The 55,802-nt window shown below is 74.0% G+C and carries 53 protein-coding genes (2 of these 53 running past the window's edge); 25 read left to right on the top strand and 28 right to left on the bottom strand.

All coding sequences use genetic code 11. The features are described 5' to 3' along the window. Both K1Y72_RS29985 and K1Y72_RS29990 read left to right on the top strand, forming a co-directional pair. Positions 1-353, top strand: partial view of a GTP-binding protein gene (locus K1Y72_RS29985; protein WP_372453039.1) — the 3' portion only. Its footprint begins 289 nt before the window's first position; 353 of the gene's 642 nt are visible here — the last part of the coding sequence; its start codon lies beyond the left edge, outside the window; its stop codon occupies positions 351-353. Further along, on the top strand, positions 350-1,678 hold the full coding sequence (locus tag K1Y72_RS29990; RefSeq protein WP_220169870.1) for a cytochrome P450: 1,329 nt from the start codon (positions 350-352) through the stop codon (positions 1,676-1,678). The genes K1Y72_RS29985 and K1Y72_RS29990 overlap by 4 nt, the downstream gene beginning before the upstream one ends. Before the next feature lie 6 nt (positions 1,679-1,684). Here the strand turns inward: K1Y72_RS29990 and K1Y72_RS29995 are convergent, their stop codons facing one another. Beyond that, complete coding sequence (locus K1Y72_RS29995) at positions 1,685-2,902, bottom strand: cytochrome P450 (protein ID WP_220169871.1); 1,218 nt, start codon at positions 2,900-2,902, stop codon at positions 1,685-1,687. A gap of 368 nt (positions 2,903-3,270) precedes the next feature. Here K1Y72_RS29995 and K1Y72_RS30000 point away from each other — a divergent pair, with 368 nt between their 5' ends. Further along, positions 3,271-3,414: a hypothetical protein gene (locus tag K1Y72_RS30000; protein ID WP_220169872.1), complete on the top strand. Its 144-nt coding sequence runs from the start codon at positions 3,271-3,273 to the stop codon at positions 3,412-3,414. A 94-nt stretch (positions 3,415-3,508) separates the two neighbouring features. Here the strand turns inward: K1Y72_RS30000 and K1Y72_RS30005 are convergent, their stop codons facing one another. Beyond that, positions 3,509-3,952 carry a MarR family winged helix-turn-helix transcriptional regulator gene (locus tag K1Y72_RS30005; RefSeq protein WP_220169873.1) on the bottom strand — a complete coding sequence of 148 codons (444 nt, stop codon included), beginning with the start codon at positions 3,950-3,952 and terminating at the stop codon, positions 3,509-3,511. Between the two features lie 51 nt (positions 3,953-4,003). On the opposite strand from K1Y72_RS30005, the gene K1Y72_RS30010 reads away from it, so the two are divergent. From K1Y72_RS30010 to K1Y72_RS30025, 4 genes are read left to right on the top strand one after another with little or no spacing between them, the layout of a single operon-like run. After that, entirely contained in the window at positions 4,004-4,600 is a 597-nt protein-coding gene (locus K1Y72_RS30010) for a TIGR03086 family metal-binding protein (RefSeq protein ID WP_220169874.1), read from the top strand. Between the two features lie 13 nt (positions 4,601-4,613). Continuing rightward, positions 4,614-5,732: a hypothetical protein gene (locus K1Y72_RS30015; protein WP_220169875.1), complete on the top strand. Its 1,119-nt coding sequence runs from the start codon at positions 4,614-4,616 to the stop codon at positions 5,730-5,732. Next, complete coding sequence (locus K1Y72_RS30020) at positions 5,729-6,628, top strand: ABC transporter ATP-binding protein (RefSeq protein WP_220169876.1); 900 nt, start codon at positions 5,729-5,731, stop codon at positions 6,626-6,628. The genes K1Y72_RS30015 and K1Y72_RS30020 overlap by 4 nt, the downstream gene beginning before the upstream one ends. Next, positions 6,625-7,458 (top strand): DUF2705 family protein, encoded by an 834-nt coding sequence (locus K1Y72_RS30025; RefSeq protein WP_220169877.1) that lies wholly within the window; start codon positions 6,625-6,627, stop codon positions 7,456-7,458. The genes K1Y72_RS30020 and K1Y72_RS30025 overlap by 4 nt, the downstream gene beginning before the upstream one ends. Here the strand turns inward: K1Y72_RS30025 and K1Y72_RS30030 are convergent. The 6 genes from K1Y72_RS30030 to K1Y72_RS30055 all read right to left on the bottom strand — a co-directional run bounded on the left by K1Y72_RS30030 (position 7,448) and on the right by K1Y72_RS30055 (position 15,459). Beyond that, positions 7,448-8,227, bottom strand: a complete 780-nt coding sequence (locus K1Y72_RS30030) for an esterase/lipase family protein (RefSeq protein ID WP_220169878.1) — start codon at positions 8,225-8,227, stop codon at positions 7,448-7,450. The two genes, K1Y72_RS30025 and K1Y72_RS30030, sit on opposite strands and share 11 nt — an antisense overlap. Before the next feature lie 510 nt (positions 8,228-8,737). Further along, on the bottom strand, positions 8,738-9,772 hold the full coding sequence (locus tag K1Y72_RS30035; protein WP_220169879.1) for a family 2 encapsulin nanocompartment cargo protein polyprenyl transferase: 1,035 nt from the start codon (positions 9,770-9,772) through the stop codon (positions 8,738-8,740). Between the two features lie 11 nt (positions 9,773-9,783). Then, positions 9,784-11,154: a family 2B encapsulin nanocompartment shell protein gene (locus tag K1Y72_RS30040; RefSeq protein WP_308287285.1), complete on the bottom strand. Its 1,371-nt coding sequence runs from the start codon at positions 11,152-11,154 to the stop codon at positions 9,784-9,786. Positions 11,155-11,157: 3 nt separating this feature from the next. Then, positions 11,158-13,236, bottom strand: a complete 2,079-nt coding sequence (locus K1Y72_RS30045; RefSeq protein ID WP_220169880.1) for a terpene synthase family protein — start codon at positions 13,234-13,236, stop codon at positions 11,158-11,160. After that, positions 13,223-14,617, bottom strand: coding sequence for a family 2B encapsulin nanocompartment shell protein (locus K1Y72_RS30050; RefSeq protein ID WP_308287286.1), 1,395 nt, complete (start codon positions 14,615-14,617; stop codon positions 13,223-13,225). Before K1Y72_RS30050 ends, K1Y72_RS30045 begins: the two co-directional genes overlap by 14 nt. Positions 14,618-14,952: 335 nt before the next feature. Then, positions 14,953-15,459 carry a hypothetical protein gene (locus tag K1Y72_RS30055; protein ID WP_220169881.1) on the bottom strand — a complete coding sequence of 169 codons (507 nt, stop codon included), beginning with the start codon at positions 15,457-15,459 and terminating at the stop codon, positions 14,953-14,955. Between the two features lie 128 nt (positions 15,460-15,587). Here K1Y72_RS30055 and lpdA point away from each other — a divergent pair, with 128 nt between their 5' ends. The 3 genes from lpdA (at position 15,588) to K1Y72_RS30070 (ending at position 18,896) form a co-directional block, all read left to right on the top strand. Beyond that, positions 15,588-16,976, top strand: a complete 1,389-nt coding sequence (lpdA, locus tag K1Y72_RS30060) for a dihydrolipoyl dehydrogenase (RefSeq protein WP_220169882.1) — start codon at positions 15,588-15,590, stop codon at positions 16,974-16,976. 229 nt (positions 16,977-17,205) lie between these two features. Further along, on the top strand, positions 17,206-18,051 hold the full coding sequence (gene ddaH, locus K1Y72_RS30065; protein ID WP_220169883.1) for a dimethylargininase: 846 nt from the start codon (positions 17,206-17,208) through the stop codon (positions 18,049-18,051). A 44-nt stretch (positions 18,052-18,095) separates the two neighbouring features. Further along, positions 18,096-18,896 carry a tyrosine-protein phosphatase gene (locus K1Y72_RS30070; protein WP_220169884.1) on the top strand — a complete coding sequence of 267 codons (801 nt, stop codon included), beginning with the start codon at positions 18,096-18,098 and terminating at the stop codon, positions 18,894-18,896. A 40-nt stretch (positions 18,897-18,936) separates the two neighbouring features. On the opposite strand, the gene K1Y72_RS30075 is transcribed toward K1Y72_RS30070, so the two are convergent. The 3 genes from K1Y72_RS30075 to K1Y72_RS30085 all read right to left on the bottom strand — a co-directional run bounded on the left by K1Y72_RS30075 (position 18,937) and on the right by K1Y72_RS30085 (position 21,711). Beyond that, positions 18,937-19,743: a hypothetical protein gene (locus tag K1Y72_RS30075; protein WP_220169885.1), complete on the bottom strand. Its 807-nt coding sequence runs from the start codon at positions 19,741-19,743 to the stop codon at positions 18,937-18,939. A gap of 83 nt (positions 19,744-19,826) precedes the next feature. Further along, positions 19,827-21,122, bottom strand: coding sequence for an MFS transporter (locus tag K1Y72_RS30080; protein WP_308287288.1), 1,296 nt, complete (start codon positions 21,120-21,122; stop codon positions 19,827-19,829). A 19-nt stretch (positions 21,123-21,141) separates the two neighbouring features. Then, positions 21,142-21,711 carry a helix-turn-helix domain-containing protein gene (locus K1Y72_RS30085; protein ID WP_220169886.1) on the bottom strand — a complete coding sequence of 190 codons (570 nt, stop codon included), beginning with the start codon at positions 21,709-21,711 and terminating at the stop codon, positions 21,142-21,144. Between the two features lie 35 nt (positions 21,712-21,746). Here K1Y72_RS30085 and K1Y72_RS30090 point away from each other — a divergent pair, with 35 nt between their 5' ends. Continuing rightward, positions 21,747-22,727, top strand: a complete 981-nt coding sequence (locus tag K1Y72_RS30090) for a hypothetical protein (protein WP_220169887.1) — start codon at positions 21,747-21,749, stop codon at positions 22,725-22,727. On the opposite strand, the gene K1Y72_RS30095 is transcribed toward K1Y72_RS30090, so the two are convergent. Continuing rightward, a complete protein-coding gene (locus K1Y72_RS30095; protein ID WP_220169888.1) occupies positions 22,714-24,165 on the bottom strand; it encodes a WS/DGAT/MGAT family O-acyltransferase in 1,452 nt (483 codons plus the stop codon). The genes K1Y72_RS30090 and K1Y72_RS30095 overlap by 14 nt on opposite strands. 197 nt (positions 24,166-24,362) lie before the next feature. Between K1Y72_RS30095 and K1Y72_RS30100 the strand changes: the two genes are divergently transcribed. Both K1Y72_RS30100 and K1Y72_RS30105 read left to right on the top strand, forming a co-directional pair. Further along, a complete protein-coding gene (locus tag K1Y72_RS30100) occupies positions 24,363-25,040 on the top strand; it encodes a uracil-DNA glycosylase (RefSeq protein WP_220169889.1) in 678 nt (225 codons plus the stop codon). A gap of 167 nt (positions 25,041-25,207) precedes the next feature. Beyond that, positions 25,208-25,807, top strand: coding sequence for a TetR/AcrR family transcriptional regulator (locus tag K1Y72_RS30105; protein ID WP_258574125.1), 600 nt, complete (start codon positions 25,208-25,210; stop codon positions 25,805-25,807). Between the two features lie 2 nt (positions 25,808-25,809). Here K1Y72_RS30105 and K1Y72_RS30110 read toward each other — a convergent pair whose 3' ends face one another. Next, on the bottom strand, positions 25,810-26,031 hold the full coding sequence (locus K1Y72_RS30110) for a hypothetical protein (protein WP_220169890.1): 222 nt from the start codon (positions 26,029-26,031) through the stop codon (positions 25,810-25,812). Positions 26,032-26,195: 164 nt separating this feature from the next. On the opposite strand from K1Y72_RS30110, the gene K1Y72_RS30115 reads away from it, so the two are divergent. From K1Y72_RS30115 to K1Y72_RS30125, 3 genes are all read left to right on the top strand, one after another. After that, entirely contained in the window at positions 26,196-30,518 is a 4,323-nt protein-coding gene (locus tag K1Y72_RS30115) for an NACHT domain-containing protein (protein WP_220169891.1), read from the top strand. Further along, the gene (locus K1Y72_RS30120; protein WP_220169892.1) at positions 30,508-30,876 is read left to right on the top strand and encodes a hypothetical protein; all 369 of its coding nucleotides are present in this window, start codon (positions 30,508-30,510) and stop codon (positions 30,874-30,876) included. Before K1Y72_RS30115 ends, K1Y72_RS30120 begins: the two co-directional genes overlap by 11 nt. 529 nt (positions 30,877-31,405) lie before the next feature. Next, positions 31,406-33,091, top strand: a complete 1,686-nt coding sequence (locus K1Y72_RS30125) for an MFS transporter (protein ID WP_220169893.1) — start codon at positions 31,406-31,408, stop codon at positions 33,089-33,091. Between the two features lie 82 nt (positions 33,092-33,173). Here the strand turns inward: K1Y72_RS30125 and K1Y72_RS30130 are convergent, their stop codons facing one another. Continuing rightward, entirely contained in the window at positions 33,174-34,043 is an 870-nt protein-coding gene (locus K1Y72_RS30130; RefSeq protein ID WP_220169894.1) for a hypothetical protein, read from the bottom strand. Positions 34,044-34,167: 124 nt separating this feature from the next. Between K1Y72_RS30130 and K1Y72_RS30135 the strand changes: the two genes are divergently transcribed. Both K1Y72_RS30135 and K1Y72_RS30140 read left to right on the top strand, forming a co-directional pair. Then, complete coding sequence (locus K1Y72_RS30135) at positions 34,168-34,989, top strand: lysophospholipid acyltransferase family protein (RefSeq protein ID WP_220169895.1); 822 nt, start codon at positions 34,168-34,170, stop codon at positions 34,987-34,989. Positions 34,990-35,031: 42 nt separating this feature from the next. After that, positions 35,032-36,195 (top strand): DUF5925 domain-containing protein, encoded by a 1,164-nt coding sequence (locus K1Y72_RS30140; RefSeq protein ID WP_220169896.1) that lies wholly within the window; start codon positions 35,032-35,034, stop codon positions 36,193-36,195. Between the two features lie 378 nt (positions 36,196-36,573). Here the strand turns inward: K1Y72_RS30140 and K1Y72_RS37415 are convergent, their stop codons facing one another. Beyond that, the gene (locus K1Y72_RS37415) at positions 36,574-37,353 is read right to left on the bottom strand and encodes a DUF2470 domain-containing protein (protein ID WP_220169897.1); all 780 of its coding nucleotides are present in this window, start codon (positions 37,351-37,353) and stop codon (positions 36,574-36,576) included. A 69-nt stretch (positions 37,354-37,422) separates the two neighbouring features. On the opposite strand from K1Y72_RS37415, the gene rpsD reads away from it, so the two are divergent. After that, complete coding sequence (gene rpsD, locus K1Y72_RS30150; protein WP_220169898.1) at positions 37,423-38,028, top strand: 30S ribosomal protein S4; 606 nt, start codon at positions 37,423-37,425, stop codon at positions 38,026-38,028. A gap of 114 nt (positions 38,029-38,142) precedes the next feature. Continuing rightward, on the top strand, positions 38,143-39,030 hold the full coding sequence (locus tag K1Y72_RS30155) for a TauD/TfdA dioxygenase family protein (protein WP_220169899.1): 888 nt from the start codon (positions 38,143-38,145) through the stop codon (positions 39,028-39,030). A gap of 15 nt (positions 39,031-39,045) precedes the next feature. Here the strand turns inward: K1Y72_RS30155 and K1Y72_RS30160 are convergent, their stop codons facing one another. The 10 genes from K1Y72_RS30160 to K1Y72_RS30205 form a co-directional block, all read right to left on the bottom strand. After that, positions 39,046-39,561, bottom strand: coding sequence for a MarR family winged helix-turn-helix transcriptional regulator (locus tag K1Y72_RS30160; protein ID WP_220169900.1), 516 nt, complete (start codon positions 39,559-39,561; stop codon positions 39,046-39,048). A gap of 88 nt (positions 39,562-39,649) precedes the next feature. Beyond that, the gene (locus tag K1Y72_RS30165; protein WP_220169901.1) at positions 39,650-40,612 is read right to left on the bottom strand and encodes a hypothetical protein; all 963 of its coding nucleotides are present in this window, start codon (positions 40,610-40,612) and stop codon (positions 39,650-39,652) included. A gap of 24 nt (positions 40,613-40,636) precedes the next feature. Then, positions 40,637-41,953 (bottom strand): MCE family protein, encoded by a 1,317-nt coding sequence (locus K1Y72_RS30170; RefSeq protein ID WP_220169902.1) that lies wholly within the window; start codon positions 41,951-41,953, stop codon positions 40,637-40,639. Continuing rightward, a complete protein-coding gene (locus K1Y72_RS30175; protein ID WP_220169903.1) occupies positions 41,950-43,020 on the bottom strand; it encodes an MlaD family protein in 1,071 nt (356 codons plus the stop codon). The genes K1Y72_RS30170 and K1Y72_RS30175 overlap by 4 nt, the downstream gene beginning before the upstream one ends. 8 nt (positions 43,021-43,028) lie before the next feature. Next, entirely contained in the window at positions 43,029-44,084 is a 1,056-nt protein-coding gene (locus K1Y72_RS30180; protein WP_220169904.1) for an MCE family protein, read from the bottom strand. After that, the gene (locus K1Y72_RS30185) at positions 44,084-45,130 is read right to left on the bottom strand and encodes an MlaD family protein (RefSeq protein ID WP_220169905.1); all 1,047 of its coding nucleotides are present in this window, start codon (positions 45,128-45,130) and stop codon (positions 44,084-44,086) included. Before K1Y72_RS30185 ends, K1Y72_RS30180 begins: the two co-directional genes overlap by 1 nt. Before the next feature lies 1 nt (position 45,131). Then, complete coding sequence (locus K1Y72_RS30190) at positions 45,132-46,217, bottom strand: MCE family protein (protein ID WP_220169906.1); 1,086 nt, start codon at positions 46,215-46,217, stop codon at positions 45,132-45,134. Next, complete coding sequence (locus K1Y72_RS30195) at positions 46,214-47,302, bottom strand: MlaD family protein (protein ID WP_220169907.1); 1,089 nt, start codon at positions 47,300-47,302, stop codon at positions 46,214-46,216. The genes K1Y72_RS30190 and K1Y72_RS30195 overlap by 4 nt, the downstream gene beginning before the upstream one ends. After that, complete coding sequence (locus tag K1Y72_RS30200; RefSeq protein ID WP_220169908.1) at positions 47,299-48,153, bottom strand: ABC transporter permease; 855 nt, start codon at positions 48,151-48,153, stop codon at positions 47,299-47,301. Before K1Y72_RS30200 ends, K1Y72_RS30195 begins: the two co-directional genes overlap by 4 nt. Beyond that, positions 48,153-48,956 (bottom strand): MlaE family ABC transporter permease, encoded by an 804-nt coding sequence (locus K1Y72_RS30205; RefSeq protein WP_220169909.1) that lies wholly within the window; start codon positions 48,954-48,956, stop codon positions 48,153-48,155. Before K1Y72_RS30205 ends, K1Y72_RS30200 begins: the two co-directional genes overlap by 1 nt. Before the next feature lie 278 nt (positions 48,957-49,234). On the opposite strand from K1Y72_RS30205, the gene K1Y72_RS30210 reads away from it, so the two are divergent. The 3 genes from K1Y72_RS30210 to K1Y72_RS30220 all read left to right on the top strand — a co-directional run bounded on the left by K1Y72_RS30210 (position 49,235) and on the right by K1Y72_RS30220 (position 51,302). Then, on the top strand, positions 49,235-49,747 hold the full coding sequence (locus tag K1Y72_RS30210) for a MarR family winged helix-turn-helix transcriptional regulator (protein WP_308287291.1): 513 nt from the start codon (positions 49,235-49,237) through the stop codon (positions 49,745-49,747). 91 nt (positions 49,748-49,838) lie between these two features. Further along, the gene (locus K1Y72_RS30215; protein ID WP_220169910.1) at positions 49,839-50,663 is read left to right on the top strand and encodes an aggregation-promoting factor C-terminal-like domain-containing protein; all 825 of its coding nucleotides are present in this window, start codon (positions 49,839-49,841) and stop codon (positions 50,661-50,663) included. A gap of 48 nt (positions 50,664-50,711) precedes the next feature. Further along, positions 50,712-51,302, top strand: coding sequence for a TetR/AcrR family transcriptional regulator (locus tag K1Y72_RS30220; RefSeq protein ID WP_220169911.1), 591 nt, complete (start codon positions 50,712-50,714; stop codon positions 51,300-51,302). Between the two features lie 8 nt (positions 51,303-51,310). On the opposite strand, the gene K1Y72_RS30225 is transcribed toward K1Y72_RS30220, so the two are convergent. Genes K1Y72_RS30225 through K1Y72_RS30235 form a run of 3 tightly spaced genes read right to left on the bottom strand, consistent with a single transcriptional unit; the run spans position 51,311 to position 55,086 of the window. Then, positions 51,311-52,951: an ABC-F family ATP-binding cassette domain-containing protein gene (locus K1Y72_RS30225; RefSeq protein WP_220169912.1), complete on the bottom strand. Its 1,641-nt coding sequence runs from the start codon at positions 52,949-52,951 to the stop codon at positions 51,311-51,313. Positions 52,952-52,964: 13 nt separating this feature from the next. Continuing rightward, the gene (locus tag K1Y72_RS30230) at positions 52,965-53,234 is read right to left on the bottom strand and encodes a sulfurtransferase TusA family protein (RefSeq protein ID WP_220169913.1); all 270 of its coding nucleotides are present in this window, start codon (positions 53,232-53,234) and stop codon (positions 52,965-52,967) included. A 19-nt stretch (positions 53,235-53,253) separates the two neighbouring features. Continuing rightward, positions 53,254-55,086: an ABC transporter ATP-binding protein gene (locus K1Y72_RS30235; RefSeq protein WP_308287292.1), complete on the bottom strand. Its 1,833-nt coding sequence runs from the start codon at positions 55,084-55,086 to the stop codon at positions 53,254-53,256. A gap of 91 nt (positions 55,087-55,177) precedes the next feature. Here K1Y72_RS30235 and K1Y72_RS30240 point away from each other — a divergent pair, with 91 nt between their 5' ends. Both K1Y72_RS30240 and K1Y72_RS30245 read left to right on the top strand, forming a co-directional pair. Beyond that, positions 55,178-55,618, top strand: coding sequence for a MarR family winged helix-turn-helix transcriptional regulator (locus K1Y72_RS30240; protein WP_220169914.1), 441 nt, complete (start codon positions 55,178-55,180; stop codon positions 55,616-55,618). A gap of 24 nt (positions 55,619-55,642) precedes the next feature. Next, positions 55,643-55,802: the 5' portion of an EamA family transporter gene (locus tag K1Y72_RS30245; protein ID WP_220169915.1), read on the top strand. It continues 1,298 nt past the right edge of the window; only the first 160 of its 1,458 coding nucleotides appear in the window; its start codon is at positions 55,643-55,645; the stop codon falls past the right edge of the window.

The following is a 55,802-nucleotide window of genomic DNA, read 5'->3' on the forward strand; positions in this document are numbered from 1 at the left end:
ACCGCCAGGTGCTGTACCTGTTCGGCGCGCCCGGCCAGCAGCGGTTCTGGTTCCTGTGGGATCAGCTGTTCGGCGGCAGCCTCGGCGCCGTCGTGCTCGTCGACACCCGCCGCATCGCCGACTCCTGGTACGCCATCGACCGGCTGGAGCACCACGGGATGCCGTTCATCGTGGCGGTGAACCGCTTCGACGGGCCGCGCCCGCCGCTGGCGCGCGTCCGGCAGGCGCTCGACCTCAGCCCGCGCATCCCGCTCATCGAGTGCGACGCCCGCGCGCGCCGCTCGGCCAAGCACGTCCTGATCGACCTCGTCGCCCACCTCACCGACCTCCACTCCGCGGAGCGCACGCCGTGACCGACTCCCTCACCTCCCCCGACCCGTCCGCCGGACCCTCCGGCCCCGGCGCCGCCGCCGCGGGCCGCCCGCCGCATCCGGGCCACCCCCGCCCCACGCGGGTGTACGGCCCGGCGATCGCCGGCGACCCCGACCGGCTGTACACGGCGCTCCGCCGCGAGTACGGGCCGGTCGCGCCGGTGCTGCTGGACGGCGACGTGCCCGCCTGGTTCGTCCTCGGCTACCGCGAGGTCAGCCACGTCACCGGCAACCCGCGGCTGTTCGCGCGCGACTGCCGGCGCTGGAACGCCTGGGACCTCATCCCCGACGACTGGCCGCTGATGCCCTACGTCGGCTGGACGCCGTCGGTGATGTTCGCCGAGGGCCCCGAGCACCGGCGGCGGGCGGGCGCGATCGGCGACGCCCTGGACGCCGTCGACCGCACCGAGCTCGCCGACCTGTGCGCCGAGGTGTCCGACGGGCTGATCGACGCGTTCGCCGGGCGGGGCCGCGCCGACCTCGTGGAGGAGTTCGCGCTGCGCGTCCCGCTGCTGGTGATGGCGCAGCTGTACGGGCTGCCGCCCGCCGACATCCCGGCGCTGGTCGCCGACATCGCCGAGTCGCTCGACAGCGGCGAGAAGGCCGCCGCCGCGCACGGCCGCATCCACGCCCGGATGCAGGGCCTGGTCGCCGACAGGAACCGGCGGCCCGGCCTGGACGTGCCGTCCCGGCTGCTCCGGCACCCGGCGGGGCTGACCGAGGACGAGGTCGTCATCGACCTGCTGGTGGTGATGGCGGCGGCGCAGCAGCCGACGGGCAACTGGATCGGCAACACGCTGCGGCTGATGCTGACCGACGACCGGTTCTCGGTGACGCTGCAGGGCGGCCGGTCCAGCATCAAGCAGGCGCTCGGCGAGGTGCTGTGGGAGAACACCCCGACGCAGAACTTCATCGGCCGCTGGGCGGTGCAGGACTGCAAGCTCGGCGAGCAGCACATCCGCGGCGGCGACCTGGTCGTCCTCGGGCTCGCCGCCGCCAACACCGACCCGGACGTGTGCCCGCGCGACCGCGCGCCCGACCCGCAGCCGGCGGGCCCGGACGGCAACCAGGCGCACATGTCGTTCGGGAACGGCGAGCACGGCTGCCCGTTCCCGGCGCCCGAGCTCGCCGAGGTGATCGCGCGCACGGCGGTGGAGGTGCTGCTGGACCGGCTGCCGGACGTGGAGCTGGCGGTGCCGGTGCCGTCGCTGCGCTGGCGCCCGTCGGTGTGGATGCGCGGGCTGTTCGAGCTGCCGGTGGCCTACACCCCGTCGGGCGGCGGGCCCGCCGGGGACGGCGGCCGGTGACGGCGGTCAGCCGGCGGGCGTGAAGACGATCGGCAGGGCGGCCGGGCCGCGGGTGAACACGCCCTGCTCCTGCGGGACGAACCCGTCGGGCAGCCGCATGTCGGGCATCGCGTCGAGGAGGTGGTTCGCGCCGACCTCGACCTCGGTCTTGGCGAGCAGCGCGCCGACGCAGAAGTGGCGGCCGAGCGCGAACGCCAGGTGGTCGGCGGCGGCGGAGAACGCCGTGGTGGTCTCCAGGTCGGTGCGGAAGACGTCGAAGCGGTCGGGGTCGGCGTAGCGGGTGGCGTCCCGGTTGGCGGCGCCGATCAGCGCGGTGACGGTGCTGCCGGCCGGGATGGTACCGCCGGTGACCTCGACGTCCGCGGCGGGCTGCCGCATGATCATGTGGACCGGGGGGCTGTACCGCAGCGTCTCGGCGAACGCCCGCGGGATCAGCGTCCGGTCGGCGCGGACGGCGGCGAGCTGGTCGGGGTGGGCGAGCAGGTTCGCGAACAGCGCCGCGACGGCCTTGTCGGTGGTCTCGCCGCCGGCGGCGAGCAGCAGGCTGCAGAACGCCTTGACGTCCTCGTCGCTCATGGAGGTGCCGTCGATCTCGGCGCGGCAGAGCGTGGACAGCAGGTCGTCGCCGGGGTGCGCGCGCCGCTCCCGGATGACGGGGATCAGGTAGGCGGCGAGCTCGCGGCGGGTCCGCTCGCCCGCCGCGGCGACCTCGGGGTCCTGGGCGAGGTTGCCGAGGAACGCGATGATCGAGGTGTACCAGCGCTGGAAGCGGGCGTGGTCGGCCGGGTCGAGGCCGAGCATGTCGACGATCACGTTGATCGGGAAGTGCCGGCTGTAGTCGGCGACCAGCTCGACGCGGCCGGCGGCGCGGAAGCCGTCGACGAGCCGCCGCGAGTTGGCCTCGATCACCGGCAGGAAGGTGCTCTGGAGCTCGGCGCCGCGGAAGGCGGGGGCGACGAGGGCGCGCCGCACGGCGTGCTCGCGGCCGCTCAGTTGCAGGATGGTGCGGCCGTGCACGGGTTCGAGCTGCCAGTCGTAGTTGGCGGTGGTGAAGACCGGATCGCGGAAGGCGCGGGCGACGTCCTCGTAGCGGGACACGATGTAGCTCTGCATGCCCTCGTGCCAGAGGAGCGGCGCCTCCTCGCGGAGCGCCCGGTACGCGCCGTAGGGGTCGGCGGCGAACTCCTCCGACAGGATGTCCGGCATCTCGCGAGCGGTGGTCATGGCCCTGGCTCCCTCGTACGTCGAACGGCCGGCGGCAGGCATCGAGCGTAGGTAGCCCCCGCCCGCCGCGTCCAGGTTGCAGCGCTCCAACGCCATTTACGGTCTGTATTCCTTTGTATCCGTAATGTCGCCATCTAGTCCGTAATCCGGCGCCGGTCCGGGGGCGCCGCCCCGCCGGCCGGATGAAACCGGACCCCGCCGGCGTTGATCCACTGCGGAGGGGGCGTCCCGGACGTCCCGCCCGCACGGCGGGCCCGGGTCCGCGGGGGCCGCGGACGGCGAGGTCTAGACCATGTTGCCGAACAGGGTGGGTCATCCGGGAGGATCTCCTCCTACCTCGTAGGTTCCACAGGAGGACAGCGACAACGATGAGCACCCCTCTGGCCAACCCGCGCCGCACGAAGCTCGACGTCTGGCCGACCTGGCGCCCGCAGGACCAGGACGCCCAGCAGGCCGCGACCGGCGGCGACGCCGCGCCGGCCACGGCGGAAGACGACCAGACGACCTCGTGACGCGGGCATCGGCCCGGTGGCGCCCGCGCGGCGCCGCCGGGCCGCCGCGTTCCCGGGGCGGTACGGGCCGTGCGAGAGCGGCGCCGCCCGGTCCTCAGCCGGCGATCTCCTCGCGCGGCAGCGACGCCAGCGCCTGGAGGGTGCGCAGGAACGCGGCGCGGTCGGCGGCGGGGACGCGGGCGAGCAGCCGCTCCTCGCGCTCGCGGATGGCCGCCCGCACCGCCTCCCGCACCCGCCGCCCCTCGGCGGTCAGCGACAGCAGGTGGACGCGGCGGTCGGCGGGGTCGGGGGCGCGCTCGATCAGCCCGCGCTCCTGGAGGCCGTCGAGGACGCCGATGATGCGGGTCTTGTCGGCGCCGATGTCGCGGGCGAGCGCGCTCTGCGTGCGGACGGGCTCGCCGCCGCCGAGGCCGAGCAGCACGCTGTAGCCCCACATCGTCAGCCCGTGCGCGTCGAGGGCCGGCCGCTCGGCCGCCATGAGGGCGCGCCCGAGCGGGACCATCATCGCCGCGAGATCGGGCCGGCCGTCGGTGCTCATGGCCCCAGCCTAGGGCTGGACAGATGATAGGCATCTGCTTACGATCGGCGCATGCCTATCGCTGATCCGCGCCCCCTCGACGCGCGCGCCGTCCGCACCTGCGCCGCGCTGGTCGCCGCCGCGGGCTCCGCCGACCCGGCCCTCCCCACCCCCTGCGCCGGCTGGACCCTCGCCGACCTCGTCGGCCACCTGACCGCGCAGCACCGCGGTTTCGCCGCCGCCGCGCGCGGCGACGGGGCCGACCTCGCGCACTGGGCCGTACGCCCCGGCGACGACCACGCGGCGGCGGCCGAGGACGTGATCGCCGCGTTCGCGGACGACGGCGTCCTGGACCGCGACCTCGACCTGCCCGAGTTCGGCCCCGGCGCACGCTTCCCCGGCGCGCTCGCGGTGTCCTTCCACTTCATCGACTACGTGGTGCACGGCTGGGACGTCGCCCGCACGCTCGGCCTCCCCTACACGCTGGACGACGACCTCGCCGCGCCCGCCCTGGAGGTCGCGCTCGCCGTCCCGGGCGGTGATTTCCGCACCGCGCCGGGCGCCGCGTTCGCCCCCGAGCGGCCCGCGGAACCGGGCGCGGGCGCGCTGGACCGGATCCTGGCCCATCTCGGACGATCTCCAGGCTGGACCGCACCGCAAAACGGGTAAAAGACCTCATGCTGTGACAGAACAGAGCATGGTCCGTGGCGCGTCCCGGCGCCGGTGGCTCCTGGTCGCGACGCTGGCGGCGGCCCTGTGCGGAGCCCCGTTCGCGTTCGCCGCGCTCCCGGCCCGCTCCGCCGCCGTGCCCCCGGCGGCGCTCCGCGCCCGCGTCCTCGCCTCCGCCCGCGTCCCCTACCAGGGCCTCGTGGAGACCCGGGGCGCGATCGCGCTGCCGCCGCTGCCCGGCATGGCGGACACGGCCGCGCTCCTCGGCGCCGCCTCGCGCGTCCGCGTGTGGGACGACGCGCCGCGACGGTCCCGCGTCGCGCTGCTCGCGCCGACCGGCGAGCGCGACTACTACCAGGACGGCCGGGGCCTCGCCATCTGGGACTACGAGCGCGCCCTGCGCACCACCGTCGTCGGCGACCCCGCCGTCCGCCTGCCGCGCCCCGGCGACCTGCTGCCGCCCGTCCTCGCCCGCCGCCTGCTCGGCTACGCGCGCCCCGGCGACGCGCTGACCGCGCTCGCGCCGCGCCGGGTGGCGGGCCGCGGCGTGCCGGGCGTCCGGGTGGTGCCCGCCGACGCCGGCACCACGATCGCCGCGGTCGAGGTGTGGGCCGACCCCGCCGACGGGCTCGCGCTGGAGGTCCGGGTCCTCGCCAAGGGGGCGCGCGGACCCGTCCTCACCACCCGCTTCCTCGACCTCGACCGCGCCCGCCCGGACGCGGGCACGGTCACCGCGCGGCCCGCACCCGGCGTCGCGACCGTCCGCGTCGAGACGCCCGACCTCATCTCCCGCCTCGCCGCCCGCACCACCGACCCGCTGCCCGCGGCGCTGGCGGGGCGGCGGGCCCTGCCCGGCACCGCGTCGGTCGCCAACGTGCGCGCCTACCAGGGCGGTTTCTCCTCCTTCGCCGTCGTGCCGCTGCCCGGCCGCTACGGCCTGCACGTCCTGGACACCGCCCGCGCCGCCGGCGCGGCCCCGCTCGGCGTGACCGGCGGCGAGGCGCTGCTGCTCCGCTCGGCCGGGCTCACCGCCGCGATCGTGCACGTCCCGGCGGGCGACCGCACCTTCCTCGTCGCCGGCCCCGTCACCGACGCGCTGGCCGCCCGGGTGGCCCGCGAGCTCATCTCATGATCACCACCAGCGGGCTGACCAAGCGGTACGGCCGCGTCACCGCCGTCGACGGCGTCGCGCTCCGCGTCGGCGAGGGCGACCGGTACGGGCTGCTCGGCCCGAACGGCTCGGGCAAGACGACGCTCGTGCGGATGCTGCTCGGCCTGGTCTTCGCCACCTCCGGCGAGATCGAGATGATGGGCGAGCCCGTCCCCCGCCGCGTGCACCGCGTCCTGCCCGACGTCGGCGCCCTGGTCGAGGCGCCCGGCCTCTACCCGCACCTGTCGGGCCGCGCCAACCTCGCCCACCTGGACGCCGCCGGCCCCGGCGGGCGGCGCGGGCGGCGCGCCCGCGTCGGCACGGCGCTGGAACGCGCCGGCCTCGGCGGCGTGGACGCCCGGCCCGTCCGGGCGTACTCGCTCGGCATGCGGCAGCGGCTCGGGCTCGCGGCGGCGCTGCTCCGCACGCCCCGGCTGCTCGTCCTCGACGAGCCGACCAACGGCCTGGACCCGCGCGGCATCCGCGAGATCCGCGACCTGCTCGCCGAGCTGAACGCCGCGGGCACCACCCTGCTGATCTGCAGCCACCTGCTCGCCGAGATCGAGGAGCTGTGCACCCACGTCGGCGTCATGGACGCCGGGCGCCTCGTCCTCCAGCGGCCGATGGGCGAGGTGCGCGCCCCGACCGGCCTCGTCGCCGTCCGCACCCCCGACGCCGGCCGGGTGCGGGCCCTGCTGGACGGGCGCGTGGAGCGGCACGACGGCGAGCGGCTGCTCGTCCGCGCCGCCGACGCCGCCGAGCTGAACGCCCGCCTCGTCCGCGCGGGCGTGCGCGTGCTGGAGCTGCGGCCCGAGCGCCGCACCCTGGAGGACGTGGTGCTGTCGGTGACCGGGCACGGCTCGGACCGGCCCGCGTGATCGCGGTCGAGCTGCGCGCGATGCTGCGGCGCCCCCGCACCTGGGCGTCGCTGCTGCTGCTCTGCGGGCTGCCCGCGATCGTCGCGGCGTTCCTGGCGGTGACCGGCATCGCCCCCGCGCCGGGGCAGGGCCCGGCGTTCCTGTCGGCGGTGCTGTCCAACGGGACGCTCTACCCGGCGGCGGCCCTCGCCATGGACCTGCCGCTGTTCCTGCCGGTGGCGGTCGCCGTCGCCGGCGGCGAGGCGATCGCCGGGGAGGCCGCCGCGGGCACCCTGCGCTACCTGCTGGTCCGCCCGGTCGGCCGGACCCGGCTGCTCGCCGCCAAGCTCGCCGCGCTCGCCGCGTACGTGCTGCTCGCCGTCGTCGCGATCACCGCGACCGCCTACCTGGCGGGCGTCCTGGCGTTCGGCAGCGCCCCGGCGGGCGCGCTGTCGGGGACGGGCCTCGCGGCGGTGTCGCTGTCGGGCACGGGCCTGTCGACGGGCGACCTGCTGCTGCGGGTGGCCTGCGCGATGCTCTACATCGGCGCCTGCATGCTCGGCGTCGGCACCGTCGCGCTCGCGCTGTCGACCTTCACCGACGCGCCGCTCGGCGCCGCGCTCGGCGCGCTCGCCGCGCTCGTCACCAGCCAGGTCCTGGTGTCCCTGGACGCCGCCGCGGCCGTCCACCCCTACCTGCCGACCCGGTACTGGCTCGGGTGGATCGACTTCTTCCGCGCGCCGATCCTCTGGCACGACATCCAGCGCGGGCTGGCGCTCCAGGCCGCCTACACGGCCTTCTTCCTGGCGCTCGCCTGGGCCAACTTCGCGACCCGCGACGTCACGAGCTGACCTGCCGGAGCGCCAGGCAGTCGCCGGGGCCGGGCGCGGGCAGGTCCGCCGAGCCGAGGGCGCGGAGCACGACGCCCGCGACGAGCGGGTCGTAGGGCAGGTCGGCGTGCCCGGTGCGGTCGTCGCCGCAGATCCGCTGCAGGTCCACTGCAGCCGCACCCGCGATCCTGGAGCTGGCCGGCGGGACCGTCTCGTCGTGCTCGCTCCACACCGACGTCCACCGCACCGGCCCGGCGACCCGGTCGCCGAGGCGGCGCAGCAGCGGGCTGCCGGGGGTCAGCTCCTGGCACGCCTGCGGGCAGGCGCCCGGCGCGAGCGCCAGCCCGGCGGCGGCGAGGTCGGCGCCGTGGTGCGGGGTGCCGAGCGTGACGACGCGGCGCGCCTTGCGGTCGCCGCCGCCCCGCACCCACAGCCGCGCGACGATGCCGCCCGCCGAGTGGGCGACCACGTCCACCGACGGCGCCCCGCCGCGCAGCGCGGCCTCCGCCGCCCGGTCGAGCGCCCCGGCCTGCTCCTCCAGCGGCCCCGTCCCGTCACCGGGCGGCGTCACCACCGACGCCGTCCGGCCCGCCGCCCGCAGCCGCGCCGCCAGCACCTCCAGCCCGTCCGCCGCCCCGCCGTAGCCGGGCACGAGCAGCACCGGCCCCGCCTCGTCCGGCACCGCCCGCGCCGCGCCGCCCCCGCCCAGCACCCGCATCGCGACCGCCACCACCAGCGCCGCGACCACCGACAGCACACCCCACACGAAGATCCGACGCCTCGGGCTCACCCCCCTACGATTCCCCGCCCCACCCCACCCCGCACCACCCCGGCCCCCCGAGGCCGACGACCCCACCCAACGACCCCACCCGACAGCCTCACCCGGCGGCCCGCCCGGCGGCCCCGCCCGGCGGCCCGGCTCGGCGATCCCGCCCAACGACCCCGCCCAACGACCCCGCCCGACGGCCTGGCCCGGCGGCCTGGCCCGGCCCGGCGACCCCGCCCGGCGACCCCGCCCGACGATCCCGCCCGACGATCCCGCCCGACGATCCCGCCCGACGATCCCGCCCGACGATCCCGCCCGGCGACCCCGCCCGGCGACCCCGCCCGGCGGCCTGGCCCGGCCCGGCGACCCGGCCCGGCGTTCCCGCTCGACTCCGGCGATGACCAGTCGGTCACGCAATGTTGAGATGCGGCGTGTTGGGCACTTTGGAGATCCAAAGTGCCCAACACGCCGCATCTCAACAGGTGGCGACCGGGTGGTCATCGCTGGTGGTGGGACGGGGCGGCGGGGGGGCGGTCAGTGGTCGCGGGCGGTGACCAGGGTGGCGAGGGTGTGGAGGTCGGCGGCGGCCACGGGGTCGGGGGTGGCGGCGTCGAGTTCGGTGAGGGCGGCGTCCAGGAGTTCGGCCGCTCGGGCCTCGCCCCAGTCGCGGCCGCCGGCGAGGCCGATGAGTTCGGCGGCGCGGGCGGGGCCGCTGCCGGTCAGGGGGCCCTCGCCGCGGTACAGCTCGGCGAGGGCGGCGCCCGCGGCGGTGCCGGAGGTGAGGGCGGCGACGACGGGCAGCGACTTCTTGCGGTTGACGAGGTCGGAGTGGACGGGCTTGCCGGTGACGGCCGGGTCGCCCCAGATGCCGAGCAGGTCGTCGACGACCTGGAAGGCCAGGCCGAGCAGCTCGCCGAACGCGCGGAGCCGCGCGACCTGCGCGGCGTCGCCGCCGCCGCAGGACGCGCCGAGCGCGCACGCGCCGCCGAGCAGCGCGCCCGTCTTGCCCGCCGCCATGGCCTCGCACTCGGCGAGCGACACGTCCGTCCGCCGCTCGAACGCCATGTCGATGCTCTGGCCCTCCACCAGGTCGACGACGGCGCGGCTCAGCGCGCGCAGCCCCTCGCGGCTCACCGGGCCGTCGGCGAGCGTCTCGTAGGCGAGCGCGATCAGCGCGTCGCCGGCGAGGATCGCGGCGTTGACGCCGAACACGCTCCACGCGGTGGCCTGGTGGCGGCGGGTGAGGTCGCCGTCCATGACGTCGTCGTGCAGCAGCGAGAAGTTGTGCGCCAGCTCGACGGCGACGGCGGCCGGGAGCGCGTCCGCCGGGTCGCCGCCGACCGCCCGCGCGGCGAGCAGGGTGAGGGCGGGGCGGATGGCCTTGCCGCCCGAGCCCTCGGCGGGCCGGCCCTGCTCGTCCCGCCAGCCGAAGTGGTACTCGGCGACGCGGCGGGTCTCGGGGGGCAGCCCCCGGACCGCCGCGCGCAGCGCGGGATCGAGCAGGGCACGGCTCCAGCCGAGCACCTCGGACGCGGTGCGTCCGGGGACGGCCTCCTGCGCAGCGGACATGCTTCCTCCGTTCAGCGGGCGATCTCGACGTTCTCCAGAACGCCGAGCGCGTCGGGCACCAGGACGGCGGCCGAGTAGTAGGTGGTGACGAGGTAGGTGAGGATCGCCCGCTCGTCGATGCCGGTGAAGCGGACCGACAGGCCCGGCTCCACCTCGTCGGGGATGCCGGTCTGGTGCAGCCCGATCACGCCCTGCTCGTCCTTGCCGGTGCGCAGCACCAGGATCGAGCTGGTGCCGGTCGCCGAGATCGGGATCTTGTCGGAGGGCAGCAGCGGGACGCCCCGCCAGGACTGCACCCGCACGCCGTGGCAGAGCGTGTTCGCCGGGTAGACGCCGCGCCGCGAGCACTCGCGGCCGAACGCCGCGATCGTCCTCGGGTGGGCGAGGAAGAACTTGGAGCCGCGGCGGCGGGTCAGCAGCTCGTCGAGGTCGTCGGGGGTGGGCGGGCCGCCGCGGGTCTGCAGGCGCTGCCGCAGGTCGGCGTTGTGCAGCAGGCCGTAGTCGCGGTCGTTGATGAGGTCGTGCTCCTGGCGCTCGCGCAGCTCCTGGATCGTGAGGCGGACCTGCTCCTCGACCTGGTCGAACGGCCCGTTGTACAGGTCGGCGACGCGCGTGTGGACGCGCAGCCGCGTCTGGGCGAGGCTGAGCTCGTACTCGCGCGGGGACGCCTCGTAGTCGGCGAAGGTGCCCGGCAGCGTCACCTCGCCGTCGTGCCCGGACGCCAGCTCGATCTCGGCCTCGCCGTGCCGGGTGGCGGGGGGACGCGGCGCGTCCCGGTAGGCGGCCAAGTGGTCGGCGAGCGCGGCGGAGCGGCCGGTGAGGTCGCCGATGGCGGCGGCGGGCAGCGTCAGCACGATCGTCGGGGTGAGCGCGCGGGCGGTGAACGGCCAGGTGCCGCCGGTGCCGAGCAGCGCCTCGTCGCCGAGGAAGCGGCCGTCGGCGAGGACGCCGAGGCGCGCCTCGCCGCCGTACTCGCCCGCGCCGACCCGCTCGACCTTGCCGTGCGCGATGAGGACGACCTCGTCGAGGGGGCTCCCCGCCCGGACGATCTCGTCGCCGGGCGCGTACTCGTGCTGGACGAGCCGGCTCGCGACGGCGTCCAGCACGCCGGGGTCGCCGAGATCACGGAGCGGCGGCAGCTCGGCGAGCTCGGCGGGCACGACCCGCACGGCGGCGCCGTCGTTGACGAAGGTGACGATGCCGTCGCCGACCTGGTAGGTGAGGCGGCGGTTCACCCGGAAGGCGCCGCCGCGCGCCTCCTCCCAGGGCAGCATCCGCAGCAGCCAGCGCGGCGTGATGCCCTGCATCAGCGGCGGGGTCTTGGTGGTGGTGGCCAGCTTGCGCGCGGCCGCCGTGCTCAGGGACAACTGCTGCTCGGTCACGGGTCACTGCCTTCCAGAGATGGCGAAGGGGCGGGGCGCGGGGATGCGGGGGCCGGACGGCGCCGGCGGCGGCGCGTCGCGGCCCAGCCAGGCGAGCCGGCCGGCGAGCAGGTCCCGCAGGTCGTCGAGGTGGCGGTCGAGGACGGCGGGCGCGACGCCGTGCTCGGCGGCGAGCGCGGGCAGCTCCGTCGCGGCGATCCGGTCGAACTGCCGGACCCGGGCGTCGATCACCTCGCCGACCAGGTCGGCGGCGCGCTGCGCGTCGCAGCGCAGGAACGCCTGCACGGCCGGGACGGCGTGCGGCGTCTCGCCGGGGTGGTGCAGGTCGTCGACGAGGGCGGCGATGTCGGACCACGCCTCGGCGAGGCGCCGGGCCGGGCCGGATTCGCGGAACCCGGCGGGCAGCTCGCGCGCGGCGGCGAGCTCGGCGACGGCGAGCGCGGCCGCGGCGCCGCTCGTCCGGCGGCGCATCTCCAGGTAGTCGACCGGGTCGGGGACGCGGTGCTGGAGGAGCCCGACCAGCTCCCACAGCCAGCTTCCGGTGAGGTCGCGGACGGCCGCGGCCAGCGTGCGGCGGCCGTCCGGCGACAGCGCGGGCGCCGTCCGCGCCCACAGGTCGGCGAGGCCGCGCTCGGCGGCGCCGACCGGTGCGGGCGCCGCGCCCGCGCCGGCCGGCATGAGCGCGGCGAGCCGCTCGTGGAACGCCTTGGCGCCGATCAGGTCGCGGCGCTCCTTGAACAGGACGGTGAACAGGTCGCGGGCGTAGGCCGCCCACACCTGCCAGCCCGCCGCCAGGTCGAGCTCGGGACCGGACGCGGAGGGGTGGGTCAGCGCGGCGAGGCCGCCGCGGTCGGCGGCACGGAATCCGGTCTCGTCCCACACGGCCTCGCCGAGCATGCCCGTCTTCCGCGCCCACGTGTGGACGTGCCGCCGCACCTGCTCGACGTGCGGGTTGGTGCGCTGCGCGTAGGGCAGCGTCACCTCGGGCCGCCGGAACGGGCCGCCGACCTGCGGCGGGACGGACGCGAACGGGTGCCCCGCGCGTCCGGCGACCCGGGGACCGCGCCGCCGGGCGGGCCCGCCGGTGCGGTCGTTCATGTACCGGCTGGAGCGCAGGTGCCATTCGTGGCCGCCGGCCTGCCAGTCCTGCAGCCCCTTGACGTAGCGGGCGACGTCCGCCCGCTCGCCCGGGGCGAGCCGGTGCTCCTCGAACAGCGGCGGCAGCTCGGTGAGGGCGGTGTTCTCGAACTGCTTAAGCCGCGAGGTGAGCAGGTCGTTGGTGAGGTCGGCGGCGTGCTGCGGGTCGGTGTCGAAGAACCGCTCCAGGACGAGGACGCCGTTGTTGACCTCGCCCTCCTCCTCGGTCTCGCGCTGGTAGGAGAAGATGTCGTTGCGCAGGTGGACGCCGTCGCTGAAGGTGTCCTTGAGCACCCGCAGCGGGCGCGTCGCGGCGACGCGGTCCGGCACCTCGGCGCCGACCGCGACCTCGACCAGGTCCGCCGACCAGGGCGCGCCGCCGACCTTGCGGCGCATCCCGATGTAGTCGACCGGGTTCGGGACGCGGCCGTCGCTGATGTTGTACAGCTCCCAGAGCGACTCCATCAGCAGGTCGCGCGTCGACTCGGTGAACCGCTCGCGCCAGCCGTCCGACATCAGCGGGACGGTGCGCCGCCACAGGTCGGCGAGGCCCCGCTCCACGGCGTTGGACGGCGCGGGCAGGTCGGCCGGGTCGGCGGGCATGAACGCGGGCAGCCGGTCGAGGTGGGCGCGGGCGCCCGCGATGTCGCCGGTCTTCTTGTAGCGGACGAGGAAGCGGTCGTCGAAGTAGAACACCCACACGTACCAGTCGTTGACCAGGTCGAGGATCGCGGGGGGCGCGTCCGGGTGGGTGTGGGCGGTGAGCAGGGCGTAGTCGTGGGCGTCGTAGCGGGCCCGGTCCCAGACGGGCGCGCCCTCGGGGTCGGGCCCGAGGACGCCCATGCGGTGGGACCAGTCCAGCGAGTGGTCGCGGGTCCGCTCCAGGTGCGGGTTCAGCGACGCGGGATGCGGCAGGTAGAAGTCGGGGAGCTCAAACGGCCGCACCGGCACCGCCGTGCGCGATCTCGACGCCCTCGAGGACGGCGAGCGCGTCGGGCACCAGCACCGCCGCGGAGTAGTAGGCACTGACCAGGTAGGACGCGATGGCCTGCTCGCTGATGCCCATGAACCGCACCGACAGGCCCGGCTGGTACTCGTCGGGCAGGCCGGTCTGGTGCAGCCCGACGACGCCCTGCGCGGCCTCGCCGGTGCGCATCAGCAGGATCGAGCTGGCCGCGGTGGAGCTGACCGGAATCTTGTTGCACGGGTAGAGCGGCACGCCCCGCCAGGCCGGCACCTGCTGCCCGCCGACGTCCACCGCCTCGGGGTAGACGCCGCGGGCGCTGCACTCGCGGCCGAAGGCGGCGATGGCCCGCGGGTGCGCGACGAAGCAGGTCGGGTCCTTCCAGACGAGGCTGAGCAGCTCGTCGAGGTCGTCGGGGGTGGGCGGACCCGAGCGGGTGGGGATGCGCTGCGACAGGTCGGCGTTGTGCAGCAGGCCGAAGTCGCGGTTGTTGACGAGCTCGTGCTCCTGGCGCTCGCGCAGCGCCTCGATGGTGAGGCGGAGCTGCTGCTCGACCTGGTCCATCGGCTCGTTGTAGAGGTCGGCGACGCGGGTGTGGACGCGCAGCACGGTCTGCGCGACGCTGAGCTCGTACTCGCGGGGGGCCGGGTCGTAGTCGACGAAGGTGCCGGGCAGGACGACCTCGCCGACGTGGCCGGAGGCCATCTCGATGGCGGCCTCGCCGCCCTCGTCGGTGGCGGGCCCGGCGTTCGCGTCGAACTCCTCCACGTGCGCGCGCAGCGAGTCCGAGCGCTCCACCGCCTCGGCGAACTCGCGCGCGTCCAGGGTGAGGACGGTGACGGGGGTCAGGGCCTTGACGGTGTAGCCCCACGTGCCGCTCTCCCCGTGCAGCGTCTCGCCGCCGAAGAAGCCGCCGTCGGCGAGCTGGCCGAGGTCGGCGTCGGCGCCGTACTCGCCGGTGCCGATCTTGCTGAGCTTGCCGTGCGCGACGAGCACGACGCGGTCGGCGGGGGTCCCCTTCTCGGCAAGGACGTCGCCGGGCCCGTACTCGCGCTGGGTGAAGCGGCCGGCGAGCGACTCCAGGACGGCGTCGTCCTCGTAGCCGCGCAGCACCGCCAGCTCGCCGAGCTCGCGGGGGATGACGCGGACGTCGGCGCCGGTGGTGACGAAGGTGACGCGCCCGTCGCCGACGGTGTAGCTGAGGCGGCGGTTGACGCGGTAGGCGCCGCCCGCGGCCTCCACCCAGGGCAGCAGCTTCAGCAGCCACCGCGAGGAGATGCCCTGCATCTGAGGCGCGGACTTGGTCGTGGTCGACAGGTTCCGTGCCGCTTCGGTCCCGAGACTCAGCCGCTGTTCCGTCACGTTCCGCACCACCGATTCCGGTCAGGCCCCGGGGGGCTCGTCATAGGTGAAGGGGGAAGCCATCGCAAAGAACGCCCCACGGGCGCTCCCGCACATGACCAAGACGCTACCCACCGTGATCGCTTGATCACAACGGAACACTTGGCTTACCTCCCTCCCCTCGACGCCACCCGCGTCACACCCGTACCGGACCGGGAGGGCCGTCACGGCCTGTCCGCGCAGGCAGCGGACCGTGATCGAGGGAGAGAAAAGGATGGCCGCGCCGCACCCGTGCCGTCCGGCCGGGTGCGACGCGGCCTGTGATCCTTACCTCGCGGGGACCGCCCCGCCGGGCCTCAGCGGCCGGCGCCGTCCTTCTCGCCCGCCTGCGCGTCCCGCGCGTCCACCGCCTCGGGCAGGGTGCGCTGCGGATCGCCCGCCTCGCCCGCCGCCTCATCCGCCGCCTCGGGCATCTCGGGGAGCTGCTGGGTGCGCTGCGGGTCGGCCTCGACGCGCAGCGTGCCGTCGCCCTCGGGGATCGACAGCAGCGCCTGCGTGGCCTGCGACTCGCGGGTGATGACGCCGCTGGCCAGCACGTTGTTGCGGTGGCGCAGCGCGCCGTTCTGGCGGAGCAGGTCGTCCACCTCGGCGCGGACGCGGGCGACCCGCCTGGCCATCCGCACGTGGACCCAGAACCCGCCGGCGGCGAGGCCCACGATGAACGCGGCCACCGGGTAGCCGACGGCCGGCGGGGCTCCCAGGACCGCGGCGGCCGCCAGGATCAGGGCGACGACCGCGGCCAGCGCCTTGCGGTGGCCTTCCGCCCAGTCCAGGGCGGCGTTGACGGGCTTGGGAATCCGCACTCGTCTTTCTCCTCCTACGGAACGGCGTCGGAACCAGCACGAAACCATAACAGCCGGTCACGACCGCCCCGGCCCGCCGCGGCGTTCGAGATGCAAGCACCCTCTTGCGCCGAATATCGTTGACCAATATGAGCAATCACTTTGACGTCGTGGTCCTGGGCTCCGGTCCCGGTGGATATGTCGCGGCGATCCGGGCGGCGCAGCTCGGGTTGAGCACCGCCATCATCGAGGAGAAGTTCTGGGGCGGCGTCTGCCTGAACATCGGCTGCATCCCCTCCAAGGCCCTCCTGCGCAACGCCGAGCTCGCGCACATCGTGACGAAGGAGGCCGACAAGTACGGCATCGTCACCGAGGGGCCGGTCTCCTTCGACTACGGGGTGGCGCACGCGCGCAGCCGCCAGGTGTCGGAGAAGCTGGTCAAGGGCGTCCAGTTCCTCATGAAGAAGAACAAGATCGCCACGTTCGAGGGGCGGGGCACCTTCACCGACCCGAACACCCTCCAGGTCGGTGACCAGACCGTCACCTTCGAGAACTGCATCATCGCCACCGGCGCGCACACCCGGCTGCTGCCGGGCACCGAGCTGTCCGAGCGCGTCGTCACCTACGAGGAGCAGATCCTCAGCGCCGAGCTGCCCGGCAGCATCGTGATCGCCGGGTCGGGCGCCATCGGCGTGGAGTTCGCCTACGTCCTCCGCAACTACGGCGTCGAGGTCACCATCGTCGAGTTCCTCGACCGGATGCTGCCGAACGAGGACGCCGACGTCTCCAAGGAGCTCGCCAAGCGCTACCGCAAGCTCGGCGTCGAGGTGCTCACCTCCACCCGCGTCGACGCGATCGACGACTCCGGCGACAAGGTCAAGGTCACCGTCACCGCCAAGGACGGGTCGCAGCGCGTCCTGGAGGCCGACAAGGTCCTGCAGGCCATCGGCTTCGCCCCGAACGTCGAGGGCTACGGCCTGGAGAAGACCGGCGTGAAGCTGACCGAGCGCGGCGCCATCGACGTCGACGGCCGCTCGCGCACGTCGGTCCCGCACATCTACGCGATCGGCGACGTCACCGCCAAGCTGATGCTGGCGCACGCCGCCGAGGCCATGGGCATCGTCGCCGCCGAGACCATCGCGGACGCCGAGACGCAGGAGATCGAGTTCGTCATGATCCCGCGCGCCACCTACTGCCAGCCGCAGGTGGCGAGCTTCGGCTACACCGAGGCGCAGGCGCGCGAGAAGGGCTACGACGTCCAGGTCGCCAAGTTCCCCTACAGCGCCAACGGCAAGGCGCTCGGCATGGGCGAGGGCGACGGGTTCGTCAAGCTGGTCTCCGACGCCAAGTACGGCGAGCTGCTCGGCGGGCACCTGATCGGCCCCGAGGTCACCGAGCTGCTGCCCGAGCTGACCCTCGCGCAGCAGTGGGACCTCACCGTGCACGAGGTGGCCCGCAACATCCACGCCCACCCGACGCTCGGCGAGGCCGTCAAGGAGGCCGTGCACGGCCTCGCCGGCCACATGATCAACCTGTAGCGCGCCCGCGCGGACCGCCCCGGCCCCGCCGGGGCGGCCCGTGCGACGACGCGTGCGACGACGCGTGCGACGACCCGTGCGACGACCCGTGCGACGACGCGCGCAACGAATCGCCGCGCGCGGCCCGCGACGAGCAACGAACGTGCAGGTCAGCGCAATTCCGAGGGATCGACCGGCCGGTCCCCCGCTCCCTAGGCTTTCGATCATCACCAGCCTTCCGGGAGCCCGCATGACCGTGTCGATCGAGCCGTCCGTCCCGCTGCAGCCCGAGCGGACGGCGCTGCGCCGCCGCTACCTGATGTGCCGGCCCGACCACTTCGCCGTCACCTACGCGATCAATCCGTGGATGGACCCGGCGGCGGGCGCCGACACCGCCCGCGCCGTCGCCCAGTGGGAGGCGCTGCGCGCCGCCTACCTCGAACTCGGCCACACCGTCGAGCTGATCGACCCGCTGCCCGGGCTGCCCGACATGGTGTTCGCCGCCAACGGCGCGCTCGTCGTCGGCGGCCGCGTGTACGGGGCGAGCTTCACCCACCCCGAGCGGGCCGCCGAGGGCCCGGCGTACTCGGCGTGGCTGGCCGCGGCGGGCTTCGCGGACGTCCTGGCGCCGTCGCACACCAACGAGGGCGAGGGCGACTTCCTCACCATGGACCGGCTGATCCTCGCCGGAACGGGATTCCGCACCGACCTCGCCGCGCACCAGGAGGCGCAGGAGCACCTGGGCCGCCCCGTGGTGACGCTGCGCCTGGTCGACCCGCGCTTCTACCACCTGGACACCGCGCTGTTCCCGCTGGACGGCGAGAACGTCGCCTACTACCCCGGCGCGTTCTCGTCCGGCAGCCGCGCGGTGCTGGAGCGGCTGTTCCCCGACGCGCTCCTGGCGTCGGAGGCGGACGCGGCCGTGCTCGGCCTGAACGCGGTGTCCGACGGCCGCAACGTGGTGGTGAACGCCGAGGCGTCCGGGCTGATCGCGGCGCTGGAGGAGCGCGGCTACCGGCCCGTCCCGGTGGATCTGTCGGAGCTGCGGAAGGCCGGCGGCGGCCCGAAGTGCTGCACGCTGGAGCTGCGCGCCTGACGGCCGGCGCCCCCGGACGTGGCACGATGCGCGACGATGGGCGCATGCAGTTCGATGACGAGCACGGTCACATCCGCCTCGACGGCGCCGAGAACGTCCGCGACCTCGGCGGCCTGCCGGTGGCCGGCGGCACGGTCGCGCCCGGCCGCCTGCTGCGGGCCGACGCGCTGGACAAGCTGACCGGCGCCGACCTCAGCGCGCTGGCGCCGGTGCGCACCGTGGTGGACTTCCGCACCCCGCACGAGATCACGACCAACGGCGCCGACCGCCTGCCGGAGGGGGCCCGCTACGTGGACCTGCCGGTCGGCGGCGGCAGCCTGGAGCTGTTCTACGAGGTCATCGGCAGCGGCGACCACGCCCGCCAGCAGGAGGTGTTCGGCGGCGGCCGCACCGCGGAGGCGCTCATCCGGATCAACCGGGACTTCGTCGCCGAGCCGGGCGAGCGGGCGCAGTTCGCCGCCGCCCTCCGCCTCGTCGCGGACGCCGGGTCGCTGCCGCTGCTGTTCCACTGCACGGCGGGCAAGGACCGGACGGGCTGGATGGCGGCGATCGTCCTGACGGCCCTGGGCGCCTCCCCCGACACGATCATGGCGGACTACCTGCGCTCCAACGACTACCACCGGGAGAGCTACGCGAAGCTGCTCGGCCACCTCGGGGAGTCGGGCCTGATGAAGGACCCCGAGCTGCTGCGCCCGCTGCTGGAGCAGCGCCCCGAGTACCTGGAGGCCGCGTTCGACGAGGTCACGGCCCGCTTCGGCACCTTCGACGCCTACCTCGCCGACGGCCTGGCGGCCGACGGCGCCGCGCTCGCCCGCCTCCGCGACGCCCTGGTCGTCACCGGCTGAGCGGGCGACGCGCTCGTCGAGCGGTTGCGCGGGCGGCTGCTCAGCGGTGCACCGGCAGGGAGCTGAGGCGTTCGACGGCGGCGAGGACGTCGTCGAGGGGGACGTCCAGCTCGCCCTGGGCCACCCAGAGGGGCGCCTCGTGCAGGCGGAGGCCGCGGGCGGTGGACAGGTGGGCGAGGCCGCGCGTCTCCTGGACGATGCGCCAGTTGTCGTGGGCGACGAACCGCAGCGTCCGCTCCTCGCCCTCGCCGGTGAGGCGCGCCTCGGACAGGTCGCTCCAGTGCAGGCGGAGGCCGCCGGGGCGGTGCACGGTCACGCCGAGGCGGTCCATGCTGACGAGGCGCCGGCTGCCCGCGGCGCGCAGCAGCGAGGACGCGGCGAGCAGCAGGACGACGGCGGACCAGACGGCCGCCACGGCGGTGGACGGCCGCCAGAGGGCGAGGCCGGCGGCGCCGCAGAGCAGGACGGCGGCGGCCGGGACCGTCCGCGCGGGCCAGGGCCGCGGGCCGGCGGCCTCGAAGCGCTCGGGGACGCCGTTCGGGCGGGCGGGTTCGGCGGGCTCGGCCGCGCCGCGGCGCAGCAGGTCGACGGGGTCGAGGCCGGTGGCGCGGGCGAGGCGGCCGAGCCAGAGGGCGGCGGCGGACGCGGCGAGGCCGAGGAGGCTCACCCAGAGCCGGTCCAGGAAGACGCCGCCGAAGGCGACGGCGGTGCCGAGCGGCCCGATCCAGCCGGCCCGCGGGCCGAGCGAGCGGAGGCCGTCCCAGGCGGCGAACAGCACCAGCGCGACGACGCAGGCGTAGGTGGCCACCGGCATCCCGAGCGGGACGGGCGTGACGGCTGCGGTCATGGGCGGCTCCCTACGAACGGCGGGTCATCGTCCGGATCGTCCAGCCCCGAGCATTTCGATCTTATTTGTTGCGGAAGTCCCGTTCAACGGCTCTCGGCCGCGAGGACGCGGCGGGCGAGGCGGCGGGTGCGCAGCACGCCCGCGACGCCGATCGCCCAGATGAGCGCCTGCACGGTCCAGGCCGCGCGGAACGCCGCGGGCGTGAACTCCTTGCCGGGCGACAGGGCGTCCAGCACGACGCCGATGAGCAGGATCGTGACGAGGGAGGCGACGAAGCCGCCCACGTTGACGATGCCGGTCGCGGTGCCCTGGCGGTGGGCGGGGTTGAAGGTGCGGGCGAAGTCGAACCCGACCATCGACCCGGGGCCGCCGAGCGCGACGCAGACGACCAGCAGGGTGAGGAGCCAGCCGGGCGCGGGCGGCGGCCAGGCGAGCGTCACCGTCCAGGCGGCGACGACGATGGCGGTGATGCCGAGCACGACCCGCGAGCGGCGCAGCGGGTAGCGGCCCACGAGCCGCCCGACGATCGGCCCGGCGACGACGGTGGCCAGCACGAACACGGTGAGCAGCGTGGACGCGGCGGCCGGGCTGAGGCCCTGCCCCGACACCAGGTAGGGGTAGCCCCACATGAGGGCGAAGGTGTTGGCGGAGAACTGGGTGACGAAGTGCGTCCACAGGCCGAGGCGGGTGCCCGGGTGCAGCCAGGCGTCGGCGAGGTCGCGGCCGACGTCGCGCAGCGAGGGCGCCTTCGGCCGGGGCGGGGCGTGCGGGGGCTCGCGCAGCACGGCGAGGGCGAGGACGCCGACGAGCGCGCCGAGGGCGGCGGCCGAGCCGAACGCGGCCGTCCAGCCGGGCCCGTGCAGCAGCGCGACGAGCGGGACGGCGCTCAGCACCTGGCCGAGCTGCCCGAGCAGGCCGGTGAGCTGGGTGACGAGCGGGATCTGCCGGCCGGGGAACCAGCGCACCGCGATGGACAGCACGCTGATGAAGGTCATCGCGTCGCCCGCGCCGACCAGGACGCGCGCGGCGACGGCGGCCGGGACGCTCGTCGCGACCGCGAGGAGGCCCTGCCCGGCGGCCATGACGAGCGCGCCCGCGACGACCATGGCGCGCGCGCCGACGCGGTCGAGGAGCAGGCCGACGGGGATCTGCAGGCCCGCGTAGACGAGGAGCTGGAGGACGGTGAAGGTGGCGAGGATGCCGGCGGAGGCGTCGAAGCGGTGCACCGCGTCGAGGCCGGCGACGCCGAAGGAGGTGCGGTGCAGGACGGCGACGACGTAGGCGGCCACGCCGGTCCCCCAGACCAGCCAGGCGGCGGCGGGGGCGGTGGGCCGGACGGGCGCCGGTTCCGCTATCGCGACATTCTGCTCTTTAGCCACGTTTAACCAGCATATGGGATTAACCAGGCGCGGTGGGCCGCGCCCTCAGGTGCACCCGCTCCCCCTGCGGCCCGAAGAGGCTGAGCAGCTCCACCGGCCCGTCCACGGCGCCGAACCAGTGCGGCAGCCGGGTGTCGAACTCGGCGGCCTCGCCCGGCCCCATGGTCAGGTCGTGCTCGGCGAGCACCAGCCGGAGCCGCCCGCTCAGCACGTAGAGCCACTCGTAGCCCTCGTGGGTGCGCTGCTCGGGCCGGTTCCGCTCGGCCGGCAGGATCATCTTGTACGCCTGCACGCCGCCGGGGCGGCGGGTGAGCGGCAGCACCGTCGCCCACTCGGTGACGCGCGGTTCCAGGCGCACCCGCGGGTCGCCGGTCGGCGGCGCGCCGACCAGCTCGTCCAGCGGCACCCGGTGGGCGCGGGCGAGCGGCAGCAGCAGCTCCAGCGTCGGCCGCCGCTTGCCCGACTCCAGCCGGGACAGCGTGCTCACCGAGATCCCGGTCGCCTCCGCCAGCGCGGCCAGCGTGAGGTCGCGCTCGCGCCGCAGCGCGCGCAGCCGGTCCCCGACGCCCGCCAGTACGTCCTCGCTCATCGGTACAGCACATCAGAGCCGGGCATGATGGGGCCATGCGGACCTGGCCGGACGTCCACGCCGACCTGCGCGCCCGCCCGGCCGAGTTCGGCCGGATCGCCGCCGCGCGCTACCCCGGCCTGCCCCGCGCCGCCGGGACGTCCCTGCTGACCCGCCCCGAGTGGACGCCCGCCGGGCCCGTGCCGCTGGAGGCGGTGCGGCTGGAGTGGGAGCCCGATCCGGCGCCGCCCGCCGTCGCCGACCCCCCGGACGGCCTGCCCGACGGCCACCGCACCTACGCCGAGGCGCGGGCCGCCCTCGACCGGCCCGCCGTCTTCGAGGACCGGCCCGCCTACCGCCTGCTCGCCGCCGACCTGCGGGCGGGCGGGGGCGTGCTGCGCTTCGGGCCGGGCCGCTACTTCGACGCCGTCAACGTCGGCCAGTCCGCCGCGCACGAGCTCGCCGCGGGCGGGCGCGCCGTCCGCGACCGCGTCGGCGACCCGCGCGACCTGGCGCGGCGCCCGGCGGTCCTCGCGATCTCGACGCTGGCGGTCACCGCGTCCGGCCGCTGCGCGCTGCACTGGCGCGACCCGGCGAAGGTCGCGCACGCGGGCGGCCTCTGGCAGGTGGTGCCGGTCGGGGTGTTCCAGCCGCCGTCGCCGCTGGACCTCTGGTCGAACCTGGTCCGCGAGGCCGGCGAGGAGCTGCTCGGCAACCCCGAGGGCGAGGACCCCGTCCTGCACGCCGCGATGACGCGAGCGCGCGACGCGGGCCGCGTCCGGGTGTGGTGCCTCGGCCTCGGCGTCGACCCGCTGACGTTCGCGACCGACCTGCTGACGGTCGCGGTCTTCGACGACGCGGCGTTCGCGGAGCTGTTCGGCGACCTCGCCGCGACGGGCGCCGCCGCCAACGACGAGGGGACGGTCCGGCTCGTGCCGCTCGGCGGCGCGGCGCCCGGCCCGATGCAGCCGGCCGGCGCCGCCGTCCTCGCGCTCGCCCGGCGGCACCGGCGGCCGCTCGGGATCACTCCCGGGTGAGCGCCCGCAGCTCGTCCAGCGCGTCGGCCAGGTGGTCGATCAGCTCGGCGGGGTCGGGGACCAGGTCGCGGCAGGCGACGATGCCGACGTCCACCGTGCCGTCGTAGGAGAAGACGGTGATGTTGAGGCCGCCGCTGACGTCGGTGACCACCGAGACCGGGTAGTAGCCGAGCACCCGCGCGCCGCACAGGTAGAGCGGGAACTGCGGCCCCGGCACGTTGGAGACGATGAGGTTCATCGGGCGCACCCCGGCGGGCGGCAGCGCCGACAGCGCGAGCCGCGTCACCGGCCCGGCGAGCGGCGCGGGCACGAGCCCGGCGAGGTCCTGCACCCACGTGCCGTGGGAGGTCGCGAAGCGGCGCTTCGCCCCGTCCATGTCCGCGCGGACGGCCGCGTAGCGCTCGGCCGGATCGTCCACGTGCGTGGCGAGCGGCGCCGACATGATCGAGACCTGGTTGCCGGCGTCCGCGTCCCCGGCCGCGCCGCGCCGCCGCAGCGACACCGGGACGCCCGCGACGAGCGGCGAGGCGGGCAGCTCGCCGCGCTTGTCGAGCCAGGTGCGCAGCGCCGCCGCGCAGAGCGCCATGACGACGTCGTTGACGCTGCCGCCGAGCGCCGCGCGGACCTCCTTGATCTCGGCGAGGGGCAGCTCGCCGAACGCGACCGCGCGGCCTCGCCCGATGGGCCGGTTGAACGGGGTCGGCGGGGCGCTGACGCGCGGGGCGCGCGGCGTCGCGCTCTGCCCGATGGCGCCCTGCACGAACGCCGACACCCGGCTGACTCCCGGCACGGCCGCCATGCCGGGGACCTCGTCGAGGTAGGGCACCTGGCGTGCCATGGACAGGGCGCTCTGCACGGGGTACAGCGCCGTTTTCAGCAGGCCGTCGCGGAGCATCCCGACCCTGCCGGGGGCGCGCTGCGGCAGCAGCTCGTCGGCGGGCAGCTCGCGCGGCTCGGGCGTGAGGTCCAGCAGCGCGGCGAGCGTCTCGGCCGCCATGACGCCGTCGATCGCGGCGTGGTGGACCTTGATGTAGACGGCGGCGCGGCCGCCCGCCAGGCCCTGGATCAGCACCAGCTCCCAGAGGGGTCGGGAGCGGTCCAGCGGCGTCTCGTGCAGCATCGCGACCGCGTCGGCGAGCTGGGCGTCGTCGCCCGGCGCCGGGAGCGCGATCTCGGAGATGTGGCGGGCCGGGTCGAAGTCCGGATCGTCCTCCCAGTACGGGCGGTCGAGGCCGAGCGGGACCTGCACGAGGCGGCGGCGGAGCGGCCGGGCGGCCAGGTGCGCGCGGTCGCCGATCAGCCGGGCCGCCGCCTCCACGGTGAGGCGGCCCCCCGGGCACGAGGACGGGTCGACCACCCCGAGCCCCGCGATGTGCGCGTGGGTCGTGCTCGTCTCGGCGTTGAGGAAGGTCGCGTCCACCGTGCTGAGCTGGCTCATGATCGCCCTGTTCGTCTCGTCCGGGCCGTCCCTGCTCCTCCAGGAACTACGGACTACTCCGGAGTAGGTCAATGTGCCGCAGAGTTAAGTAACGCGGACTTAACGCCGCGTTCCGTCCGATTCGTCGGGGCGCCCGGCCGTGCGGATCTCGACATGTCCGTCACCGTGCGCCACCGGGCTCACTAGGCTGGAGCGCCATGACGGGACGTCCACTGAATGAGATCGTCGAGGCGGGCTGGGCCGCCGCGCTCGCCCCGGTCGAGGGCCGGATCGCCGCCATGGGCGACTTCCTGCGCGCCGAGGTCGCGGCCGGCCGCCGCTACCTGCCGGCCGGGGGGAACATCCTGCGCGCCTTCCAGCAGCCCTTCGCCGAGGTGCGGGTGCTGATCGTCGGGCAGGACCCCTACCCGACGCCCGGCCACGCCGTCGGCCTCAGCTTCTCGGTCGCCCCCGACGTGCGGCCGCTGCCGGGCAGCCTCATCAACATCTTCCAGGAGCTGCGGCAGGACCTGCGCGTGCCGGCTCCCTCCAACGGCGATCTCACCCCGTGGACGCACCAGGGGGTCCTGCTGCTGAACAGGGCGCTGTCGGTACGCCCCGGCAAGCCCAACTCCCACCAGGGCAAGGGCTGGGAGGAGGTCACCGAGCAGGCGATCCGCGCGCTCGCGGCGCGCGGCACCCCGCTCGTGGCGATCCTGTGGGGCCGCAACGCCCGCAACCTGCGGCCGCTGCTCGGCGACGTCCCGGCGATCGAGTCCGCGCACCCGAGCCCGATGTCGGCCAACGGCGGGTTCTTCGGCTCGCGGCCGTTCAGCCGCGCCAACGAGCTGCTCCAGCGCCAGGGCGCCGCCCCCGTCGACTGGAAACTGCCCTGAGCCATTCCGCGACGCTGACCGCTGTGGCGACTTCGCCATAACGACCGGTCGGTCTCGCTGTTCCGAACATCACGGCCGAGTCTCCGGTGAAAAGCCTTCCCGCCCGGTAGGCTGAGGCGCGGACGGCGACCCGGGGGCGGGCCGCGCCCGCTGACCGGAGGTGCACCTTGGCGCAGGCGACGGCGGGGCTGCTGGGCCACCTCCCCCTTCCGGACCGGCTGATCGCCGTGGCGACCCGCATGTTCGCCGAGAAGGGCTACGAGAACACCTCCGTCCAGGAGATCGTGAACGCCGCCGGCGTCACCAAGGGCGCCATGTACCACTACTTCGGCGCCAAGGACGACCTCCTCTACGAGATCTACCACCGGCTGCTCGGCCTGCAGATGCGCCGCCTGGAGGAGATCGCCGAGGGCCCCGGCGACGCCGCGGAGCGGCTCCGCGCCGCCGCCCGCGACGTGCTGCACACCTCGCTGCTCTACCTCGACGACCTCACCGTCTTCTTCCGCTCCACCCACCTGCTGTCGGCCGACCGCCGCGAGGCCGTGCGCGCCGAGCGCCGCCGCTACCACGAGCGGTTCCGCGCGCTGATCGAGGAGGGCCAGCGGGAGGGCGCGTTCGGCACCCGCACCCCCGCCGACGTCGCCGCGCACTTCTTCTTCGGCTCGCTGCACCAGATCGGCGCCTGGTACCGGCCCGGCGGCCCGCTGAAGGCCGAGGAGGTCGGCGAGCACTACGTCGACCTGTTCCTCAACGGCCTGCGCGGCTGACCTCACCTTCCCCGGCGGGCCGCGCGCACCAGCCCCGCCAGCCGCTGCACGAGCTGTAGGGCGTACCGGTCGGGCGCTTCCGCCCTCAGTGAGCCGCGGACAAGGACGAAGGCGACGGCGAGCAGGACGGGCACCAGCACGACGGCGACGACCGCCATGGGCACGGTGGCGACCGTCCGCAGCCCGGCTTCGGTGATCTGGTGGGCCACAGCGCGCGAGTTCATCGAAAACGCTCCCGTAGGGGCAGGGACGCCCGCCTGATGCGGGCGGCCGCCGGGACGGCGACCCCCGTACCGTGGCGGCGCGGCGTTGCGATACCGGTGCGGTAGGCGCTGCGTTCCGCTGCATTTCCGCAACCGTGGGTGCTTTGGCGGGTTATGTTGCTGACATGGCGACGAGCGGTCGGCCGGACAAGAACCTGGAAACCGTGGTGGCTGCGGCGCTGCGTAAGGATACCGATCCCGTCGCGCTCGGCTCCGCGCTTGCGAAGGCGCGGCGGTTCCCGCTGATCGGCGAGGCGCTCGCCGGGCTCGGCGACGATTTCGCCACCGGCCCGGCCGTCGAGCGGATCCGCACCTCACTGCGTGCAGCACTCCCCGTCGACCGGAACGAGCTCGCCGAGCGCGTCGGCCTCAGCCTTTCGCAGAGCCGCGTCGTGTACGGCGTCCTTGCCGGCCTGTCGATCGCCGACGCGGTGACGGAGCTCAACCGGTCCCGTCCGCACGGCGAGCAGTTGAACAAGTCCACCGGCAGCCGATGGATGACCGCGGCCGCCGAGCGGATCAGCGAGTGGATCGCACTCGGCGGGCCTCTGGCCACCGGCCCCGCCGAGGACGACGGACTCGCCTCCTACCTGCGCCTCCTGCGCGCCCACTGCGCCGAGTTGCCGTCCTGGTTCCCTGCGGGGCTGCGCTTCACCGACATCCTCCAAGAGGTCACCGTGACCCCGCCCGGCGCCGAGGGCGCCGTGCCGGCCGGGGACCCGGCGAGCGACCACGACCGCACCCGCGAGGAGGCGGGCGGCCCGCGTCGGCTCGCCTGGGCGACCGCCCTCCAGCAGTACCGGCGCTTGGTGCTGCTCGGCGACGCCGGCTCGGGCAAGAGCTGGGCGGTGCGGGGCCGCGCCCTGCGGCTGATCGACGACCGGCTGGACCGGGGCCTGCGCGGTCCCGTCCCGGTCCTGCTGTACGCGCCCCGGCTGGAAGAGCTGCTGGCGGCGGCGCCCCCTCCGCCTGGCGACCGCGCCGCGCTCGCGTCCCTGCTCGCGACCGCACTGCCCGACGAGGTCACCGCCGCCCCGGACGCGGCGGCCGCAGTCGCCGCGCTGCTGCGCGAGCGTGCCCCGGCCGAGCTGCTGATCGACGGCTACGACGAGATCCGGCAGGAGCGGCCCCGGCTGCTGGAGCGGCTGAGCGAGATCCTCCAGCTGCTGCATCCCGAGCACGGCCGGTTCGTCCTCACCTCGCGGCCGGCGGCGCTGCCGCAGCACCGCTTGGTACGACTCGCGGCGGCCTGCGAGCTGAAGGACTTCGCCGAGCGCGAGCAGCGCCAGTTCATCCGCTGCTGGTTCCACGCCTCCCCCGAGTCGGCCCGGCCGGTGGAGCGCCGGGTCGCCGCCCGCAACCTGGAGATCCTGCGGCGTCCGCTACTGATCGCGCTGTTCTGCGCGGTCGCCGACGATCCCGCCGAGCAGCCGTTCCCGGAGACCGAGCACGAGCTGTGGCAGCGCGCGCTGGACCGGCTCGCCGCCGAGGAGGGTCGATACGCCGAGCAGGCGCCGACCAGCGAGATCGTCCGGCTCCGCAAGCGCCTGTTGGAGGAGGTGGCCGTGCTGTTCCAAGACGGTGCGGGCCTGCTGGACTCCGTCGAGGTCGCGGCAGTGACCGACGCCTTGCGCCACCGGCCCGATTGGGCGGAGCTGGCCAGGACGACCGCGCACGCCACCGTCGTGGACGACCTCGTCGGCACCGGCATCGTGCACAAGGCGAGCGTCGGCCACCAGACGCGCCTGGTGTTCCTGCACGGCACGGTGCGCGACTACCTGCTCGCGCGCGCCCTCGCCCGGAACGGAGGCTGGACCGAGCGGGTCGGGCGCCTCTGGACGCAGCCCGAGTGGGAACAGGTACTCGGCCACGTCGGCTCGCTCGTCGATGATCCCGGTGAAGTCGTCCTCGCGTTGCAGAGCCGGTTCGGGGACGATCCGCTGAACGCGGCGCGCTTCGCCGCCGGCCGGATCCTGCCCACGGTCGCCGGCCGGGTGGAGTGGCGGCAGTACACGGCCGTGCGGGACGAACTGCTCATCCTGCTCGGCTCGGCCGATCCGGTCGACCGCGGCCGCAGCGCGGCGCTGTTGTCGGCGCTGCGCGACGACGAGACCGGAGCCATGGTCCGCGGCCTCGTCCATCCGGCCGTGCCGACCCACGTCGTCATCGCCGCCCTCCGAACGATCGCGAGCGGTGCGCCGGACCGTTCGCTGGACGTCCTCACCGGCTGCGCCCGCTCGGCCGACTTCACGCTCGCCGAGCGCAAGGCGGCCGTCGACGCCCTCGCCGACACCGGCACCGCCGCGGCGCTCGGGGCGCTGGAAGAGCTGGCCGCCGATGCCACCGTTATCCCGTCGGTGCGCACCACCGCGGCCTACTCCGCACTGCGGCTGTTCGACGCCCCTGGGGCCGCGCGGCTGTTGCTCTCCAGCGACGCCGAGCCGTCACAGGAGCCGCGGCGGCTGCTCGCCGAGCGGCTGGCGCAGGCCGAGCACGCCGGCGCCTTCGCTCCCGGTACCGGACGCGGCCTCTGCACGATCGCCGACCCGTATTGCCGCGCGCTGCTCGACTCCGACGGCACGCTCGCCGGTGCGGCCCCGCTCCTGGTGGAGGCGCTGCCCGCCAACCCGGTGGTCGACCGGCTCGCGCAGGCCGTCGAGACGGCGCGTGCCCGCGCGGAGGACGATCCGCTCATGGTCACCTGCGGCCGATTCGTCCTCGCGGCCGGGCAACCGCCCGTCCTGCGGGACCGGCTGGCGCGGCTCGTGGCGGCCGCGCCGGACCGGGCCGCGACCGCCGTGTGGCACGCGCTGACCGAGCAGGTGACTCCGCGCGACAACCTGCAGATCGCCGAGTTCCTCATCCGCGAGGTCGCCGAGTTGCCCGACCGGCTCGCCGGCGCGCTCCGCGGCGCGCTCGCCGCCGGCGACCTCGGCCCGGTCGCCAAGGCCCAGTACGAGCACACCGTCCGCGAGGAGACGACGGCCGCGCGCACGCCTCCGCCGGCCGACGACGGCGTGGTGCCCGCCGAGGATCCGGGCGGGGAGGCGGCGCCGAGCCTGGAGGAGGTGCTGGCAGGGGGTCTGCCGCCGATCGTCAAGTACGCCTTCCTCCGGACGCGACGACGATCCCTCCCCGACCGGGGCGCGGTCAGGACCACCGCGACCAAGCTGACGCATCTGCTCAGCACCGAGGACGTCACCCACTGGATCGACGCCCTGCCCGCCATCGCCGTCCGCGTGGACGACCGGCTGCGCGAGGCCGACGACGCGACCGCCTACAGCAGGCTCCTGCGGCTGCGGTCGCAGTGGCCCGACCGGTACGGGGAGATCGCCGACATGGGCTCGTCGTTCGGCTCCGCGGAACTGGACGCCCGAGCCGAGGCCGCGCTGCTGGCCGACGAGTTCGACGACGCGGCGGCCAAGGCCCTGGCCTCGTTCGGCGCGCGGCTGCTGGAAGGGAAGCCGCCGACCACCGTCGCGGCGACCGTGCTGTACGCCGCGGGCTGCGTCTCGCGCGGCCGGGCGTACACGGCGCACCACCAGGTCAACGACTACCTGAAGGAGATACCCGACCAGGCCCGGACCTTCAGCGGCGTGATCTTGGGTAGCTGGCTGAACGCCGCCGCCATGGCCTTCCCCAAGGTCGCGGACGGGATCGGCCGGCTGCCCGGCTGGATGCTGCGCACCGAGGCCGAGGTGGCGGGCCTCCGCATGGCCGCCGGGCTCGCGGGCCCGGAGGCGTTCGACGAGGTCGTCTCGTGGGCGGGCTGCCGCCGGACCGCGGCCCTGCTCGCCACGGTCGGCGCCCTCGCCGCCACCGCCGGCGTCCGGCGCCGAATCGCCGAGGCCCGCACGGTCGCGCTGAATCGTGCCGACGACCTGGCCGAACGCTGGCCCCGCATCGACCGGAACGCGCCCGAGCAGCGCGCCGCGCCGAAGTGGTCGGAGATGCTGATCCGCATCGCCTCGCGCCAGCTCATGGCGGGGCGTCCCGAGGTCGCGATCGGGGTGTACGAGAGCGCCGTCGAAGAGAGCCCCGGCGACCCGCGGCTGGTGAACAACCTGGGCTTCTGCTTGATGCCGGTGGATCCGGACGCGGCGCTGACCGCTCTGGAGCGGGCCGCAGCACTCTTCAGAAGGCCCTACGGCGTGAACGTCGCCAACCGGATGCTGCTCCACCTGATGCGCGACGACCCCGCGGCCGCGAACCGGATCGGCGACGCCTACCACCGGCTCGGCCGGAACGATGGGGCCGCCTGGCTGTGGGACATGGACGATCCGCAGACGCTGCGCGACGGTGCGGACATCGCGCTCTACATCATCGAGCTCGGCCGCCGGGCGGCGCTCCAGGTGCACGACTACCCGCAGGTGGAGCGCTGGGAGAGGCGCCGCGCCCTGCGACGTCCGGCCGGCCCCCTCCCGGAAGGGGACGAACATGGATCTTGACGGACTGCTGCCGCCCCCCGCGCTCGCCCGCTGCGCCCTCACGATGGAGGTCGGCACGCAGATCGACCTGGCGATCCGGGACGCGGGCCTGGCGAACGTCGATGTTGAGCACTACACCGCTCAGGTGATCCGCGCGCGGGACCGGGCCCTGGAGAACCGGCTGCTGGAGCTCCTGCCCTACGAGGAGATCGAACGGTCCACCAACGAGCGGGGCATCGACGTCGCCGACCTGTACGGGCGGCTCCCCTACATTCACGCGATCTGGGTCCTCGGCTGCGCCCAGGCGGCGCTACAGGCGACGAACGCCATTGTCAGGGCGTCGAACGCGCGTACCGCCGACGCCGCCGCAGGCGGCTGAAGTCCTTCGTCCTCCGGTCCACGGCCGCCGGGGGCGCTCCTCCGCCGGCGCCGGCAGGGTGAGATGACCGTTGCCCGACGGTCGCGCTCGGGCGCCGCGGGCGGACGTCCTGCGCACACTAACGATCATTTGGCCGTACCGACCACCCGGTATGGCGGGACTGTGGCCTGCCACAACGGTGACCGGGGTCCGCCACGACTCCATACCGTCTGGTCGGTATTCGCCTCTGGAATGCATTGCCATCGGCTGTGACCGGCATTACTTTTGCGGCACGACGCAGCAGCGGGCTGCGCCTTGGGGCCACGGCGAGCCGTGGCCGAGGAGCGACCGATGACGTCAGCAGGGGCCACCTGCGGCCGGGCCATCCGCCCCGGCCGGCCGGCCGCGGGCACCGGGCACCACCCCGCCCGCACGCCCCTGCGCGGCCGAGCCGAGCACGTCGCCGGGACGGTCCGGAGCGCCTGCGGGCGCCCGGCCGCCCCGCACCTGGAGTTGTCAGGGGTTCCGAGCGCCCGGAGGAGTCTGTCCCATGTCCGTATCCTCGTCCACCGACGACGGCGTCGCCGCGTCCGGTGACGCCGCCGCGCCGTCCGGGCTCGCCCGGCTCTGGCGCCGCGATCTGGCGCACTATCCCGCCTCGGGACCGCGCTACGTGTACCTGGCCATCGTGGTGGCGACCACGATCGTGCTCTACTACCTGCTCTACATCCAGTACGCCGTGGCGACGTCGATCATGGCGCACTACGACATGACGTTCGCCTACTTCATCGGCATGTCGGTGGTCGGCAACGCGATCGGCGCGTTCGCCTCGCTGCTCGCCGGCCTCGCCGACCGGTGGGGCCGCGCCAACATGGTGGTGTACGGCCTGCTGATCGCCGGGATCATCGTGCTGATCCTGCCGCACTCGCCGGACAAGACCACCTTCCTGGTGCTGTTCGCGGTGCTCAGCTTCATCGAGGGCATCGTGCTGGTCGCGACCCCGGCGCTGATCCGCGACTTCTCGCCGCAGCTCGGCCGGGCCACCGCGATGGGCTACTGGACGATGGGACCGGTGATCGGCAGCCTGGTCGTCACGACGGTGACGAGCGCGACGCTGGACACCTCCAGCTGGCAGGACGAGCTCACCTACTCGGGCGTCGCCGCCCTCGTCGTCTTCGTCGTCGCGCTGGTCGGGCTGCGCGAGCTGTCGCCCGGCCTGCGCGACCAGGTGATGGTGTCGCTGCGCGACCGGGCGCTGGTGGAGGCCCGCGCCCGCGGCCTGGACACCGAGGCGCAGCTCTCCGGCCACTGGCGGCAGATGCTGCGCCTGGACGTCGTCGGGTCGGCCTTCGCGATCAGCGTCTACCTGCTGCTCTACTACGCCGCCGTCGGCAACCTGGTCATCTACTTCTCCTCGACCTTCGGCTACTCCGAGCAGCGCACCAACGGCCTCGCCAACTGGTACTGGGCGGCGAACGCGATCGCCCTCGTCATCACCGGCCTGCTGTCGGACCGGCTGAAGGTCCGCAAGCCCTTCATGGTCGTCGGCGGCATCGGCTCGATCGTCTGCACCGGCATCTTCGCGTCGCTGGCGACCGAGCCGAAGACCGACTACTACACCTTCGCGTGGCTGTTCCTCGCCATCGGCGTCTTCGGCGGCATCACCTACGCGCCGTGGATGGCGGGCTTCACCGAGACCGTGGAGAAGCACAACCCGGCCGCGACCGCGACCGGCCTCGCGGTGTGGGGCTGGATCCTGCGCGTCGTCGTCGCGGTGTCGGCGGCGTTCGTCCCGGTCGTGGTGACGTCGGTGACGCCGCTGGTCGAGCACGGCCACGAGGTGAAGGAGGCCGCCGCCGAGGCCGCCCCCGCCCTGAAGATCACCGCGCAGCACCCGGCGATCTTCGCGGAGCTGGCCAAGTACCCGGCCGGCCAGGCGCCGGCCGAGGTCAAGGCGCGCGCCGCGCAGGAGGTCGGCCTGCCGAACCTGGCGATCGTGCAGAAGGCCGGGCCGCAGCTGAAGATCCTCAAGGAGCACGGCGCGGAGGTCACCAAGGCCAGCAAGGACGGCCCGAAGCAGTGGCAGAAGTGGTGGTGGGTCTGCCTGGGCGGCCAGGTCGTCTTCCTGCCGTTCATCTTCCTGCTGACCGGCCGGTGGAGCCCGAAGCGCGCCCGCGAGGACGCCGCCGAGCACCAGCAGGCCATCGACCGGGAGATCGCCGCCCTGAAGTCCTAGGAGCGGGACTCCCCGGCACCTGATCGAGGCCCGGCCGCCGCACCCGCGGCGCCGGGCCTCCTTCGTCCAGGGGAAAGAGCGCTCAGCCGTCCTCGGGCAGGCGCCGCAGCAGCGAGGCGAACTCGCCGGTGCGCCGGCCGGCCGCGTCGGGGGCGAGCGGCGTGAGGCGCCGCGCGCCGTGGCTCCAGTAGACGCCGCGCGCGCAGGGGTCCTCGGCGGCCTCGTGCATCTCGGCGACGACCTCGGCGAACACCGGCAGCACCTCGCGGACGCCCCGGCCGGTGATCGGGTACAGCAGCAGGGTGCTGTGGCAGGGGACGCCGACCAGCGCGCCGTGCTCGCCGGTGCCCGCCGGCAGGAACTGGTCGACCTCGCTGAGCAGCGCGGACACGTACCGGCTGCCCGGCTTGGTCACCACCCGCACGTCCCGGCCCGGCAGCAGCGGCTGGTCGTGGACCTGCACGTCGGCGAGCTCGCGGTCGTGGGTGTTGGTCATGACGTAGCCGAGCTTGCGGAGGCCGAGCAGCCCGGCGCGGGCCCGGGTGAGCGGGCCGCCGTAGCGCGGGTGCTCGATCATCACCATCGCGTCGAAGTGGTCGCCCGCCGGGACGACGACGAGGCCCTCGCGGTCGCGCGGGGCGAGCTTCGGCACGATGCGGAGGCGCAGCAGCTCGCGCACGTCCCCGAACAGCTCCATCTCGCCGACGGCGAGGACCGCGCGGTCGGCGACCTCGCGGACCCACCCCTCCACCACGCCGGGCCAGGCCACCGGATCGACCCGGGCGCAGCGCTCCAGCACCGTCCAGGTCGAGGCGCGCGCCTCGGACCGGCCGACCGGCAGGACCAGCTCGGAGGTCCCGCCGTCGAACCACGCCTCGGGCGACAGCACCGGGATCAGGCCGCGGACGAGCGCGTGCACGTCGCCCGCCACGTCCAGCGGTTCCCTGGCCATCGCTTCATCCCCTCCCCACGCTCGGCGTCACTGCCCAACCCTCTCAGAGTTCCGCCCCGCTGTGTGATCTATCGCGGAGTATGGGCGACTCGCTGATCATGTTCGGCTCAAGTACGGTGCATCCATGTCCGAAATCGTGTACCCGCCGGTGATCAAGACCGCGCTGGCCCTGTTCAAGGCGCTGAACATCACGTTCCGCGTCGAGGGCACCGAGCGTATCCCGCGCACCGGCGGCGCGGTGCTCGTGAGCAATCACGTGAGCTACCTCGACTTCATCTTCGCGGGCCTCGCCGCTCACCCGGCGGGGCGGCTCGTCCGCTTCATGGCCAAGAAGGAGATCTTCGACAACAGGGTCGCCGGCCCGCTGATGCGCGGGATGCACCACATCCCGGTGGACCGCGAGGCGGGCGCCTCCTCCTACAAGGCGGCGCTGAAGGCCCTGAAGGACGGCGAGATCATCGGCGTGTTCGCCGAGGCGACGATCAGCCGGTCGTTCGAGGTCAAGGACATCAAGAGCGGCGCGGTGCGGATGGCGGTGGCCGGCAAGGTCCCGCTCGTCCCCATCACCATCTGGGGCCCGCAGCGCCTGTGGACCAAGGGCCGCAAGCGGCGCCTGCTCCAGCGCAACGTCCCGGTGACGATCCTCGTCGGCGAGCCGATGTACCCGAAGCGCGGCGACGACTACGACAAGGTGACCGAGGAGCTGCACGCGCGGCTCGCCGAGCTCGCCGAGAAGGCCCAGCGCGAGTACCCCGAGATCCCGAAGCCCGGCGAGGACTGGTGGCAGCCGGCCTACCTCGGCGGCAGCGCCCCCACCCCCGCCGAGGCCGCCGAGCTCGACCGGCGGGAGTCGGAGGAGCGCGCCGCCCGCCGCGCCGCCCGCGAGGCCGCCGCCGAGGGCGCGAACAAGGACGCCGCCGAGGGCAAGGACGCGGCCGCCGGGTAATTCGTTGGACGCGGGCGGGTCCGGGCGCCGACCATCGGTGGCATGACGTCACAGAGGTCGCAGGAGTTCCTGCATCTGGTGGAGGCGCCCGAGCCCGCGACGGCCTCGGGGGCCGACCTCACGCTGCCCGTCGTGCTCAACCTCAACGACGGCAACTCCCCGGCGGACGTCATGGACGTGCTGTCGCTCCGCCCGTTCGCCTCCGGGGAGCAGCCCTGGTCGCGCTCCACCCGCCTGGACCGGGTCCGCGAGGACGCGCCGCTCCGCCCCGCCGACGGCCGGGTGCTGCGCACCGCCCGCGAGAAGGGCAAGGAGTCGGTGCTGCTGGAGGGCGACGGCTGGACGCTGCTCGTCAACCGGTGGAAGGAGGGCGGCGCCTACCTGGCGGTGTCGGCGGTCGACGACGCGCTCGCCGAGCGGGTCCTCGCCGAGAGCGTCCGCGACGCCGCCGAGCCGCCCAAGGAGGACGACGGCAGCGTCGAGATGGGGTTCTGGCACGTCGGCCGGCACGGTCCCAGCCGGCGCGAGCGGACCATCGGCACCGACGTCTGGACCGACATCCGCGGCAACTACACCGCGCCCGTCGCCGCGGCCCTCGACCGCGTGATGGCGCTGTCCCCCGCGGCCGTGGACGGGCGCATCCTGCTGCTGCACGGGCCGCCCGGCACCGGCAAGACCACCGCCCTGCGGGCCCTCGCCCGCGCCTGGCGGGACTGGTGCCAGGCCGACTGCGTGCTCGACCCCGAGGCGCTGTTCGGCGACCCCGCCTACCTGATGACGGTCGCCGTCGGCACCGACGACGACGGGGACGAGGAGCGCCGCTGGCGGCTGCTCATCCTGGAGGACTGCGACGAGCTGATCCGCTCGGAGGCCAAGGCGTCCACCGGGCAGGGCCTGTCCCGGCTGCTCAACCTGAGCGACGGGATGCTCGGGCAGGGCCGCGACGTGCTGGTGGCGATCACCACGAACGAGCACCTGTCGCGCCTGCACCCGGCCGTGGTGCGGCCCGGCCGCTGCCTCGCGCAGATCGAGGTGGGGCCGCTCACCCGCGCCGAGGCCACCGGCTGGCTCGGCTCCGGGCACGAGGGCGCCGCCTCGATCGGCCCGGACGGCGCGACGCTGGCCGAGCTGGCGGCCCTCCGCAAGGGCGAGGGGCGCATCGCGTCCGCGGGCTCCCCCGCCACCGCGACGGGCTTCTACCTCTAGGCGCGCCGCCGGAAGGCCCCGGAAAAGGCTCGGGGCCGCCGGCGGCCCCCGCCGCCTGCGGCCCTTCCCCCGTTCGTCCGGAGGCCCCCCGGCCCTCCGGTCCCCCGGTTTCCCCCGGTTTCCCCCGGTCCCCCGGTCCGGTCGCGGCCCCCGCCGCGTCCGGTGCGGTCCGGTGCCGCGCGTCCCCCGAGGGCGCACGGTTCCGGTGACGGCCTTCGGGGACCGCCGCCCGTCCCGTCCACCCCGCGAGGACGAGCCCGGCGGCCGGTCCCGTCCGGCCATGAGAGAAGCATCCCCCCGGAGCGGGGGCGCGGACATCCGGGGAAACCCCGAGAAACGCCACGGATCCGGCGCGGCCCCATACCTAGGGGCGGGGGCCTAGGGGCGGGGGACGGCGGCGCCGAACAGGCGCCGGTACACGCAGCGGAGCCCGGCGAGGTCGCGGACGGGCTCGGCGAAGGCGACGCGGAGGTCGAGGGGCTCGCCCGCCGCGGCGCCCGCCTCCCCGTCCGGCAGCTCGCAGCGCAGCCAGAGGCCGTGGCGGTCCAGGCCGAGGGGGCGGACGGACGTGGCGCGCGCGGCGCAGGGCAGGCCGGCGAGCAGGCCGCGCAGCTCGCCGCGGTGCGCGGAGTCCAGGTGGGACAGGATGCCGGCCTCGATCGCGACGAACGGGTCGGGCAGCGCGAGCGCGTACTCCTCGGGCTCCAGGGTCGCGCTGCCCCAGGCGTCCTCGACCTCGATCTGCGCGACGTCCATGGCGAGGATCGTCCAGTCGCCGTCGCCGGCCGCGAGGTCGAGCAGCTCGGGGCGCGGGTGCAGGCGCGACAGGGTGAGCGCGGCGCCGCGGATCTCGTCCTCGGGGAGCCGGGAGACCCAGCCGTGCAGCCAGGCCCGGCCGCGGACCCGGTCGGGCAGGGCGACGGGCGCGACGTCGCTGAGGCGGAGGGTGGCGGTCAGGTCGTCGCCGGCGCCGGCGAGGGCGGCGGCGATCGGCGAGGCGGCCGGCATGAGCAGCAGCGGGACGCCGTGCTCGTCGGTGATGTGCGCGGTGACCGGGGCGTAGGGCACGCCCGGGGCGGCGAGGACGCCGTCGGCGACCCCGTAGGCGAGCGTGCGTGCGCGTTCGGCGGCGGTGGGCCGCCTCGTCTGGTCGTCCACCCGGACCCCTCCTTGAACTCGTAGGTTAGGCTAACCTAACTTAGGATCACCTAACCACCAAGGAGCATCGTGAACAACTCCCGCCCCAAGGTCCGGCTCTCCCGGGCCCTCGGCATCCCGCTGACCCCGAAGAGCGTGAAGTACTTCGAGGCGCGCCCCTACCCGCCCGGCGAGCACGGCCGGTCCCGCAAGACCGAGTCCGACTACAAGGTGCGGCTCCGCGAGAAGCAGCGGCTGCGCGCGCAGTACAACATCCGCGAGGTCCAGCTCCGCAACGCCTTCGCCAAGGCGGCCAAGCACGAGGGCAAGACCGGCGAGGCGCTGCTGGTCGACCTGGAGCGCCGCCTCGACGCGCTGGTGCTGCGCGCCGGCTTCGCCCGCACGATCTACCAGGCCCGCCAGTTCGTCGTGCACCGCCACGTGCTGGTGAACGGGCAGCGGGTGGACCGGCCGTCCTACCGGCTGCGCCCCGGCGACGTGATCACGATCGCCGAGCGGTCCCGGCCGATGGCGCCGTTCCAGGTGGCCGCGACCGGCGCGCACGCCGAGAACGTGCCGCCGTACCTGGAGGTGCGCCACGACGCCTTCGCGGCGCAGTTCGTCCGGCTGCCCGAGCGCAAGGAGATCCCGGTGATCTGCGACGAGCAGCTCGTCGTCGAGCACTACTCGCGCTGATCGGGGGCCGGCCCCCGGAACGGTCCCGGCGGCCTCTGGACAGGTGTCCGCCTCCATCGGTTAGTATCAACCTAGCGCTCGCTTGGCTGACGGACCCGATGGAGGCCGCAGGACATGATCGAATTCCACCCCGTGACCCGCAACATCGGCGCCGAGGTCGAGGGCATCGACCTGAGCAAGCCGACCGACCCGGAGCAGATCCAGACGATCCGGGACGGCCTCCTGGAGCACCAGGTGCTCTTCTTCCGCGACCAGCACATCAGCGACGGGGAGCACCAGGCGTTCGCCGAGCAGTTCGGCACCGTGAACCAGCCGGCGATGAACACCTCCGGCTCGGCCATCCACGTCCTGGACCAGACCGACCCCAAGGGCGAGGGCGGCGACCAGTGGCACAGCGACAACACCTTCCAGCCCGTCCCGCCGATGGGCTCGCTGCTGCGCGCCGTCATCCTGCCCGAGGTCGGCGGTGACACCCTCTGGGCCAACATGTACCTGGCCTACGAATCGCTCGCGCCCTGGCTCCAGCGGCTCGCCGACGAGCTCTACGCCGAGCACGACCTGACCATGTCGATCTCCAAGGCGAACGACAAGGGCCACGCCTTCGACCTGCGCGCGATGCAGGAGAAGAACCCGCCGTCGATCCACCCGGTCGTCCGCGTCCACCCCGAGACCGGCCGGAAGGCGCTCTACGTCAACCGCAGCTCGGTCACCCGCCTGGTCGGCCTGTCGAACCGCGAGAACGAGGCGCTGCTGCCGCTGCTGTTCGACGCCGTCCGCGACCCGCAGTTCCAGGTCCGCCTGAAGTGGCGCGTCGGCACCCTCGCCTTCTGGGACAACCGGCCGACCCAGCACTACGCCGTCGCCGACTACACCCAGCGCCGCAAGATGCACCGCGTCACCATCAACGCCCCCGCCGAGATCGACAACGGCGTCCCGAAGGGCGTGAACGGCGTGACCGGCGCCGACGCCCCCGAAGAGGCCGCCGCCGCCCGGTACCTGTAGGCCGCACCCGCCGCGTCAGGGCAGGGCTCCCAGCTCGGTCCTGGCGTGGGCGCGGAGCAGGACGAGGGACTCGGCGAGGACGCCGCGGCGCTCCTCGCCGAGCGGCCCGGCGAAGTGCCGCGCGAGGGTCTCGGCGTGCACGCGGAGCGCCTCGTCCAGCTTGGCGCGCCCCGCGTCCGTCAGCTCGACCCGCTGGCGCCGCCGGTCGTCCTCGCCGGTCCGCCGGCGCACCAGCCCCGCCTCCTCCATCCGGTCGACGAGGCGGGTCATCCCGCCGCTCGTCAGCACCAGCTCGCCCGCGAGGCGCCCCATCGTCGGGCAGCCCGAGCCCTGGTCCGACAGCCTCAGCAGCACCTCGAAGACGGCGTGCTTGATGCCGGCGCGCCGCTCCAGCTCGCGCGCGGCGATCCGTTCCAGCAGCGCCGCGGCGCCGAGCAGCGAGCCGAACTCGTGCACCAGCGGATCCAGCCCGCCCGCGCCCGGCGGGCGTGCCCGGCCGGCGTCCGGTGCGGTCGTGTCGGTCGTGGCCATCTGCGTCCCCCTCGGCGCCTCTGCCCCGACAACGCGCGGGCGGCCCGCACCATTTCCGTGGCGCGGGCCGCCCGCAGGTCGATGCACGCTAGTTCTTCGGGGACGCCTTGGCGCTCGGGGACGCCGACGGCGACGTCGAGACGCCCGGGACGGCGCCGCCGCTCGCGTTCTGCGCCTGCGTCGCGTCGTCCTCGCCCGAGGCGTACTGCTTGGTGACCTTCCACTTGCCGTCGATCTTGGCCAGGGCGAGCCGGATCAGGTTCGCCGGGACCTTGCTGGTGCCCTGCTGGCTCGTGCCGGAGATGTCCACCGTCACCACGGCGCTCGCGAACCGGCCGTCCACGTCGCCGACCGCGACCGCGACGGTCTTGGACGTCAGCGCGGCGTTCGGGTTGCTCTTGAAGGCGTTCGCCAGGTTCGGCACCGTCGTCGACTTGTACTTCTCCAGCAGGTCGCCGCCCATGAGCCGCTGGGCCTTGGTCATCTGCTGCTGGTAGTTCGCGGCGTTGTAGGTCGCCGCGATGTCGCCGTAGGCGGCGGCGACCTTCGCGACGGCGGCCCGGTCGTCCTTGTCGGACTGCAGGCCGGCCGCCGTCCGCCACTGCCAGACGGCGAGGGTGGCGAGCACCGCGAGCGCGACGACCAGCGCGGCGGCGGTCCCGGCCGGGATGCCGAGGACGAGGCGCCGGGCGGGCGGATCGGCGTCCTCGTCGTCCTCGGCGGGCTCGGGGGTCGGCTCGATCCGCGGCTTCGGCTTGGGCTTCGGCGCGGTCTTCACCGCGGCGGCCCTGGGCTTCGGCTTGGGCCTCGGGGCGGGCGCGGGCTCCTCCTCGGCCTCGTCCTCGGCCTCCTCGGCGTCCAGCGCCTCCAGGACGTCGTCGAGGTCCTCGTCGTCGTCCTCGATGACCTCGATGACCCGGACCCGGCGCTTGCGCTTGCGCGCGGCGGGAGCGGGGGCGGGGGTCTCCTCGTCCGCCGCGCCCTGCTCCGCGGCGACCTCCTCGGGGGCGTCCTCGCCGCCGGTGACGTCCTTGGTGATCTTGGCTGTCACGTCAGCACTCCTCGGGGGTCGGAATCAGTCCCGCCCGCGGCGCCGGAGCCGCGGGAGGCGGGTCAGTCGGGACACCACGGGCACCGAGCCCGCCATCACCCTGATCAGCACCAGCAGCGCCAGCACCGGGGGAACGTACACTAGCCAAATCGGCGGCCCGCCAGAAGAGTCCTTCTTCGCGTTCGCGGCCTGCTGCGCCTTGACGTCCCGCACGTCCGCGGACGCGTCGTGGGTCGGGATGGTCTGGCCGGGGCTCTTGCCCGGGTAGGTCTTCTGCGGCGCGGTGACCGGCTGGCGCCCGCCGGGGCACGACAGCTTGGGGTTCACGCCCGGCTGGGCCTTCGGGTACTTGTACTCCAGCGCCGCCTGCTTCTTCAGGGTGACCTGGAAGACGACGTTCAGCACCGGCTTGCCGCCCTCCTCTCCGATCACGCTGTTGAGCACGTGGTTCAGCTGCGGCGCCTTGTCCAGGACGTAGCCGAGGTCGCTGTAGAGGTCCGGGTCGTAGGAGGTCAGGCCGAGCGTGCCGACGGCGTCGACCGCGCACCCGAAGTCGTCGCCCGTCTCGTCCAGCAGCCCGTTGACGGTGCCGAGCAGCGTCGGGCCGCGGTCGCGCAGCTCGGCGAGCTGGCCGCGGACCTGGGCGAGCGCGCCGGTCAGCGCGGCGACGTTGTCGATGCCGGCGCCGAGGTCGCCGCGGTGGTCGTTCAGGACGGTGGAGATGCGGGCGAGGTCCTTGGTGAGGCCGTCCAGCAGGTCGGTGTTCTGGGCGAGCGTGGCGGTGAGGTCGTCGCCGCCGTTGATGATCTGGCGGAGCGAGTCCTCGCGGCCCGACCAGCCCTCGGCCAGCTCGTGGGTGAGGATCTTGGCGTCCTCGGGCTTGATGGCGTTCAGCGTGGACAGCACGGCGTCGAACAGGTCGCCGTACTTGGGCGGCACCTTGGTGCGGCTCACCGGGATGACCTCGCCGTCGCGCATGGCCTCGGGGGTGCCCTGGCCCTGGCCGGGCGGCGGGGTGAGCTCGACGACGGGCTCGCCGACCGCGGACTTGCGGGCGGCGGCGGCGCTCACCCCCTTGGGGATCTTGACGCCGCGGTTCATGTCCAGCCGGACGACGACCTTGTCCTGCTCCAGCTTCACCGAGTCGATCTTGCCGACGCGCAGGCCGAGGTAGTCGACCTCGAAGTTGGGGTGCAGGCCCGGGGACGACTCGAACTGGACGGTGATGTGGTACGGCCGGTCGATGAAGTCGAACCGGATGACGTTGTTGAACGCCCAGATCACCATGATCACCGCGAGTGCGGCGAACACGCACAGGTTGATGGCGATGCGTCTCGTCACGACCGCGGCTCCAGGATCTCGTCGAGGCCCGGCAGCGCGCCGCGCAGGTCCTTCGGCAGCTTGGCGACGTTCGCCGATTTCGCCGACTTCTGCCCCGGGAGCGTCTGGCCGGGGATGACCACCGAACCGTCCGGCCAGGTCAGCCGGAGGATCGGGTAGAGGAGGAGCTGGCCGTCGTAGGTGGCGAGCGGCAGCTTGGTGGTGAAGGCGACGAGGCCGTTGACGAGGCCGGTGAGCCGCTTGCGGTTGCCGCCGAGCTGCGCGAGGACGGGGTCGAGGTCCTTCAGCAGCGTGCGGAACCGGGCGACGCGGCCCTCCAGCACCTTGTCGTTGAGCTGCTTCGCCATCCGGGTCAGCTTCTGGACGACGGCGAGGATCTGCTCCTTGTCGTCGTTCAGCACCCGGGTCGCCTTGGCCAGCTCGCCGGGCGCGTCGCCGAGCGCGTCCTTGTTGCTCGCCAGGGACCGGCCGAGCCGGGCGAACCGGTCGACGGCGAGGCCGAGCTCCTGGCGCTGGTCGGCGAACAGCTTCAGCAGGTCGGCGGACTTGGCGATGGTGGTGTTGAGCTTCTGGCCGTTGCCGTCCAGCGCGGTCGCGCCCGCGTCGACGACGGCCGCCACGTCGTTGCCGGCGAGGGCCTTCAGCAGCGGCCCGGCCTGCCCGACGACCTGCTCGAACGCCGGCTGCACGCTGGTGTTCGCGATGACCGACCGGTTCGCCAGGTAGGGGCCGCGGTCGAGGCGGCCGCCGGCCGGCAGGATGATGTCGACGTAGTTCTCGCCGAGCAGCGAGGTCACCTTGATCTCGGCGCGGGTGCCCTGCGGCAGCCGCACCCCGTCCTTGATCGACAGCGTGACCCGCGACTTGTAGCCGGCCAGCTCGACCTTCTTGACGCTGCCGATGTTGACGTCGGACATCTTGACGCTGTGCCCGGCGACGAGGCCCTGCGCGTCGTCGAACGTCGCGTACAGGGTGAGCCGCCCGCCGGGCGCGCCCGCCGTCTTGTAGGAGCAGCCGGTGAGCGCGAGGACGAGCGCGGTGACCAGCCAGAGCGCCTTGCGTGTCACGGGCCGCCTCAATTCGATTCCGGGAACGGCGTGAACGGGCAGTTGGAGTTGGGCTTCGGCAGCGGGCAGTTGACCGCGTCGGTGTTCTGGAAGCCCTTGATCCAGGTCCGCAGGAACGCGTCGGTGGCGAACCGGATCTGCAGCGACTCGTTCTTGGGGTTGTAGCCGCCGATGAACGCCTTGTTGACGCCGGGCAGCGCGGCGATCAGCCCGGCGATCTGCTTGGCGTTGCCTTTGAGGGTGAGCGCGACCTTGGTGAGGACGGCGAGGTCGTAGGGCAGCTGCCCCTTGTAGCGGTCGAGCAGCTTGCCGCCGTTCTTCGACAGCGCGAGGACGCCGTTGACGAGGTCCTGGAGCTCGCCGCGCTCGGCGCCGAGGACCCGGGTCGCCTCGCCGAAGTTGCTGATCATCTCGCCGAGCACCTGCTCGCGGCCCCGCACGACGCCGGCGAGGCGGCGCAGGTTCCGGGCGACCTCGATGAGCTCCTTGTCCTGGCCGGCGACGTTCTCCACGAGCCGGCCGCCCTCCTCCAGGGTGGCGTTGAAGTCGCGGCCGTTGCCGTTGAAGGACGAGGCGGCGGTGCCGAGCGCGGACTGCACCTTGGTCGGGTCGAGGGCGTTGGCGAGGTTGGTGAACGACGACAGGGCGTCGTCGACCTCGACGGGCACGTGCGTCCGCTCGATCGGGATGACGTTGGAGGTCTGCCGGGCCTCGCCGGGCTTCCACGCCGGGTGCAGGACGAGGTTGCGCTCGCCGACCAGGTTCAGCGGGACGATGGAGGCCTGCACGCCCTGCGGCAGCGGCACGTTCCTCCGGATATGGAAGGTGATCTTGATGCGGTCGCCCTCGGTCTGCACCTTGTCGACCAGGCCGACGTCGGCGCCCATCACCTTGACCTTGGACTCCTTGTAGAAGGAGCGGGCCTTGGCGACGTAGACGACCATGGTGCGCTCGCCGCCGCCGGGCGCCGCCGAGCAGCCGCCGAGCGAGGTCGCCATGGCCAGGCAGAGCGCGACGACCAGGCCGGTGCGGCCCGGCCGGCGGCGCGGGGTGGGGTCGCTCATCAGTTGCCTCCTGCGGCCGTCGCGCCGGTGGCGTCGGTGGTGCGGCGGGTGGAGATCGGGCCGGCCGGCTGGAGCGGGCCGAGGCCGGTCAGCACGCCCTCGATCCAGTTCCCGTTGCCCTTCAGCAGCGAGACCTGGTTGAAGGTCGGCCCGAGCAGCGAGAAGTCGGTGTTCAGCGCGTCCATGTTGGGCGCGAGCCGGGTCGTCAGCAGGTGCAGGTTGCGGAGCAGGCCGTCGAGCTGCTTCTGGTTGCGCTCGATGACGTTGGACAGCGTCCGCACCGTCCGGCTGCTCTGCCCGATGGTCGCGGCGAGCTCGTTGCGGCGGTCCACCAGCGCCTGCAGCAGCGTCCGGCTCGCGTCGATGATCTGGCGGAGCCGGTCGTCCTTGGCGGCGAGCGTGCCGGTCAGCTTCTTGCTGGAGTCGATGAGCCGCTGCACCTCGGGGTAGGACTCGTTCAGCGCCGCCGACACCGACTGCACGTTGCGCAGGATGCGCTTCAGCTTCGCGGCGTCCGGCGCCTGGATCCTCCCGACCTCGGTGAGCAGCTTGTCGATGCTCTTCTCGTCCAGCTTCCCGACGATGTTCTGCGCGCCCTCCAGCGCCTCGGGGACGGTGAAGGGGACGGCGGTCCGGGCCAGCGGGACGCGCCGCCGCGACTCCGGCACGTCCGCCATGTAGGGCTTGGTGACGGGGCCGGACAGCTTCAGGTAGCGGCCGCCGAGCAGCGTCGTCGTCTGGATCTCGGCGCGGGTGGCCGGGCCGAGGTCGATGCCCTTGTTCATGTGCCAGGACACCACGACGGTGCCGGTCCGGAAGTCGGGCTCGACGGCGGTGACGCGGCCGGCCTTCATGCCGGCGACCCGCACGTCCTGGCCCTTCTTCAGGCCGGCGGTGTCGCTGAAGACGCCGCTCATCCGGTAGCCCTGGTCGAACAGGTGGAGCTGCCCGACGGCGAACGCGAACGTGACGCCGATCGCGAGCACGGCGAGGGTGACGACGGCGACGGCGCGCCGGTTGGTGTCGCGCAGGGACTTCAGCGCCATGTCAGCCCACCCCCGCCAGCATCTTCTTCAGCTTGTCCAGGTCGGCCTGGCTCGGCGTGTTGTCCTTGGGCTTCTGGCCGGGCGCGGCCGGCAGCTCCATCTCGAACGGGCACGGCCCCTGCTGGATGTTCAGGCAGAGCGCGTTGGTGCGCATGTAGTGGCCGCCGTTGACGGCGGCGAAGAGCTGCCGCAGCGTCAGCGGCAGGCCCTGCACCATCTTCTCCAGCGCGTCCACGTTGATCCGGAAGGTGTCGGCGAACGTCCCGAGGTTGGCGATGATGCGGGCGAGCTGCGCGTCGTTGCCGCCGAGGATCTGGTTCAGGTTGGTGGTGACGCCGGCGACCTGCACCACCGCGCTGTCCAGGATCTTGCGGTTGTCGGCGAAGACCCGGGTGAGGTCGGCGAGGTTGTCGACGCTCCGCGCGATCTCGCGGTCCCGGGTGGCCAGCGTCGAGCTGACCGTCTCGTAGTCGCCGATCATCTGCTGGATGGTGCGCTTGCGGGAGGCGAAGGTGGACAGCAGCCCGTCCAGCTCGTTCACCATCGTGCCGACGTTCTGCTCGTTGCCGTCCAGCGCCTGGGAGAACGCGAACAGGATCTTGTTGAGCTGGTTCGGGTCCAGGTTGCGGGTGAGCGGGCCGAGGCTGTTGACGACCTCGCCGAGGTCGACCACCGAGCGGGTGTGCGGGACGCGGCCGCCGGGGCCGAGGCGGCCGGGGCTCGTGCCGGGCTCCAGGTAGACGACGCGCTGGCCGACGACGTTGCGCCAGCGGATCGCGGCGGTGGAGTCGTCGGGGACGCGCACGTCCTTGTCTATCTTCATGGCGACCACGGCCTTGCCGAGCACCACCTTGATGGACTCCACCTGCCCGACCGGCGTTCCGGCGATCTTCACCGCATCGCCGCTCAGCAGGCCGGTGACGTCGTCGAAGGTGGCGGTCAGCCGGTACCGGTCGGCGAAGCTGGTGCCGAGGATCTGCTGGCCGATGAAGAACGTCAGCAGGCCGGTCAGCAGGACGAACACGCCGAACTTGGCGGTCACCGCGTACTTGGGGCCGCGGCCGGGGTTGCCGCGTCGCGGGCTCATGGCTTCCCCTTCTGGGACGTCGGCTGCGACGCCTTCCCGGTGGTGGTGAGGTCGAAGGCGGTGGTGGACGGGGCGGGGGTGCAGGCGTCGATGAGGGTCTGGCAGAGGTCCAGCGGCAGCACGTCCCGCGCCTGGGCGATCATGGTGCCCTGCGGGCCGGGGGTGCGGATGATGTCGGCGAGCAGGTTGAAGAAGCCGTTCAGGCCGTCGACGAGCTGCGGCAGCCGGTCCGAGCGGGTGGCGACGACGTGCACCGCCTTGCCGCCGCCGTCGATGATCGACCCGAGGTTGTCGCCGTGCGCCTGGAGCTGGGTGCCGACGGTGTCGGCGAGCCGGCCGCCCTGCGTCAGGAGCTGGCTGACCTTGTCGGGCCGGTCGTAGATCACCGGGGCGAGGCCGTTGAAGTCGCGGACGGTCTGGCCGAGCGTGCCGCCGCGGTCCCCTAGCGTGCCGGACAGGCCTTCGATGTTGGCGATGATGCGGGCGAGCTCGGCGCGGTCGGCGTGGGTGGCGTCGATGACGGTCGCGCCGTTGTCGACGACGCGGCGGAGCGCGGGGCCCTCGCCGGACAGGCCGGCGCCGAACGTGCGGACGATGGCCGACAGCTCGTCGGGGTTGATCGCCTTGGTGAGCCGGTAGGTCGGCCAGGCGGTGCCCGACAGGTCCTCGGGGTCCTTGGTCCGCGCGATGGTGCCGCGGTCGGGCAGGTAGGGGCCGGTGAGCTCGCCGGCGCCGAGGTCGAGCGCGACGTCCTTCGGCCCGAACACCGACACCGGCTCGACGGTGGCGCTCGCGGTGCGCGCCACCTTCACGCCCTTGTCGACGCGGAGCACCACGTCGACGCGGCCGTCCCGCTGGAGCTCGATCTTGTCGACGGTGCCGACGGTGATGCCGCGGATCTTCACGTCGGACTTGCCGGGGTCCAGGCCCTGCCCGGCCCGCGAGAACGAGGCGTTCAGGTAGGTGGACCCGGCGTGCGAGGGCGTCGAGCTGATCGCGACGGCGGCCGCGGCGGCGGCGATGACGCCGGCCCCGAACAGGCCGAACATCGTCCGCGAGCGCGAGGAGAGGGTTTCGTCGCTCATCCGGTCAACCTCACAGTGCCGCCGTGGCCCCAGAAGATGTACGACAGGACCAGGTTCATCAGGATCATCAGGATGGTCGACTCGCGGATCGCGCGGCCGGCGGCGACGCCCACCCCGACCGGGCCGCCGGCGGCGTAGTAGCCGCGGTAGCAGTGGATGAACATCACGATGAACGCGAAGACCGCCACCTTGATGACGCTGTAGAACACGTCGATCGGCGGTAGGTACAGGTGGAAGTAGTAGTCGTAGATGCCCGGCGACAGCCCGTAGTAGCTGATGGTGATGAACCGGGTGGCGAAGAACGCCGCGAACAGCGACACCAGGTACAGCGGGACGAGCGCGATGACGCCGGCGGCGACGCGGGTGCAGACCAGGTAGGCCAGGGAGTTGATGCCCATGACCTCCAGCGCGTCGATCTCCTCGGAGATGCGCATCGCGCCGATCTCGGCGGTGAACCCGGTGCCGACCTGGGCGACCAGCGCGACCCCGGCGATGATCGGGGTGACCTCGCGGACGTTGGAGTAGCTGGCGACCAGGCCGGTGAAGGCCTCCGCGCCGATCCGCTCCAGGCCCGGGTAGCCCTGCAGGCCGACCATGGCGCCGGTGGCGAGGGACATGGTGGCGATCACGAAGATCATGCCGCCGCCGATGACCAGCGCGCCGACGCCCACCGAGATGTCGCTGACCTGCTTGGCGAGCGTCTTGCCGTACTTGCGCTTGACGATGATGTCGACGACCAGGTGGTAGAGCACCCGGCCGAGGAAGACCGGCAGGTTCGCCGAGGCGGACAGGCCCGCGGTGCGGCCCTGCACCGCCCGGCCGAGCCGGCGTACGGGGGAAATGGCGACCATCAAAACCTCGGGGGGACGAGGACCTGGTACAGCATCTGGATGGTGTAGTTCACCGCGAACACGATGATCGAGGTGACCACCACCGCCTTGTTCACCGCGCGGCCGACGCCGACCGGGCCGTAGTCGCAGTTCATGCCCATGTAGCAGGCGACCGCGGCGGCGATGAAGCCGAAGACCCACGCCTTGAACAGGGTGACCAGCAGGTCCGAGAACTGGAGCAGGGTGGTGGAGCCGTCGAAGAAGGCGCCCGGGCTCACGCCCTGCTGGATCACGTTGAAGTAGTAGCCGCCGAGCACGCCGGCCAGGATCACCACCGAGCAGAGCAGGGCGGAGACGGTGCTGCCGGCCCAGAGCCGGGGGGTGACCAGCCGGTGGATCGGGTTGATGCCCATGACCTCCATGGCCGACAGCTCGTCGCGGATGTTGCGCGCCCCCATGTCGGAGGTGATCGCGGATCCGCCGACGCCGGAGACCAGCAGCGCGGCGGCGAGCGGGGCCACCTGCTGGACCATGGCGGAGACGAGCAGCGCGCCGGTGCCGGACGCGGCGCCGAGCTGGCGGGCGATGTCGCCGACCTGCAGCGAGATCGTCGCGCCCAGCGGGACCGCGATCAGCATCACCGGCACGCTCGTCACGCGGGCGAGGAACCAGCACTGCTCGATGAACTCGCCCCACCACTGGCGGACGTCCCAGGTGCGGCGCAGCCCCTCCAGGAGGGTCACGCAGAGCAGCCCGGTCTCGTCCAGCGCTGTCCCGACCCGTCGGCGGGCCAGGTCGGGGGCCTTGTTCAGGCTCAGGACCATCAGCCGGAGACCTCCCCCTCGGGGGCAGGGCGAAGGGCCATTCCAGCCTCCTTCTTTCTCGGACGTCGGCGCTCATCCGAAACACCGCTCCCCGGCGGAGCGCGGGCCGCCCGACCGAAAACGGGCCTGCCGCCGCCCCTCCCGGGACCGGAACCACAGAGGGCGCCCGGTTGTCATCGGGACGCGGGTTCCCCTGCTGTGATCTGAAGCACTCTATTGAAAGAAGGTCTAAGAAGCGAGTACTTACATCCGCATTTGTCCGAAGATACGATCATCCGGTGCACACCACCACAGACAACGGCACGGACCCGCTGGTCACCGGCGTCCACGACCGCTGGACCGACCAGGGAATGGCCGGCGGACCCTGGCCCTTCATGGCCATGTGCTCCATCGGACGCCTGCACTCGGTGCTGAAGAAGGCCCTCGACGTCGAGCTGAAGAAGGCCGATCTCAGCCGGACGGGCTACTTCCTGCTGACGACGCTCGCGCTGACCGGCGAGGGCAGCGCGCGGCTCAGCACGCTCAGCCGCTTCCTGATGATGCACCCGACGTCGGTGAAGCTGACGGCGGACCAGCTCGAACGTGACGGCCTCGTGACCCTGCTCCCCCACCCGCACGACCGGCGCGCGACGCTGGTGCGGATCACCGGTGACGGGCGGACGCGCGCCGCCGCGGTCAACGAGGCGCTGGAGTCGCCGTCCGGGCCGCTCGGCGCCCTCGACGGCATCCACCGCAGCGTGTTCGAGGCCCTGCAGCCGGTGCGCCTCGCGGTGGGTGATCTCGACCTGTAGGAGCCCGGGAAGCGGTGAACCCACCGTGACGGCGGCTGCGTAAACCGTCATGACGGGACACAGCACGCTGACGATAAGGCAATCTACTTCTATGCCACAGAGTCACGGCACCCGCAGGAAACCGCGCCGGGGCCACCCGCCCGCGGCCCGCACGGAGCCCGCCCCCGACGCGTACGGCGACCGCCCGTACGGCGAGGAGCGGTACGCCGGCCTTCCCGCGGAGCCCCGCAAGAGCGGCGTCCGGCGCGTCTTCGGCGTGCTGACGCACAACGTCACGATCGCCGTCGTCGGCATCGCCGTCATCGGCGCCGGGCTGACGTTCCTGGACCCCGGCAAGCTGCCGGGGGCCGGTTCCAAGCCGCCGAAGATGGCCGCTTCGGGCATGTCCGCCAACGACATGCTCGCCAAGCTCACCCACACCGGCGACATGGATCCGATCGCCGCCAACGCGGTCGCGTCGGCCAAGGAGAACGCCTACAAGGCCGAGCAGAAGCGCATCGCGGCGTTGAAGGCCAAGGCCAAGGCCGACGCGAGGGCGCGCGCCAAGCTGAAGGCGCTGGAGGCCAAGCGCAAGGCCGAGGAGGAGCGCAAGAAGCTCGCCGCGTCCAACCCCAGCGCGCAGCAGAACAAGGCGTACGGCCGGAAGATGAGCGCGCTGAAGGGCTGGGGCGGCTGCTGGTCGTCGCTGGAGACGCTGTGGGACCACGAGAGCGGCTGGAACGAGCGGGCGGAGAACCCGGGCAGCGGCGCCTACGGCATCCCGCAGGCGCTGCCGGGCAGCAAGCTCGCGAGCGCGGGCCCCGACTGGCGGACGTCCTCCCCCACCCAGATCGCCTGGGGCCTCGGCTACATCAAGGCCCGCTACCACGATCCGTGCGGCGCCTGGGCGTGGTGGTCGTCCCACCACTGGTACTGATGGGCGGTCTCCGTTGACGGGACGGCCGGCGCGGCGGGCGGCGGCGGGGTGAGCGAGGGCGGGCGCCAGTGGGCGCGGGCCGACGCCACCCGCCACGCCCTGCTGGAGGCGGCGCAGCGCGTCTTCGCCGACCGCGGCTACGCCGACGCGGGCATCGCCGAGATCGTGGAGCGCTCGCACGTCAGCGTCGGCAGCCTCTACCACCACTACGGCGGCAAGGCGGGCCTGTACCTGGCGCTCTGGGAGGAGCTGACGGCCGAGCAGGAGCGCGCGGCGGCGCAGGCCGTCGCGGCGGCGCGGCCGGGCGCCGACGGCGACGCGATCGCGCTGTTCGTCGCGGGCGCCCGCGCCTACCTGGAGGTGTGCTGGGAGCGCCGCGAGGCCGCCCGGCTCTTCCACGCCGGCGAGGGCCCGTCGGGGTTCTCGCTGATGCGGCGGCAGCGGGCGCAGCGCTGGATCGGGCAGAACACCAAGCTCCTGCACGGCGCGGGCGGCGGCCGCTCCACGCAGGTCCTCAGCCTGGTGCTGACGACCGTCATCGGCGAGGCGGGCCGCGAGATCGCGCTCGCCGACGACGCCGGCGCCGCCCGCGAGATCCTCGACGAGGTCTGCCGCATCCTCGTCCGCCTCGCCGGCTGACCCCCCGGTCAGGTGCGTTCGGTGACCTTGCCCGCGTCGACGTCCAGGTGGCGGGTGGTGCGGACGGCCGCCAGCATGCGGCGGTCGTGGGTGACCAGCAGCAGGGTGCCGGGGTAGGAGTCCAGGGCCGACTCCAGCTGCTCGATCGCGGGCAGGTCCAGGTGGTTGGTCGGCTCGTCCAGGACGAGCAGGTTCACGCCGCGGGCCTGGAGCAGGGCGAGGGCGGCGCGGGTGCGCTCGCCGGGCGACAGCGTCGCGGCGGGCCGCCGGACGTGGTCGGCGCGCAGCCCGAACTTGGCGAGCAGGGTGCGGACGTCGGCGGCCGTCAGGTCGGGGACGGCGCGGCCGAACGCCTCCGCCAGGGGCTCGTCGCCGAGGAACAGGCCGCGGGCCTGGTCGACCTCGCCGACGACGACGCCGGGGCCGAGCGCGGCGTGCCCGGCGGCGAGGCCGGCGCGGCCGAGCAGGGCGGCGAGCAGCGTCGACTTGCCCGCCCCGTTGGCGCCGGTGATCGCGACGCGCTCGGCCCAGCCGATCTCCAGGTCGACGGGGCCGAGGGTGAAGCCGCCGCGCTCGACGACGGCGCCGCGCAGGGTGGCCACGACCGCGCCCGAGCGGGGCGCGGCGGCGATCTCCATGCGCAGCTCCCACTCCTTGCGGGGCTCCTCGACGACCTCCAGCCGCTCGATGGCGCGCTCGGTCTGGCGGGCCTTGGCGGCCTGCTTCTCGCTGGCCTCAGAGCGGAACTTGCGGCCGACCTTGTCGTTGTCGCTCGCCTTGCGGCGGGCGTTCTTGACGCCCTTGTCCATCCAGGCGCGCTGGGTGCGGCCGCGCTCCTGGAGCGCCGACAGCTTCCCGGCGTACTCCTCGTAGTCCTCGCGGGCGTGCCGCCGCGCCACCTCGCGCTCGGCGAGGTAGGAGGCGTAGCCGCCGCCGAACAGGTTGATCCGCTGCTGGGCGAGGTCCAGCTCCAGGACGGCGGTGACGGTGCGGGTGAGGAACTCGCGGTCGTGGCTGACGACGACGGTCCCGGCGCGCAGGCCGGCGACGAACCGCTCCAGCCGCTCCAGGCCGTCCAGGTCCAGGTCGTTGGTCGGCTCGTCCAGCAGGAACACGTCGTAGCGGCTGAGCAGCAGCGACGCGAGGCCGGCGCGGGCGGCCTGGCCGCCCGACAGCGACGTCATCGGCTGCGCGAGGCCGACGTCCAGGCCGAGGTCGGCGGCGACCTCGGCGGCGCGCTCCTCCAGGTCGGCGCCGCCGAGCGCGAGCCAGCGCTCCAGCGCGGCGGCGTAGGCGTCGTCGGCGCCGCCCGCCCCGTCGACCAGGCCCTGCGTGGCGGCGTCCAGGTCGGCCTGGGCGGCGGCGACGCCGGTGCGGCGGGCGAGGAAGGCCGCGACGGTCTCGCCGGGGCGCCGCTCGGGCTCCTGCGGCAGGTACCCGACCGTCGCGGCCGGCGGCGTCGCGCGGACGGCGCCGCGCTCGGGCGCGTCCAGGCCCGCCAGGAGCCGCAGCAGGGTGGATTTGCCGGCGCCGTTGGCGCCGACGAGGCCGATGACGTCCCCGGGGGCGACGACGAGGTCGAGCCCGGAGAACAGGGTGCGCTCGCCGTGGCCGGCGGCGAGGTCCTTGACGACGAGAGTGGCGCTCATGACGCCGTCAAAACTAGCGGGCGCGCCAGGGTGAGGCGGCCTCGGTGGCGCGCGCCGCCGCCGAGACCCGCAGCCCGTAGGCGGGCCGCGGGTCGCCCTCGACGGTGACGGGGCCGAGGTAGGCGTGGCCGGTGAGGTGGCACCAGGCCGGGAGGTCGATGGGGGCGGCGGGGTCGGTGGCGATGAGGTGCACGACCGCGCCGTCCGGCAGGCCGGCGATGCGGCCGCGCAGCTCCAGCAGCAGCCGCACGCACGCCTTGTCCCCGCCGTCGATCACCAGCATGGGCCCCACGGTAGCCCGCTCACGCGGCCGGGGCGAGGGCGCCGTCGCGGGAGACGAGCGCGGCGTAGCGGCCGCCGAGGGCCATCAGCTCGGCGTGCGTGCCGCGCTCGGCGACGCGGCCGCGGTCCAGGACGACGATCTGGTCGGCGTCGCGGACGGTGGACAGCCGGTGCGCGATGGTGATCGTGGTGCGGCCCGCGCTGAGCGCGTCCACGGCCTCCTGGACGGCGCGCTCGGTGCGGGTGTCCAGGGCGCTGGTCGCCTCGTCCAGCACCAGCACCGGCGGGTCGCGCAGGATGGTGCGGGCGAGCGCGAGGCGCTGCTTCTCGCCGCCGGAGAACCGGTAGCCGCGCTCGCCGACCATGGTGTCGTAGCCGTCGGGCAGCGCGGTGATGTGGTCGTGGATCTGCGCGGCGCGCGCGGCGGCGTGCAGCTCCTCGTCGGTCGCGTCGGGCTTGGCGAACCGCAGGTTGTCGGCGACGGTGGCGTGGAACAGGTAGGTCTCCTGGGAGACGACGCCGACGGCGCCGGCGAGGTCGGCGAAGGAGGCGTCGCGCACGTCCACGCCGTCGATGGTGACGCGGCCGGCGGTGACGTCGTACAGGCGCGGCACCAGGTAGCTGAGGGTGGTCTTGCCCGAGCCGGTCGCGCCGACGACGGCGAGGCTGCTGCCGGCCGGGACGGTGAGGTCGACGTCGTGCAGGGCGGGCCGGGCGCCCGTGTCCGCGTCCGTGTCGGGGTCGTAGGAGAACCCGACGTGCTCGAAGCGGACGTCGCCGCGCACGTCCTTCAGCGGGACGGGCGTCGCGGGCTCCTCGATGTCGGGGCGCAGGTCCAGGTACTCGAAGATGCGGCGGAACAGCGCCATCGAGCTCTGCACCTCCACGCCGGTCTGCAGGAGCTGGACCATCGGGCGCAGCAGGCCCGACTGGAGGGTGGTGAAGGCGACCAGCGTGCCGACCGACACGAGGGGGTGGCCGCCGGAGACGGTGAGGCCGGCGCCCCAGTAGATGATCGCGGGCATCGCCGACATGATGATGCCGATGGTGGACTGCCGCCAGCGCCCGGCCATGCTGGAGCGGATCTCCAGGTCGACCAGGCTGCGCGACTCGTCGGCGAACTGGCGGGTGAGGGCGGGCGAGCGGCCCATCGTGCGGCCGAGCAGGATGCCGCTGACCGACAGCGACTCCTCCACGATCGCCGACATGGCGGCGAGCTGCCCCTGCCGCCGCGTGGTGATCTTTCGGCGCTCGGCGCCGACGCGGCGGCTGATCCAGACGAAGAACGGCAGCATCACCAGCGAGATGAGGGTGAGCCGCCAGTCCAGGAACACCATCGCGACGACGGTCGCGACGACCGAGGTGAAGTTGGAGACGAGCGAGGTCGCCGTCGAGGTGACGGTGGACTGCATCGAGCCGATGTCGTTGGCGATGCGCGACTGCACCTCGCCGGTGCGGGTGCGGGTGAAGAAGGCCAGCGGCATGCGCTGGAGGTGGGCGTAGACGGCGGTGCGCAGGTCGTGCATGACGCGCTGGCCGACGCCGGTGGAGACGTAGGTCTGCAGGACGCCGAACACGCTGGTCGCGGCGGCCACGGCGATCATGCCGAGGGCGAGCAGCGTCAGCAGGCCGGTGCGGCCCTGCGGCAGCGCGACGTCGAGGACCTCGCGCAGCATGAACGGGGAGGCGAGGCCGACCAGCGACGACAGGCCGACCAGCAGGGCGACCAGCAGCAGCCGGCGGCGGTAGGGGACGAACAGGCGCAGCACGCGCCGGACGTCGGGACGCTTCGGGGTCTTCTCGTCGTTGTTCTTCTCGGTGTTGCTCGCGGTGCGCTCTTCGACGGCTTGCACAGGCGGCTCCTTCGGAGGGGAACGGGTCACGGACACTCTAACTGAGTCTGCCTCATAATTATTTCCTGGACAATGAGGTATGCTCAGTGGCATGCAGAACGAGCTCGGCGACCTGCTCATCCGCCTCACCAAGCGCCTCCACCACTTCCAGAAGGAGCGCCTGGCGCCGCTCGGCCTCACCCCCTCCCAGTCCCGCGCGCTCCGCGTGATCGTCGGCAGCGGGCCGCTCCGCATGGTCGACCTCGCCGAGCGGCTGGGCGTCGTCCCCCGCTCGGTCACCTCGCTGGTGGACGCGCTGGAGGAGGCGGGCCTCGCCACCCGCTCCCCCGACCCGGCCAACCGGCGGTCCCTGCTGGTGGAGGCCACCGACCGGGGACGGGCGGCGCGCGCCGAGATGGCGGCGGTCCGCCGCGAGGCCGCCGAGCGGGTCCTCGCGCCGCTGGACGCCGGGCAGCGCGCGACGCTGCTGGAGCTGCTCACGGTCATGGACGCCGGGGACGGCCCGTGCGCCCGCCCGCCCCTGGCCGACTAACTCGAATCGAGTTAGTGTGGCCCGGTGCCGCGCTCCCCGCTCACCGGACTGCTCGGGCTCTGGGTCTCCCTCACCCTCGGCGTCCCGTTCCTGCTGATCTCCGTCGCCGGGCGGGCGCTGCCGCCCGCGTCCCTCACCTGCGCCCGGTTCGCGCTCGCGGCCGTGACGGTCCTCGCCGTCGGGA

This window comes from Actinomadura parmotrematis (genome assembly GCF_019458805.1).
In the GTDB taxonomy this organism is placed as follows: Bacteria; Actinomycetota; Actinomycetes; order Streptosporangiales; family Streptosporangiaceae; genus Spirillospora; species Spirillospora parmotrematis.

What these genes read in the sequence shown, in the direction of transcription:
- K1Y72_RS30070 (WP_220169884.1), top strand. Translation starts at nt 18,096, where the DNA reads ATGCAGTTCGATGACGAGCACGGTCACATCCGCCTCGACGGCGCCGAG.
- K1Y72_RS30075 (WP_220169885.1), bottom strand. Translation starts at nt 19,743, where the DNA reads ATGACCGCAGCCGTCACGCCCGTCCCGCTCGGGATGCCGGTGGCCACC.
- K1Y72_RS30115 (WP_220169891.1), top strand. Translation starts at nt 26,196, where the DNA reads ATGGCGACGAGCGGTCGGCCGGACAAGAACCTGGAAACCGTGGTGGCT.
- K1Y72_RS30010 (WP_220169874.1), top strand. Translation starts at nt 4,004, where the DNA reads ATGCCTATCGCTGATCCGCGCCCCCTCGACGCGCGCGCCGTCCGCACC.
- K1Y72_RS30100 (WP_220169889.1), top strand. Translation starts at nt 24,363, where the DNA reads ATGACGGGACGTCCACTGAATGAGATCGTCGAGGCGGGCTGGGCCGCC.
- K1Y72_RS30225 (WP_220169912.1), bottom strand. Translation starts at nt 52,951, where the DNA reads ATGAGCGCCACTCTCGTCGTCAAGGACCTCGCCGCCGGCCACGGCGAG.
- K1Y72_RS30135 (WP_220169895.1), top strand. Translation starts at nt 34,168, where the DNA reads ATGTCCGAAATCGTGTACCCGCCGGTGATCAAGACCGCGCTGGCCCTG.
- K1Y72_RS30215 (WP_220169910.1), top strand. Translation starts at nt 49,839, where the DNA reads ATGCCACAGAGTCACGGCACCCGCAGGAAACCGCGCCGGGGCCACCCG.
- ddaH (WP_220169883.1), top strand. Translation starts at nt 17,206, where the DNA reads ATGACCGTGTCGATCGAGCCGTCCGTCCCGCTGCAGCCCGAGCGGACG.
- K1Y72_RS30120 (WP_220169892.1), top strand. Translation starts at nt 30,508, where the DNA reads ATGGATCTTGACGGACTGCTGCCGCCCCCCGCGCTCGCCCGCTGCGCC.
- K1Y72_RS30035 (WP_220169879.1), bottom strand. Translation starts at nt 9,772, where the DNA reads ATGTCCGCTGCGCAGGAGGCCGTCCCCGGACGCACCGCGTCCGAGGTG.
- K1Y72_RS30110 (WP_220169890.1), bottom strand. Translation starts at nt 26,031, where the DNA reads ATGAACTCGCGCGCTGTGGCCCACCAGATCACCGAAGCCGGGCTGCGG.
- K1Y72_RS30155 (WP_220169899.1), top strand. Translation starts at nt 38,143, where the DNA reads ATGATCGAATTCCACCCCGTGACCCGCAACATCGGCGCCGAGGTCGAG.
- K1Y72_RS30005 (WP_220169873.1), bottom strand. Translation starts at nt 3,952, where the DNA reads ATGAGCACCGACGGCCGGCCCGATCTCGCGGCGATGATGGTCCCGCTC.
- K1Y72_RS30020 (WP_220169876.1), top strand. Translation starts at nt 5,729, where the DNA reads ATGATCACCACCAGCGGGCTGACCAAGCGGTACGGCCGCGTCACCGCC.
- K1Y72_RS30000 (WP_220169872.1), top strand. Translation starts at nt 3,271, where the DNA reads ATGAGCACCCCTCTGGCCAACCCGCGCCGCACGAAGCTCGACGTCTGG.
- K1Y72_RS30195 (WP_220169907.1), bottom strand. Translation starts at nt 47,302, where the DNA reads ATGAGCGACGAAACCCTCTCCTCGCGCTCGCGGACGATGTTCGGCCTG.
- lpdA (WP_220169882.1), top strand. Translation starts at nt 15,588, where the DNA reads ATGAGCAATCACTTTGACGTCGTGGTCCTGGGCTCCGGTCCCGGTGGA.
- K1Y72_RS30160 (WP_220169900.1), bottom strand. Translation starts at nt 39,561, where the DNA reads ATGGCCACGACCGACACGACCGCACCGGACGCCGGCCGGGCACGCCCG.
- K1Y72_RS30205 (WP_220169909.1), bottom strand. Translation starts at nt 48,956, where the DNA reads ATGGTCCTGAGCCTGAACAAGGCCCCCGACCTGGCCCGCCGACGGGTC.
- K1Y72_RS29995 (WP_220169871.1), bottom strand. Translation starts at nt 2,902, where the DNA reads ATGACCACCGCTCGCGAGATGCCGGACATCCTGTCGGAGGAGTTCGCC.
- K1Y72_RS30125 (WP_220169893.1), top strand. Translation starts at nt 31,406, where the DNA reads ATGTCCGTATCCTCGTCCACCGACGACGGCGTCGCCGCGTCCGGTGAC.
- K1Y72_RS30190 (WP_220169906.1), bottom strand. Translation starts at nt 46,217, where the DNA reads ATGAGCCCGCGACGCGGCAACCCCGGCCGCGGCCCCAAGTACGCGGTG.
- K1Y72_RS30200 (WP_220169908.1), bottom strand. Translation starts at nt 48,153, where the DNA reads ATGGTCGCCATTTCCCCCGTACGCCGGCTCGGCCGGGCGGTGCAGGGC.
- K1Y72_RS30140 (WP_220169896.1), top strand. Translation starts at nt 35,032, where the DNA reads ATGACGTCACAGAGGTCGCAGGAGTTCCTGCATCTGGTGGAGGCGCCC.
- K1Y72_RS30180 (WP_220169904.1), bottom strand. Translation starts at nt 44,084, where the DNA reads ATGAGCGACCCCACCCCGCGCCGCCGGCCGGGCCGCACCGGCCTGGTC.
- K1Y72_RS30095 (WP_220169888.1), bottom strand. Translation starts at nt 24,165, where the DNA reads ATGAGCCAGCTCAGCACGGTGGACGCGACCTTCCTCAACGCCGAGACG.
- K1Y72_RS30090 (WP_220169887.1), top strand. Translation starts at nt 21,747, where the DNA reads ATGCGGACCTGGCCGGACGTCCACGCCGACCTGCGCGCCCGCCCGGCC.
- K1Y72_RS30130 (WP_220169894.1), bottom strand. Translation starts at nt 34,043, where the DNA reads ATGGCCAGGGAACCGCTGGACGTGGCGGGCGACGTGCACGCGCTCGTC.
- K1Y72_RS30185 (WP_220169905.1), bottom strand. Translation starts at nt 45,130, where the DNA reads ATGGCGCTGAAGTCCCTGCGCGACACCAACCGGCGCGCCGTCGCCGTC.
- K1Y72_RS30085 (WP_220169886.1), bottom strand. Translation starts at nt 21,711, where the DNA reads ATGAGCGAGGACGTACTGGCGGGCGTCGGGGACCGGCTGCGCGCGCTG.
- K1Y72_RS30240 (WP_220169914.1), top strand. Translation starts at nt 55,178, where the DNA reads ATGCAGAACGAGCTCGGCGACCTGCTCATCCGCCTCACCAAGCGCCTC.
- K1Y72_RS30230 (WP_220169913.1), bottom strand. Translation starts at nt 53,234, where the DNA reads ATGCTGGTGATCGACGGCGGGGACAAGGCGTGCGTGCGGCTGCTGCTG.